This window comes from Bacteroides sp. 4_1_36 (assembly GCF_003466325.1).
Classification (GTDB): domain Bacteria; phylum Bacteroidota; class Bacteroidia; order Bacteroidales; family Bacteroidaceae; genus Bacteroides; species Bacteroides uniformis.
This window is the reverse complement of record NZ_QSOX01000015.1, coordinates 57,672-108,852: the sequence shown is the minus strand read 5'-3', so window position 1 is coordinate 108,852 and position 51,181 is coordinate 57,672. Positions and strand designations below refer to the sequence as shown.

Sequence of the window (51,181 nt, the reverse complement as noted above, 5' to 3'; positions counted from 1 at the left end):
AAAGGGAAAGAAAGGCAGGAAGGAAGGGGACACATTATATATATACGCGCGCGCATCGGAATATAATAAGTTCACCCCTTGACATAGACCACAGAACGGCCGGCACCACGCTTGAGGAGCCCAAAGAGAACTGACAATAAACCTGCGAAAGGCTACATCCGGAAAGCCCGGATACTAAACGAGAACTACTGAACAACTTTTCTCACTACAGACATGTTTCTTTCTTACCACACCCGTGTTTCTTTCTTTCCACAGCTGTGGTAAGAAAAGAACATTGCTGTGGAAAGATTAGTTTTTAGAGAAAAACAAGGTAGTACATCGCAGTTTTTTTCCTAACTCTTAGGTGTCATCTACGCATCATACAGCGACAATCAGTAGAAGCCTTTATCAAATCCACTTCTGTGCCCTACCCAAAGAACGCACAACGGCAGCAAACTCTTCCCGAGGAATGATAGCCTTATTACGTGTTTTCAAACGATTATTATAAACGGTCTGAGGTGAATAATGCAAGAATTCGGCAATCTTCACACTATCAGTGATACCTAAACGCACCAAAGCATAAATGCGCAATTCCGTATTCAGTAACTCACCATCTTTTAGCACAATCTGCTCGTCAGGATGGAGCAAGGCATTGAAGTCACTTACAAAATCCGGATAAATGTGCAAGAAGATAGCATCAAAGTTATGATAGAACTCTTTCAACTCATTCTGTGCCATAGAATGAGTATCGGTTAATGCTTTCACATCCTCCAACTGGTTTGCCTTAAGCTTACGATTGATATTTTTCCGATACTCATCCAGCTTACTGATATAATTGGAACAAATGGAAAAGACATAACCTATGTATTCCTCCTTCACATAGTTGGATTCACGAAGCTGATTATTGGTATCCCTCAACTGTTCATTCAAAGAAGTAAGCTGTACATTCGTTTCTGCCACTTGTCCGTGCATTTTCGAAAGCTCTTCCACATGCTTATTCAAGCGGTTGTTTGCCTCATTCAGCTGTTGGCGCGACTGCTTCAACCGCTTCATCTGCTTGTATATATATAGGAAGGCAAACAAGGATATCAAGGACAAGACACTGACCAGTACCAAGTACATGCGCAACCGCGCTTCTTGCTTCTGATTACGTTCCTGATAGATCTGATGAATGGTGTCCTGCACCGCAGAGATGCCCACTACCCTCACCCGGTTCCGATATGCCAAGGCATTCTGTAAGCAGTAACTCATGTAGACATAGGCATGGTCAATATCACCCAAACTAAAAAGTACCCCCGCCAGCTCTTCCAACGAAGCAATATCTTTATTGGAGATACGTACATCGGCCATAGCAGAATATATCAGGTAAGTCAGATAATTTTCCTGCTCATCGGACTCGCGATAAAAACAGGCCAGCACGTAAGCATTCATGGCATCGCGCCGAGTGTCGAATGCAGAATTAAGAATTCCCTTCTGCAAACGTTCCTTAAAAACATACATACTGTCCGTACCTTGTACTACCTGCCCTTTATACCACAAGAACAAGGGGTCTTCAGGGGTAAGAACCATATTCAAAGAGTCCTTGTAAACACGCTCCAACTGTGCATAATGTTCATGCAAAGTACCCATTTCACTACCGGTATACTGATTGAAATGCGAATACAGGTACAGCATTTGCCCGTAATAGTCCACTAACAATTCTTTGGGGAGCGAACCGCCTGAAACTCCGCGCAATTCATCCTGAGCTTCTTTCAACAAACCGGTGGCAGCCAACAGAAAAGACTTTTTTATCTTCCACTCCATCTGCCGGTATTTATCATTCTGCTTATAAACTATATCCAAATTGTCTACCACATAATTCATTGCAGAATCGGCGTTATAGACGCAATACTCATCATAAAGATTTTTATTCAGCCAATATCTCTCTTCCAAAGTACGCACATCCTTTTGCAGCTTGTGCAACTGGGCAATCTTCGCCTCTTTAAGCATAGCAAACGTGTTTTTTTGCGCAATCAGAGAGTCAAGGCGCACCAGCAGTTCTTTTATCTTTTCACTGTAAGGTGCCGCATTCAGAAAGGTACACCCCATCAGTAAAAATAGTAAAGCTATGATTTTTCTTTTCATTTCTATTATTTATATAAAGCTGAGAGCACAAAGATAAATTAATCTATCTAAACATAAGCTACTTCTACCCTAAAAAGTACATGAAAGTTAAGAGGTATTTCGACCATTTACAGCGATAAAACAGCATATACAGACCTCCTTCCATAGTAGCTGACCTTTACTTTATACAGCAATCAGCAAGAATATAACTCGCTATATATATGACATTTACATTTTACTCCGACTTACTTCTACACATTACCCGCCTATCGGACGAATAAGGTTGTCCACTATCTTTGCAACAGAGAAAGAAAAGTGTACTATGGAAAACATCCAATCTCTATTAGAACATACTTTTCTAAAATAAATTAAATCTTTTAATTAAAGTACTATGAGAATGATTACAAGAAATCTTCTTACGCGGAGTTACAAGCTCCTTCTGACATTACTCGTACTGCTAATGTCAACAAATGCATTTGCCCAACGATTGACAGCTACGGGTAAAGTAGTAGATGCCGCAGGCCTGGAGGTCATTGGTGCATCTGTATTGGAAAAGGGAACAACCAACGGTGTTGTTACCAATCTGGATGGGGAGTTTTCCCTGAGTGTAGGACAGAATGCCACACTGGTAATATCCTTCATCGGCTACAAAACGATAGAGGTAAAAGCAGCCACCAACATGAATATCACATTGCAGGAAGACAACGAACTGCTGGACGAAGTGGTAGTTATCGGTTATGGAAGTGTGAAGCGTAAAGACGTAACCACTGCCGTATCTACGGTTTCTACAAAGGATTTGGACCAACGCCCCATTGTATCGGCAGCCCAAGCCCTACAAGGTAAAGCAGCCGGTGTGTCGGTTATGCAACCCAGCGGCGAACCGGGCGGAGGTATGAGTATCCGCGTACGTGGTACTACCTCGTTCAACGGTAGCAACGACCCGCTCTACGTAGTGGATGGTGTACCCGTGGATAACATTAACTTTCTCTCTCCCAACGACATTGAAAACCTCTCTATTCTGAAGGATGCCTCATCAGCAGCCATCTACGGTTCGCGCGCAGCCAACGGTGTGGTATTGATTACTACCAAGAGCGGCTCGGCAGGCAACGCCAAAGTAGCATTGAACGTACAATATGGCATGACAAAAGTAGGCAAGAGCATGGAAGCACTGAATACAGAACAGTACCGCGAATTGCAAGAAGAAATCGGGGCTGTAAATCCAACTGCTCTTGAAGGGCTGACCGACCAGACAGACTGGTTTGACGAGGTTTACAAGACCGGACAAACCCAGAATTACCAAGTGTCCGTATCAAACGGAAATGAAAAGATGAAATACTTCCTCTCTGCCGGTTATCTGGATGAAAAAGGTATTTTGGAAGGAACATACTTCAAGCGGTATAGCTTCCGCGCCAATATCGACAACCAAATACGCAGCTGGCTGAATGTAAGTGCCAATATCTCCTACTCCGACAACATCGGAAACACCGGCATCATCTCCGGTACGGGTGCCAACCGTGGTGGTGTAGTCCTCTCGGTCATCAACACTCCGACCTATGCTCCTATTTGGGATCCTGAAAAACCGAATCAATACAATAAGAACTTCTATGGAGTGAACATCATGAACCCGATGGAAAACCTGGCCCGCCAGAAAAACAACAAGAACAAGGAAAACCGCCTCATCGCATCCGGAGCCGCTACCATCAGCTTCCTGCCCAACCTAAAGTTGAAATCATCTGTAGCCCTGGACCGCCGTAACGGTGTAAGCACCACATTCCTCGATCCAATATCGACCACCGACGGACGCAACAGCTTCGGTACAGCCTCTGACAACCGGAATATGAATACCGTGTTGGTTTTCGATAATATATTGACTTACAATACCAATATCAAGAAGCACGGCATCGACGTAATGGCAGGTTCTTCCTATACCAAATCGGACTATACCAACAGCTGGATAAACGGCTCACATTTCCGGGACGATAAAATACAAACCCTGAACGCTGCCAATAAAATTTCATGGGACGGTACCGGAACAGGAGCTTCACAGTGGGCCATCTCTTCCTATTTCGCCCGTGTGTCCTACAACTATGACAGCAAGTACATGCTTACCATGAACATGCGTGCCGACGGTTCATCCAAGCTGCATCCCGACCATCGCTGGGGTATTTTCCCCTCCTTCTCGGCTGCATGGCGCATTTCGTCGGAAAAGTTCATGAAAGACATCGCTTGGATTGATGACTTGAAGCTCCGCGGTGGCTGGGGCCAGACCGGTAACCAAAGCGGTATAGGCGATTACTCGTATCTGCAACGTTACAACATCAACCGCATACCCTGGTTTGAAGAAGGTAACGACCATGCAGTTCCCGGTATCAGCCAGGCCAACCTGAGAACAAGTGACCTGAAATGGGAAACTACCAACCAGACGAACATCGGTCTTGACCTGACTGTACTGAACAACAGACTGACCTTCAGCATGGACTACTATTACAAGAAAACTACAGACATGTTGATGAATGTAAGTCTGCCTGCTGGTGCGGCAGCAACCACCAGCATCACCCGTAACGAAGGCGAGATGACCAACAAGGGATTCGAGTTCGCCATCAACTCCCATAACCTGACCGGCGAGTTTTCTTGGGATACAGACTTCAACATTTCTTTCAATAAGAACAAGCTGACCAAGCTGTCATTGCAGAAAATCTATACAGCAGCAAGCAGCGCCGAGGTGGTGAAAGAAAATATCGTACGCAATGAGCCCGGACGTCCTTTGGGTGGTTTCTACGGCTACATCAGCGACGGTGTAGACCCCGAAACCGGTAACCTGATTTATCGCGACCTTAACGAAGACGGCAAGATTTCCACTTCCGACCGTACCTATATCGGCGACCCGAATCCCGACTTCATCTACGGATTGACAAACACCTTTACATGGAAAGACCTCAGCCTGAGCATCTTCATCCAGGGAAGCTACGGAAACGACATCTTCAATGTGTCCCGTATGGAAACCGAAGGCATGTACGACGGCAAAAACCAGTCAACGGAAGTATTGAAACGCTGGAGAATTCCCGGACAGATTACGAATGTCCCGAAAGCCAACTTCAACATCAAGAACTCCACTTACTTTGTAGAAGACGGCAGCTACCTGCGTGTCAAAGACATTTCACTCTCTTACAACATCCGTTGCCGCCAGTTCAAGAAATGGGGTATCAGCCGCGTACAGCCCTATTTTACCGCCAGCAATTTGCTGACCTGGACCAGCTATTCAGGTATGGATCCTGAAGTGAACCAATATGGCAACAGCGGTTCTGTACAGGGCATCGACTATGGAACTTACCCGCAGAGCAAATCATTCGTTTTCGGTATCAATGTTGAATTCTAAAAAAGGAAGAAATAACTTATGAAACTAAACCATATATATATATATAAAAGTATAGCTTGCGGTGTATTGTTGGCAATGACCGCAACCTCATGTGACTTGGACTATAATCCGGTAGACACCTACTCGGATGTAACGGAAGGAGTGAACAAAACTGATGAAAAGCCTATTTTCAACAGTGTGCAAGACGTGGAAACTTCAATGGTAACCCTTCACAAAAAATTTCGTGACCAGCAGGAGCACTGGTATGTCGACAAACTGCTTATCGGTGACGCTCATTCCGATAATGCCTACGCCGGAACAACGGGGGCCGAAGTGGTGCCTTACGAAACCAACTCCATTGAAGGCTCTAATTCTGTACTAAAACGTGACTGGGACCGTTTCTTAGGCGACATTGCCGTTGCCAACCGCATCATCGTGGGCTGTGACCAGCTCAAGGCACTCAGTGAAAGTGAACGCGGCAAGTATCAGTCACAAGCCAAGATATTCCGTGCCATGGTCATGTTCGATATGGTACGCTTATGGGGTAACTTCCCGGTCATCACTACCGTGGGCGGTGACATTACCGAAGACAACGTAGAAGAAATGTACCCGACCTATTTTCCTCCACAGAATACGGCTGAAGAGGCTTACGCCCAAATAGAGAAAGACCTGACTGAAGCAGTGGAAAACCCCAACACACCGACAAACGACACATCAGACAAGAGCATACTTACCAAATCGGTGGCACGTGCCATGCTTGCCAAGGTCTATGCAGAAAAACCTCTGCGCGATTATGCAAAGGTTATCAAATATGCCGATGAACTTGCTGCCGACGGCTTCGACCTCGTGGAAGACTTCAGCGACCTTTGGGCGTATGATACGGAAAAAAAAGACTGCCGGGTACGCAATACCAAGGAGGCAATTCTCGAAGCCCACTTTCCTCCCGGCTCCGGCAACTGGTGTACTTGGATGTTCGGCCGTAACTTGAGCAACTGGGATGAAAGTTTCACCTGGGCCAAATGGATTACCCCTTCCCGTGACCTTATCCGCCTCTATGAAGAGCAAGGAGACACGAAACGTTACAATGAATCTGTTGTATGGTATGACTGCGGATGGAGCAACTATTATCCGGCAGACCATTATGCCTTCATGTACAAATGCCGCTCTGCGTTCAACAGCATTATCTATCTGCGATATGCCGATATCCTGCTCCTCAAAGCCGAAGCAAAAATTATGGGAGAGGCTCCCGACCTGAACGGTGCAGCCGACATCATCGACCGCATCCGCAACCGCGCCGGACTGGGCAAACTTCCACAAAGCACCCGCAGCAGTAAAGAAGCATTGCTCCAAGCTTATATGGACGAACGCCGCATGGAGCTTGCCTTTGAAGGACAGCGCTGGTACGACCTTTGCCGCCTCAATAAGGTAGAAGAAGTGATGAACGCCGTTTACGCCAAAGACAGCGGCCGCCATGCACAAGAAAATCTGTTCAATGAGAACTCCTATCTGCTGGCTATTCCCCAAGGAGCCATCGACCAGAACGAAAATCTGATACAGAACCCGGGCTATTAATACTAATGAGTAATATAAAAATCAATTGAATATGAATTTAAGAAATATATTCACTACCGCATTAGGCTGCTTCACCATACTGGCAGCCTGCGGCAATGACAATGACAGTAACATCACCCCTACACCGGAACCCAAGCCAGACCAACCCACGGAAGAGGCAAAGGATGTTACCCTCTATGTAACGAACACCAGTCGTACTTATGATTTGACAAGGTCCGGGCTGGCCTTCGGCACCGGAAGCAACATGTCACCTTCTACCGTGACACTCGACCCTGCCACCCGCTATCAGGAAATGGACGGTTTCGGTGCAGCCATCACCGGCTCTACCGGTTACAACCTGATGCAGATGACACAAGAGAACCGCACGAAGTTTCTGACTGAAACATTCTCGGACAAAGAAGGCTACGGCTTCAGCTATGTACGTATTGCCATCGGTTGTTCCGACTTCTCATTCAGTGAATTCACTTGCTGTGACGAAAAGGGACTTGAGCACTTTGCCCTTCCGATGGAAGACACCAAATATGTGATTCCTATATTGAAGGAAATTCTGGCAATCAATCCTGCCGTCAAAATAATTGCCGCTCCCTGGACATGTCCGAAGTGGATGAAAGTGAAAAGCCTGGAGGAACGTGTACCCTTTGACTCATGGACCAGCGGACACTTGAACCCCGAATATTACAGAACGTATGGCGACTATTTCGTAAAATGGATACAAGCTTTCGAAAAGGAAGGCATCAAAATCCACGCTGTGACTCCGCAGAACGAACCGCTGAACCACGGTAACTCAGCATCCTTGTTCATGGGATGGGAAGAAGCCCGTGACTTCATCAAGACCGGCCTGGGCCCTGCCTTCAAAGAAGCCGGAGTTACTACAAAGATTTATGTTTTCGACCATAACTACAACTACGACAATCTGGCCGACCAAAAAAGTTACCCTACCAAGATTTATGATGATGCGGAAGCCTCACAATACATTGCGGGCGCTGCCTACCATAATTATGGCGGTAACCGTTCTGAGTTGCTGAATATCCACAAACTCTATCCCAACAAGGAACTGCTTTTTACGGAAACCTCCATCGGTACTTGGAACTCCGGTCGCGATTTGGAAGCACGCCTGCTTAACGATATGGAAGAAATAGCATTGGGAACAGCCAACAACTGGTGCCGCGGCACCATTGTGTGGAATCTGATGTTAGACAGTGACCTGGGACCGGTAAGCCCCTCAGATGGTTCTTGCAAGACCTGCTACGGTGCAGTGGATATTGACAATACAAACTATTCTAAAATTGTCCGTAATTCCCATTATTACCTTATCGGGCACATGTCTTCAGTCGTGAAACCGGGAGCTGTACGTATCGGAACGACCGGTTACACAGCCAACGGAATCACCTACTCCGCCTTCGAGAATACGGACGGTACCTATGCATTCGTATTGGCAAACAACAATGCAGATGCCAAGCGAATCACCGTAAGCGACGGCACACACTACTTTTCCTACGAAGTTCCGGCCAAAGCAGTCGTTTCTTACCGTTGGAAAAAATAAAACTAATAATTTAAACAGAAGATTATAATGAAAAGCTTAAAATACTATCTAATGGCATTGGCAGGCATAGCCATGCTGAATGCTTGCAGCGATGACGATCCGGTTCCCGGCAACCCGACAATGGACTTTCAGGCAGAACCTTCTTCAGCCTTGTTCGGAGACAGTCTGCCTTTTACAATCAAGGCATCGGACGCAGATGTACCCCTTTCCACGTTAAAAGCGCGGTTATACTTCAGCGACGAAATGGTGTCAGAGACTATAATCCGTACAAAAGTAAACGGTCAAGACTATACCGGGAAAATATATGTTCCCTATCTGGCAAATATTCCCAACGGAACAGCTACATTGAAGTTCATTCTGCAGAACATCAATTTCACAATTACAGAGAAAAGCTATGACGTGGCGCTGAGTCGTCCGGACTTCCCCTACCTAACTCTGATTTCCGGAGACCAAGAATACCGCATGGAAAAAGTCGCAGCCAATCAGTATAGCGTGACCGGTGAATTTGCACAAAAAGTGAAAGGTTACATCAAAGCTCCTAAAGTAGGCGCCAACGGGAATGAAATCAACTTCGGATGGAGCAACGGTGCCATTACACAAGGTACCTCCAGTGAAATTACCTTCTCCAATCTGTCAGCTGGAGAATATTCCATCTCCTTCAATACGTTGACTTATGCAGCCGCTCCTTTCGTGAAACTACTGCTGAACGGTTCTGAAATGGAGATGGTGGATGATGACCATTACAGCATCGACCTCAATCTGAAGCAAGGGGACAACATCACTGCAGACATTCCCAACTTCGACCAATATTGGATAGACCCCGACTTCTTCGAAAAGAATGAAGACGGTTCGCTGAAGTTCCTGCCCATCGATGGAACTTATCGCGTCATTGCCAACCTGGCCCTGAATTATCTGGAAGTATTGAAAATGAACGGAACAAGCACCGCCACTCTGAACGATGACGGAACCGGCGCCCTTTGGATTATCGGTGACGGTATCGGTAAACCTTCCGTAGCGACCAATGCCGTAGGTTGGACTACAGAAAAAGGTCTCTGCATGTCACAGATTGAAGCGAAGAAGTATCAGGTAACAGTAGTAGCGGGAGAGCAAATCAAATCTGATGACATCAACTTCAAGTTCTTCCACCAGCAAGGTTGGGGAGGTGAATATAAAAACGATGCCTTGTCTACCACCAGTGACTTAGTATTTATAGGTGACGGTACCAACGGACGTGATGCCGGCAACTTGGGCCTCGTAGAAGGCAAAAGCCTGGAAAACGGTGTCGCTTACCGGTTCACAGTTGACGTAACGGCAGGTGTCTCTTCGGCAGTTCTGACAGTAGAAAAGGTAGAAAGATAGACGGATAACGCAGAAGATTAACTAAATGAGAAAGGGGCTGGCTCTATAAAAGAGTTCAGCCCCTCTTGTTTATGCAGAATATATGTTCCGGATTTAGCTTAAACCTTCTTTCGCCTCTTCTTGTGGAATACGTATCGAAGTGTAAAGCTCAAGAATGGCGGCTATCGTCAGAGACACAATCCATTCATTGCCCCTTGTAAAGAGCATGAATGCCCCCGTAAGCACCAGCAAAAGCGCACCGAATATTTGCTGTCGGCGCAGGCGTTTGACAGTGGGACTTTTACATTTGGACGGAGAATTAATTTGGGCCAAAGCAACCATCGTAGCGCCGATAGTATATATATAAGGTGAAAGAGGCCAGCCCGTGATATAAACGGCAGCTCCTGCCAAGAGCATCACGGCCCCTACTGCGAAAAGGGCGGGTATCAGTTGTTTCATTCTTCTATATCTTCTTCAAATACATAAATATCCTCATTGGGCTTTTTCATCAGATACTTCTCACGGGCAATCCGTTCGATGGCACCGGAGTCGACGGCAAGCTCATTGAGCCGTTCGGTATTCTCCTCGTATTCCTTGCGGTACTTTTCTATTTCATCGCGCAGACGGCTTTCTTCCCGGGCGTAACCCAAACGGCGTACAACACTGTTCTCATCCAGGAACCCGATAATTACAGCAAACAACGCAAGCGTAATCAGATATTTATGCTTGCGGACAAAAGACCAAAGAGAAGCAAGTTTATCCATCTCGTTATCTACTATTTAGCAATTTATCATTCATGATGGAGCTTGTCCATCATATGACTTCACGTCACAAAGATAAGAGGAATAACCGAAAGATTTCTTTTTTTTGTGTACATTTGCACAAAAAGCAAAGAATATCCCAAATATGGAAAACTATATCGTATCTGCACGGAAATATCGTCCCTCGACCTTTGAGTCCGTAGTAGGCCAACGTGCACTGACCACTACCTTGAAGAATGCCATTGCCACCGGAAAACTGGCGCATGCCTATCTTTTTTGCGGTCCAAGAGGCGTGGGAAAAACAACTTGTGCCCGTATCTTTGCTAAAACAATCAATTGCATGAGCCCCACAGCAGACGGTGAAGCATGTAACCAGTGTGAATCCTGTACTTCCTTCAATGAGCAGCGCTCCTACAATATCCATGAGCTGGATGCCGCCTCAAACAACTCTGTGGATGACATCCGCCAATTGGTGGAGCAGGTACGCATTCCACCTCAGATAGGCAAATACAAAGTATATATCATTGACGAGGTACATATGCTGTCCGCCTCGGCTTTCAATGCTTTCCTGAAAACACTGGAAGAGCCTCCACGCCATGCCATATTCATCCTTGCCACTACCGAGAAGCACAAGATATTGCCCACCATCCTTTCACGCTGCCAAATATATGATTTCAGCCGGATTGGTGTGGAAGATACCGTAGCACACCTCGCATATGTCGCCTCCAAAGAAGGTATCACTGCTGAACCGGAAGCGTTGAATGTCATTGCCCTCAAAGCAGACGGCGGTATGCGCGACGCACTATCCATCTTCGACCAGGTGGTAAGCTTCACCGGAGGACACATCACCTATAAGAGCGTGATTGAAAACCTCAATGTGCTGGACTATGAATACTACTTCAAACTAACCGGATTCTTTCTTGAGAACAAAATCAGTGACGCGTTGCTATTACTGAATGATGTGCTCAACAAAGGCTTCGACGGCAGCCACTTCATCACCGGACTTTCATCCCACCTGCGCGACTTGCTTGTCAGCAAAGACCCGGCGACACTGCCGTTGCTTGAAGTGGGCGCAAGCATCCGCGAACGTTACCAAGCACAAGCACAGCAATGCCCCCTCCCTTTTCTTTACCGTGCCATGAAGCTCTGCAACGATTGTGACCTGAACTACCGTGCCAGTAAAAACAAACGGCTACTGGTAGAGCTCACTCTGATACAAGTGGCACAACTGACCGCCGAGGAGGACGACGGTGCCAATGGGCGCAGCCCTAAACAAGCTATAAAACCCATATTCACGCAGCCTGCCGCCGCTCAGCAGCCACAGGCCACTGCTGCCATGCCCCAACAAACCGTACAGCCGGCAGTACAGACAAACAGCACTCCCCAACCTGCTGCCACGCAGCATAGTAATGCAACAACTCCACATGCCACACCTGCTGCCGTATTAATGGCGCAAGGGAGAGAAGAGAAAAAAATTCCGGTCATGAAAATGTCCGGATTAGGGGTCTCCATCAAACGCCCCCATATAGAAGAGGAACAAAGAAACCCTTCATCTAACCCTACTGCCGCCCACCAAGCAGCACAACCGGAAGAAGACTACATCTTCAATGAAAGGGATTTGAACTATTACTGGCAGGAGTATGCCGGACGTATGCCCAAGGAGCAAGTAGCCATTGCCAAGCGCATGCAGAACATGCGCATCACTTTAATAAATGACACAACTTTTGAGGCTGTGGTAGACAATGAAATCGTTGCCAAGGAATTTACCGGCATGATACCCACTCTGCAAAATTACCTACGTACCCGGCTAAAGAACCGCAAAGTCACCATGACTGTCCGGATTAGTGCTCCTACTGAAAAGGTACGTGCCTATGGACGCGTTGAAAAATTCCAAATGATGGCACAAAAGAACAGTGCACTATTACAACTAAAAGAAGAGTTTGGTTTGGAACTCTATTAATCCCTTCCAATCGCCTGCATAAAGTTGCTAACAAATTGAGTATAAAGGATAAAAAAAGCATCTATTTAATTTTTTATTTATTCATTTATATTTATTTTTGCCAATAATAAACAAAAGAGGCAAACAAACATTTGAGAACAAAAATGATTATATGGATGCTATTGGGGCAGATACTGTATACTTCTGTCTTATCAGCACATACAATAGCCAATCAAGAAAAGCAGAGTATTCTGCAATCATTGGTCAAAAGACAAGTTCTCTATGATGACTCCATATCCATAGACAGTGTCATTGCGTGGAGCGAGCAACTTCTTCCCACCCAACAATCAAATGAAGATAGAACAACGTATTTTCTATTACAACTTCAATTGGCCAATGCCTATACATTGCGCGGCGATATCAGCTTAGCGACGAACCGGGCACAACTTATGTACGAAGAAGCTAAAGCAACAGACTACCAATTTGGTATGGTAGTGGCCAACCAAGCCATCGGAGACGCCTATAATACAATAGCCAACATGGGGGATAAAGCCCTGGAATCATACCAGGATGCTTTGACTGAACTATCCAACATTTCAGACCAGCATCCATATAGGGCACAGCTTCTTTTAAAAATGTCCAACGTTCTGCAACGGAAAGGACGTCTGGAAGAAGCGGAAAAAATCCTGGAAGAGCTGGAGAAAATATTATATCAGGAGCCTGACTACCCGACAGACTTCTTTTTCTGCATCGAAAAGACGAATTTTGCCATTTCCCATGGACACCTCTCACAAGACTATCTTGATGAAGCAAACATCTGGCTCCACAAAATGGACTCCATTTACCAACTGCACCCAGAGAAGTTCTATCGGTTTCACTTGGATTATACCACTGCCGCCTACTATAGAGCCATGGGAAATTGGGACAAACAATACTGGAAACAAGCTCTGGACATCTACTCCAAATTGCAAGCAGAATACTCCGGTAATAAGCGCTCCACGTATTACCGCTGGACTTCGCTGGAAAAAATCTATCTCTGTAAAATACAAGGCATGGCCATGGAAGCCTGCCGAATCTACCAGGAATTGTATCCTCCTATAGATACACTCGCTTCACAAAGCTATATCCGGCAAATCAATACGATAAAGGCAAAATACCAGGTAGATAAGGCAGAGACGGCCAGCAATAACGAATACAATAAAATCATAACCAGCATATTGGTAGGAACGATGGCATTAGTAACGTTATTTGTTCTACTTGCCATCCTACTCAAAAGGCAACGGGAAAAGGTGAAACTCTCCACCCAAAAACTGGCAACATCACGGATAAATGCCGAAAATGCCATGCGTGCAAAAAGCGTGTTCCTCTCGAACATGAGCCATGAAATCCGTACCCCACTCAATGCATTATCGGGCTTTTCATCCCTATTGACGGAAGAGGGACTGGACGATGAGACACGCCGTCAGTGCAATGAAGTTATCCAACAGAACTCAGAACTATTGCTGAAGCTTATTAACGACGTGATAGATCTATCGAGTCTTGAATTCGGCAAACTGCAATTCTGTATTGCACAACATGATGCCGTAAGCATCTGCAGAAACGTGATAGATACCGTGAACAAAGTGAAACAGACACAAGCTGAACTTACATTCACCACCGAGCTGGAAGAAATGCCCATCGAGACTGACGACTCACGCCTGCAGCAAGTCCTGATTAACCTACTGATAAATGCTACCAAATTTACCCCACAAGGCAGCATTGTCCTAAAGCTGGAAAAAGAAACGGACGACACCGTACTATTCACCGTAACAGATACCGGTTGCGGCATTCCCAAAGACAAGCAAGCCAACATTTTCCAACGTTTTGAAAAGCTGAATGAGAATGCTCAAGGCAGTGGGTTGGGGCTCTCCATATGCCAACTTATCATAGAGCATATCGGCGGACAAATATGGATTGATTCAGAGTATGCCGAAGGCTCACGCTTCTGCTTCACCCACCCCATAAGCCAGACAGGCAGAAAGGAGAATAAGAAATGAAACAGATATTTACATTGCTCATTGCCTTATGCTGGCTGTTACCGTCCGCACACGCAGATGTGCGACGGACAGAAGCCAAGGATAGCCTGCTACGTATATATCTTGCCTCCCCAGCCGATACCACCAGATTGGAAACCCTATATCAGATAGCACTGCTTGACCAACTGTCACCGACATTCATCTATTACGAGAACAAATTACTGGAAGAGGCCATCGCCCAGAAAAATATACCTTACCAGAGTGCGGCCATATATGCGCACATTATTTATTACTACAACCTACTGGACCAAAAACATGCAGAACAATGGCTGAAGAGGCTCGAACAGTTGTCTGAAGAGCACAACTACTACCGTCATTACTTCAGAGGCAAAAAGATGATGATAGAATTCTATGTCATCAGCCAGAAGATTGAATTAGCCCTCAAACAAGCACAAGACATGTACGACAAGGCTCAAAGTCTTGGCAACCATGACGGTATGCGCGAAGCATGCCTATGCCTGATGACTGGATATTTCAATACCTTACGTTACAAAGAAGGAATCACCTACCTAAACAAGGCTTTTGAACTGACAAGTCCGGATTCCTCCCTTGCCACTCAGATTGATTTATTGACAAAAGCGGTACTGGCTTACTCATATCTGCATGACAATGACAACATGTTCCGGTATCTGGAGGAACTCAACAATGCAAAAAACAGATTGCAGGAAGAAGGCACCACCGTACTGACAAACGGCTATACCAATTTGTATCTGCTCATAGATTTACAATACGCCCTTTACTATACCCGCCTTCAACGTCCTGCGGAAGCATGGGAATATTTGCAGAAAGCAGAGCGGCATCTCAGTACATCTTCATTTCTTCCTTATCGGTTGATACGTTTGGCAGCATATGCCGAATATTACCAACTGACAAAAGAATACGACAAAGCTTTGGTTTATTTAGAAGACGCCATTGAACTTGTAACCCCTATTTCACTGGATAATGCCATGATTTATGGACTTCAGAAAGCGGATATACTAGTAAAGATGGGGTTTCCGGACGACGCACTTCCTATCTATAAACAAATAACCAAGGCAAGAGATTCGTTATATACAGTATTCTCCACCTCACAGATAGAACAGATACAAAGCCTATATAATATGGACCAACTGCTTTTCCAGAAAGAACAGCGGCAAGCCACTTTTCACCGTATCTGTCTGGTCACTTCCATTATCATCATTATAGCCTTGTTACTTTTCAACCTACATATGTATAGAAGCAGGAAGCGGCTGCAACAAGATGAGAAGGAAATGCGTAAATTGGCAATTATTGCCGAAGAAGCCAACGAAGTAAAAAGCCGTTTCCTTGCCAATATGAGTTATAATATCCGTATTCCACTGAACAATGTAGTCGGTTTCTCCCAACTGCTTTCCACCGACAACGAACTGGATGAAGAAGAGCGAAAAGAGTATTCCGGTATTATCCAGACCAATTCGGGTGAGCTTATCCAACTGGTAAACGACGTATTGGACCTCTCACGCCTGGAAGCGAATATGATGAAATTTCAATTGCAGGATTGTAATGTAAAAGAATGGTGCAACGAACTAGGTTGTCTAATACAAATGCGTAGTGAAGGCCGTATCCTCCTGGAACTACAAGTAGAGGTGGGAGATGTGCGTATCCATACCGACGTCAACCGCCTTACACAAATAGTGACAAGTATGCTGCTTTATCCGAACGACTGCAAAGAAACGCGCAAAGTCAGCATGTTCTTGGTCAACCATCCGGACAAACACATCATCGCATGCCGGATAGAGAACAGTCCTATAGCCGATTCCAGGTTTGCCTCTCAAAAAGTATCAGTGCAACAGAAAATCAACCAGTTGTTCTTTGAACATTTCAAAGGTACCTATCAAACCGAGAATGTCGAAGAAGGAGAAATCGCAGTGATTACTTTTACCTATCCGACTCTTTCTTAAAAGTTGAAAATCGGCTTAAGCTCCAGCTAAAGCCAATAGTATCAGAGCAATTCGTTTACGAAATTCAAAAACGAACATTTTTCAGTCTCTGCGGTATGCTGTGTCGCTTTCTCGACTCCTTATTTAGACGACATACAAATTATACGTTTTTAATCAAGATTGATAGCAAGTAATAAAGAAAACCACTATTTTTGCCAAACGAATTAGTACTAATAATAATTTAAATCTAAAAGAAAATGGCTTACGTAATTAGTGACGATTGTATTGCTTGCGGAACTTGTATCGACGAGTGTCCGGTTGGCGCTATCTCTGAAGGTGATATCTATCATATCGACCCTGAGACTTGCACAGAGTGTGGTACTTGTGCAGATGTTTGTCCTTCTGAAGCAATTCATCCGGGAGAATAATACAATCCCAGTATCAAAAACAAAAGCGTGGGTAGATAAACTGCCTGCGCTTTTTTATATCCCCCACGTGAGATTCAGTACCTTCACCCCCCTCATTGTTATTTTCTATATACGGATAATACGTTAGTTCACAGACAGAACACTTTGTTCCATAAGTATAAAACAAAGTGTTCATATAGTAGAAAACAAAATGTTCGTATAATATAAAACAAAGTGTTTATACTGTATGGAACAGAGTGTTCGCTATAATGAAACAAAGTGTTCGTCATAACAAAACAAAGTGTTCGTCATAACAAAACGAACAGTCCGCTTTGATGAAACGAACTGTTCGTGACAGCATGACAGATGTCTTGCTAAAATAAGTTTGTAGAAGAAGTTAGAATCACTTCAGATTAGCCAGTGCTTCTTTTATACGACGGATAGCTTCAACTATATTTTCATCGCTGGTTGCATAACTCATACGAATGCATTCGGGAGCTCCGAAAGAAGCACCACCTACGCAAGCCACATGAGCCACTTCCAACAGATACATGGCCAAATCATCTGAATCATTGATTTTACGTTCTCCGGCAGATTTACCGAAGAATGAATCGCATTTAGGGAACAGATAGAAAGCACCTTCCGGTACATTCACCTCGAAACCCGGAACTTCCTTGGCCAACTTTACAATCAAATCACGACGACGCTCGAAAGCCTTGCGCATTTCCTCCACCGGAACTTGTGTACCCGTATAAGCAGCCTCAGCAGCCTTCTGAGATACAGAACAAGGACCGGAAGTATACTGTCCCTGCAATTTATTGCAAGCCTTCACAAGCCATTCCGGACCTGCAATGAAACCGATACGCCAACCAGTCATTGCATATGCTTTGGAAACACCATTCACAATGACCGTACGCTCTTTCATTTCGGGGAATTGTGCTATGCTCTGATGCTTGCCGATATAGTTGATATGTTCGTAAATCTCATCGGCAATCACAACAACCTGCGGATACTTTGCCAATACTGCGGCCAGGCCTGCCAACTCCTCCTTGCTGTACACCGAACCCGTAGGGTTAGAGGGAGAGCAAAGAATCAGCGCCTTTGTCTTCGGGGTGATGGCAGCCTCCAGCTGTGCAGGTGTTATCTTAAAGTCCTGGTCGATACCGGCAGGTACGATAACCGGCGTACCCTCAGCCAACTTTACCATTTCCGGATAACTGACCCAATAGGGAGCAGGTACAATTACTTCGTCACCCGGATTTACCAATACCAGGATTGCATTGCAAACCGACTGCTTGGCACCATTGGCGCAAGAAATTTGTGCGGCGGTATATTCCAGACCGTTTTCCTTCTTCAACTTCTCTACAATTGCATTACGTAAGGCAGGATAACCCGGCACTGGAGAATAGCGAGAAAAGTTATCGTCTATCGCCTTTTTCGCAGCCTCTTTAATGTGGTCGGGAGTATTGAAGTCCGGTTCTCCCACACTCAGGTTAATTACGTCTACGCCTTGAGCCTTCAGCTCTGCGCTCTTTTGAGACATAGCCAGTGTCGCAGAAGGCGACAAACTGTTTAAACGATCTGATAATTGGTTCATTTTGTTACTATTTAATGATTGTTACGCAAATCCGGTTGCAAAATAAGCGATTTTCTTTGATATAAGAAAACAAAAAGACAGTTACTTATTGAAATGAAGTGTATGTCCCATACGTTCTTTCTTGGTACGGAGATAACGCTCGTTGTATGGATTCGGAGTAGTCTCAATAGCTACGTTCTCCGTTATTTCCAAACCGTAAGCCTCCAAGCCCACACGTTTCACGGGATTATTGGTCATCAGCCGCATTTTGTGCACTCCTATCTCACGAAGCATCTGGGCACCCACACCATAATCACGCTCGTCTGCCAGATGTCCCAGGCAAATATTAGCATCCACAGTATCCATGCCTTCTTCCTGCAATTTATATGCTTTCATTTTTTCCATCAGGCCAATGCCGCGACCTTCCTGATTCAGATATACAACTACCCCCTTACCGGCTTTCTCTATCATCTCCATTGCCTTATGCAGCTGCTCGCCACAATCACAGCGTTTGGAATTGAATATATCACCAGTGGCACAAGAAGAATGTACACGCACCAGAATCGGTTCATCCAATTCCCAAGTACCCTTGAACAAAGCTACATGTTCCAAACCGTTCGACTTCTGGCGGAAAGGAATCAAACGGAAATGACCGTGGTCTGTAGGCATATCCACTTCCACTCCTTTTTCTACAATAGACTCCTGCTTCAAACGGTAGGCAATCAAGTCACGGATAGAAATCAATTTCAAGCCAAATTCATCTGCCATTCTGCGCAATTCGGGCAAACGGGCCATTGTACCATCCTCATTCATTATTTCCATAAGGGCTCCCGCCGGATAAAGTCCAGCCAAACGTGCCATATCAATAGTAGCCTCCGTATGTCCGGCACGGCGCAACACACCTTTCTCCTGAGCATACAATGGATTAATGTGGCCAGGACGCCCGAAAGTGGCCGGAGTAGAAGCCGGATCGGCCAACGCCTGGATAGTAGCAGCGCGGTCTGCCGCAGAAACCCCGGTACTGCAACCTTCCAACTTGTCAATAGTCACCGTAAAGGGAGTACCCAATACAGAAGTATTATCCGATACCTGATGCGGCAAATCCAGTTCCTTGCAACGCGAAACTGTAATTGGAGCACAAAGTACACCACGGGCATGCTTCAACATAAAGTTTACTTTCTCCGGTGTAATCTTTTCAGCTGCAATTATCAAATCACCCTCATTCTCACGGTCCTCATCATCCACAACAATCACAAAGTTACCGGCTTTGAAGTCTTCAATGGCCTCTTCTATCGTATTCAACTTTACATTTTCCATAATCTATTTTGTTTTTATTTATTCTGATCTCTTTCTATGATTCCAATCACATCTTCATTTGTCTTGATAATCCGCTCCATATCCTTATTCAGACGGATACGGAATGCCCAGATACGGAAATAAAAGAACAAGCCTATCGGGAAAACAATACCGCAGAGCAAGTTTAACCAATAATTGCGGAACGGACGGACATGCGCATGGATGGGGATGACCGGATAGGTGTTCAGCGCTGTCAACAAAGTAACGGATCTTGTATTCGACATCTCATCTATCAGACTCTCCAAACGTTCGTTAATATCTTCCACTGCCTCATCCTGGCTATCAGTCATCCACAATTTAAAGTAATTGGGAGCACGTTTCAACCCCTTTCTATCAGCATATTCACGACAGTCTACGGACAAAGCCTTCAGCTCTTCCGGAATACGTGTATAATCAGGATCATGGATGATTACTTCCTTACGGAACAGATGGCGTACACTGCGAATACCCACAACCTTCTTGAACCAATTTATATAAGCATCAGCATTCAATACCACTGAATCATTGTTGGATTTATATGTCAAGAACGCACCCAATGGAGCCAAGACAGCAGTACTGGTCCACATACCCATCCAGACAACCCACTGTCCGTCACGGGCCATCTTATACCCCGTATTGTTGATGATGTAATAGATAATAAAAATCAATACAGAAACCACCACCGGCATTCCCAAGCCTCCTTTACGGATAATTCCTCCGAGTGGCGCACCAATAAAGAAGAAGATGAGACATGCCAGAGAAAGAGTCAGTTTCTCATGCCAGGAAGTCATGTGCCGTCGAAGGCTGCTTTCAGTCTGCGATATATTAAAGCTCTTAAAACTCCAGTCACTCCCCGCACTCTCTGCACGGCTGACGGCCGTGGATATAACCTTCTGTTTCTGCATCAGTGTAGCCACATTGTAGAGGCTGTCTACATTGTACTCACCTAAATAGGCCTTTTCAATCTTCAATGTATCCTCTTTAGACAAGCTGGCTGTCACCTTATAAGTTCCTGCCATAGCTTCTTTATAATAACCACGTCCCACACTGTCATTCTGCAATTTCATGGAATCAATATCCGCCTGCAGCATTCTCATATCCTTACTGTTGGACTGATTACTCATGATACCTGCATCCACCATATTAAAATCCGAATTGAACTCAATGATTGCATGCTTTTCGCGGAATGTCTCACGCCGGTAAGGCACATTCCTTTGGTTCATGTTCTGCGATTTCAAATTCTCAAACTGCTCACCACTGTATAAATGCAAATATAAATGCTGTTTGTCAGCCGTCATCTCCAGACGTCCCGAATCAGACTTGATAATTTGAGCATTCTCAAAACCTTTCTCAAAATTATATATCAGTACGTCATACAGCATACCAGTTTTGCGGTTCTTATGCTTCACATACAGATTATAACCATCTATTTCATCGTAGAACACACCTTCAGGAATATCCACTTCGGGAGATTTCTGCTTCATGGAAATAAGCAAAGTCCATAATTTTGTTTGGGCTTTTGGTCCTATGACATTTTGGAAATAGAAAGAGACACAACAGATGAAACAAATAAAGATAATCAGGGGCCGCATGATTTTCAATAAAGAAATACCGGCTGCCTTCATGGCAAGTAATTCAAAACGTTCTCCGAAATTTCCAAAGGTGATAAGGGCAGCCAGCAGAATAGCCAGCGGCAACGACGCAGGTACCAACGAAAGCGCAGAATAAAAGAAAAACTGTGCAAGGACAGTCATCTCCAATCCTTTTCCTACCATTTCGTCCACATACCTCCATAAAAACTGCATCATAAAGATGAAGAGGCAGATGAAGAAAGTACCCATAAAGAGCATGCAAAAGCTCTTCAAAACAAATATATCTAACTTTTTTATGCGCAGCATTTTACTCGTTTCATGCAATGAGAGCACAAAAGTAGTACAAAAAAGGGAGTACGGGAAATTTTTAATCTAAAGTTAACTAAAAACCACAAGTTCTTCGCAAAGTATCCACTTGCGATTCCCATAATTCACGCGAATCACCCACCTCGTCTATATCGGCAAAGTCTGTTATCTCCAATACGAAATCATTGGTCAACTCATTGTTTGTCATCTTCAGTTCAAAGTATTCTCGCTCGTTCTCATCGTCCAGCCAGCGGAAGCGGATGAATGAATACGCCCGCACGGCAATAATCTCGGCATCACGTTTTTCTGTTTTTCCCCAAAAAAAGGTTACTGTTTTATCGTCTGACTGAACCCTATCAGCAAACCAGCCCTCCAAACCAGTAGGGGTACTTATCGCTGCCCAAAGAATACTTTTAGAAGTCGCATTCAAGAGATATTCCAAATGTATTTTCTTTCTTTCCATAGTCTATTCTGCTTTTTATTGCGCCAGCCAAGATAAATACTTTTTTCTAATTACAGAAAATAAATCATCAAATTTATTTATACCTCCCTTTCCATACACCCCTAATTCATTGATAATGTTATACAAAGACGTTTAATAAAAAGTACTGCAAACCACTTCAGCACCCTATCAGCAAAAGAAAAAGCAGAAAATATCCATAAAAGTTTTGGCAATTTAAATAAAAGCTATATCTTTGCACCCGCAATCGAGAAATGATGGCGGGATAGCTCAGCTGGTTAGAGCGCATGATTCATAATCATGAGGTCCCCGGTTCAATCCCGGGTCCCGCTACAAAGAAGATTTAGACTGTTAGGAGGCTTCCACTCTTGGCGGTCTTTTTTGTTTTTAATACTCATTTTTTACTATGGTTTGTTTTCAAATTATAGTAAAAAGGAAAATATGAATACAAACAGTTGATATATGGATAGTCCTCTTGCATTTTAAGCCACTAACTTTGTGTGCAAATATCAAGTGACTATTATGAAAAGACAACTGTTCACATTTTCCTTTCTGTGTCTGCTTGCACTAGGTACAAGAGCACAAAATACCCTAACCTTGGAGGACTGCCTCAAAATAGGTATCGAAAACAACTTGTCCTTGCAAAGCAAACGGAAGGAAATACAAAAAGGGAAATACAGCATCTCTGAGAATCGAGCCAAACTGCTGCCCCAAATCAATGGTTTTGCCAACTATAACGACAATATCGATCCACCCGTCTCCGTTACCGACGGTTCAGCGTATGGCAATCCCTACAATGTAACCCAAACCTTGCAATACAACGCCAACTTTGGATTACAGTTGCAGATACCACTTTATAACCAGACACTCTACACCACTCTATCCATAGCCAAAACCATGGATGAGATGAATCGCCTTTCTTATGGAAAGGCAAGAGAAGACCTCATCCTCCAAATTAGTCAAATGTACTATTTAGGACAGGTTACAGCTGAACAGATTATTTTGATAAAAGCCAACATCACTCGCCTGGAAGAGTTGAGAGATATCACTCAAGCCTTCTATGACAACGGCATGGCTATGGAAGTAGATGTGAAACGCGTCAACATCAACTTGGAGAACCTCAAGGTGCAGCACGACAACGCACAAGCCATGATGGAACAGCAACTGAATCTACTTAAATACATTATCGACTATCCGGCGGAAGAAAGAATAGCACTGGTACCAGTGAATACAGAAACGATTACGCCCGCAGCACTCACCGGGCTATCCGAAACACTATATGAACTCCAGCTATTGCAATCACAAAAACAACTTGCTGAACAACAGAAAACAATAATCAGCAACGGTTACATCCCCTCCTTGAACCTGACGGGAAGCTGGATGTTCTCCGCCTATACAGACAAAGCTTACCATTGGTTCCATTCCGGCCCTTCCAACCATTGGTATCGCTCCTATGGAGTGGGCCTCTCCTTACGCATTCCCATTTTCGACGGACTGGACAAACGCTACAAGATGCGTAAGGCAACCATCGACATAGAGAACATCAAGCTCGCCCAAGAGAATACCAGAAAGAATCTTCAGACACAATATCTGAATGCTACCAATGACCTGATGAACAGTCAGCGTAACTTTAAGAAGCAGAAAGACAATTATCTACTTGCTGAAGATGTATATACCGTTACTATGGACCGTTATCGGGAAGGAATCGCTTCAATGACCGAAGTATTGCAGGACGAAATGCGGATGAGCGAAGCCCAAAACAACTATATCAGTGCCCACTACAATTACCGGATAACCAATCTGACTTTGCTGAAGCTGACGGGACAGCTGGAGACGTTGAGCCCCTCAATTCCTTAAAGAGGAAGATGAATAGAGTCCGTATTCAAGGACGGATATATATATAATAATGAGTAAACAATATAATATAGAAGATATGGAAACAAAAGAGAACAATAACACCGCAAGTACCCATCAAGAGAAAGCACGGAAATTGAAGAAGCTTCGCCGTTGGCAAATCGTTGTCAGCCTATTAGGAATAGCTATCCTTATCTGGGGAATAATTCAAGTGACCTGCCTCTTTTTGAACTACAAACGGACGGAAACCAGTAATGATGCACAGATTGAACAATACATATCTCCCGTCAATCTGCGCGCATCAGGATATATCAAGAAAATTTGTTTCACAGAACACCAAGAAGTACACAAAGGAGATACCTTACTTATATTGGACGACCGGGAATATAAAATCAGAGTCATGGAAGCTGAAGCTGCACTCAAGGATGCACAAGCCGGCGCCACAGTCATTGGTGCTACACTACAAACCACGCAAACTACAGCCTCTGTCTACGACGCCTCCATAGCAGAGATAGAAATCCGCCTTACCAAGCTGGAGAAAGACCGCCAGCGATACCAGAACTTGGTGAAGAGAAACGCTGCCACCCCCATTCAATTGGAACAGATAGAAACCGAATATGCAGCTACCCACAAGAAGTTGGAAGCTGTGAAACGGCAACAGAAAGCTGCCTTGTCGGGTGTGAACGAAGTGTCACATCGCCGTGAAAATACAGAAGCTGCCATACAACGGGCAACAGCCGCACTCGAAATGGCACGGCTGAACCTCTCCTACACCGTAGTAGTAGCTCCTTGTGATGGGAAATTGGGACGGCGTACTCTTGAAGAAGGACAATTCATTACTGCTGGACAAACCATCACCTACATTCTGCCTGACACACAAAAGTGGATTATAGCCAACTACAAGGAAACCCAAATTGAGAATCTGCACTTGGGACAAGAAGTAGCCATTACCGTTGATGCCATCAGCGGCAAAGAGTTCAAAGGGAAAATCACTGCTATCTCCGGAGCCACTGGTTCCAAGTATTCCCTAGTGCCCACGGATAATTCTGCCGGTAACTTCGTGAAGATACAACAACGCATCCCAGTCCGCATCGACTTTACCGATTTGTCTAAAGAAGACAACAGTAGCCTTGCCGCCGGTATGATGGTAATAGTCAAAGCGAAAACAAAAAAATAGGGATTAAGGATTAGAGGTTAGGGATTAAGGCAACCAACTCCTTAATCCTTACCCCCTAATCCTTAATCTTTAACCCTTAATCCCTAACCCCTTAACCCTTATCCCCATGCCCTCATACCCCAAGAACTATCCTTTCTACAACTGGGTACCCAAACCGGTAGGTATCATCATCCTATTCGTATTCTTTTTGCCGATACTGACTGTGGGCGGTACCTACTCGGTGGCAAGCACCGAAATGATGAGCGAGCTCGGCATCATTTCCGAGCATATCCAGTTTGCCAACTTCGCCACTTCCATTGGCATGGCAGCATTCTGCCCTTTTCTGTATAGGCTGGTAGTCATACGCCGGCAGAAAATGATGTGCCTGGCAGGATTCTCCCTGATGTACATCTTCAGCTATATCTGTGCCAAGACAGACAGCGTTTTCCTGCTGGCACTATGCAGCATCTTTATGGGATTCCTACGAATGGTGCTGATGATGGTCAACCTCTTCACCCTCATAAAGTATGCAGGGCATATCGAGGCGTACGACAAAATTACACCCGGCAACGAGCCCACAACTGACGAAGGCTGGGACAAGCTGGACATCGAACGGAGTGCGGCACAACCCGCCATCTACCTATTCTTCATGGTACTGGGGCAATTGGGAACCTCGCTCACCGCCTGGCTCGCTTTTGAATATGAATGGCAGTACATACACTACTTTATGATGGGGCTACTATTACTTTGCATCCTCATCACCTTCATTACTATGCCTTATCATAAATATACCACCCGCCGTTTCCCCATCAACTTCAAGCAGTTCGGCAATGCCTCCATCTTCTGCATCACACTGACCTGCATTACCTACGTGCTTACTTATGGCAAAGTGCTCGACTGGTACGATGACCCAACCATACAATGGGCCACAGTCTGCGCCATCATTGCTGGCGGCATATTTCTCTATATCGAGTCTACCCAGCGCAATCCTTACTATCAGCTCGATGTATTCAAACTGCGTACCATCCGTATGGGTTTCCTATTCTATTTTCTGTTAATGGTACTGAATTCCAGCGCCATGTTTGTCAATGTATTCACGGGCATAGGTATGAAACTGGACAACTTCCAGAATGCCACCCTGAGCAACTGGTCCATGCTGGGCTACCTCATCGGCGGTATAGCCACTATCTGGCTCAGCGTAAAAGGCGTACACTTCAAATATCTCTTTGCCGCCGGTTTCCTTCTATTGGGGCTTTCCGCCATGTTCATGTATTTCGAGGTACAAGGTGCAGGACTGTACGAACGGATGAAGTATCCGGTCATCATCCGTTCTACCGGTATGATGTTCCTCTATTCGCTGATTCCAACCTACGCCACCCAACGCATGCCTTACAAATATCTTTCTTCTTGGATATGTACCATGCTTACCGTACGCATGGTATTGGCTCCCAGCATCGGAGCCGCACTCTATACGAATGTACTGCAAGAACGCCAACAGCACTACGTCACCCGCTATGCACAGAATGTAGACATGCTGCACCCCGAAGCATCCACCTCGTTTACCCAGACCGTACAAGGTATGCAATATCAGGGAAAGAGCAAACAAGAAGCAATCAGCATGGCTGCCATATCCACCAAAGGACGCATCCAAGTGCAGGCCACCCTCTCTGCTGTAAAGGAAATGGCAGGATGGACACTCTACGCCTGCTTGTTTTGCATGATATTTGTGCTTGTCGTGCGGTATCCTAAACGAAAATTACTAACTTAGCAGACAATTTTCAGTATAACCTGTAATTTTGTCTGTTATGGATACCCAACAAGAACGTTTATCCCACTTAGACCGCGCATTGTCAAACGGAGAAAACATTTGTAGTTCAGAAGGTATGCTCTGCTCCTTTCCTGCCTCCCTGAAAAAACCTTTTATGATTAATGGAGCAGGACTGATTGTCTGCCGCCAAGGCAACTTCACCTTTTCACTTAACATGAAAGCATTCTCGGCCCAAGCTGGCGAAACAGTTTTCATCCCGGAAGATTCTCTCTTCCAAGTGTTGAGCGAATCGGAAGACCTGCAACTATTCATATTCATTTACCAGATAGAACCGATACGGGACATCATAGGCAATTCAGTGGCAGCCATGTACCTATACATGCAGCTCCGGACTGAACCATGCTACGTATGGAACACCGGAGATGAAGAAGAAGTTTTGAAATACATGTCCCTATTGGACAATACCCTGCACTTAGACAACAACACCTTTAATGGTTACGAACAAAGACTGCTTCTACTGGGACTTACATACCGCATCTGTTCCATTTACAACCGTAAACTGATGAACCTAAAAACAACGGTTGGTCACAAACATGAAATCTTTATCCGGCTGATTCAGCTGATAGATGCACACTACACGGAAGAACGCGGCGTAGAGTTTTATGCAGACAAACTCTGCTTATCACCCAAATACCTCTCTGCACTATCCAAGTCCGTCTGCGGATTCACGGTGCAGGAACTGATATTTAAATCCATCATCCGCAAAAGCATCTCACTACTCAAGAACACCCAGAAAAACATCCAGGAAATCGCCGACTTCTTCAATTTTCCCAATGCTTCTTATTTTGGAACATTCTTCAAGAAACAAACCGGCATGTCTCCGCAACAGTACCGTAAAAAATAGAAAACGTTACGCTTTCAACCGGATAACGAAGCGACTCCCCTTACCCAGCTCACTCTGGACAGCCAATGTACCGCCATGAGCTTCCACAAAGTCTTTCGAAATGGAAAGACCTAAACCACTACCTTGCACTTTAGTGCCCGGCACTCGGAAATAACGGTCAAAAATGCTCTGATGATAACGCGGGTCGATACCTTTTCCAAAGTCCTGCACATACATTTCTACAAAGTCCCCGTCATGCCTAGCGCCGATAACCACCCTCCCGTTCTCTTTGGAATAGCGGATAGCATTGCTCAATAAATTGGTGAGCACCCAAGCAATCTTTTCGCTGTCGACAAACAATTTAGGCATTTTTTCTTCCGGATACTCCACTTCTATCTGAATGCCGAATTTATCAGCTTGTACCTGATTGGCCTTGATAGCATACTCTATCAGTTCAATGGGCTTCGTTATCTTAGGCATCATCTGCAATTTACCGGCTTCCACCTGCGTCATGTTCAATAATTCCCCGGTAATCCCAAGAAGGCGATCAGCATTTTCCTTAATGCTGTTCGATAATTGCTCCTGCTCGTCGTTCAACACCCCTACCCGTTTGTCCTCCAACAACTGCAGACTCATCAGAATAGCGGATATAGGCGTTTTCAGTTCATGAGAAATAGTCGAGATAAAAGTAGTCTTGGCACTATCCAATTCTTTGAATTCTGTAATATTTTTCAGTAAAATCACATCGCCAAGATTATGAGGTTCGTCATCATCAGCCTCTGCATTTATAATGGTAATGTAAGAAGCTTTAAAGTAACTCTCCTTATTGTCTGCATAAATCTTCAACGGTTCTTTCTTTTCACCCGGATTTACCAATTCACGAACTAAACGGCGGAGCAAATCATTCTTCAAAGAAAGCTCCTCAGCCGAACGGCGAATTACCTCTTCCCGTTTTAAATTCAGCACAGTTAAAGCCTCATTATTGATAAAGAGAATTTCCCTATTACGGTTCAAACCAATAATAGGTTCATCAATACTATTCACAATAGCCTCAAGAAATTTCTTAGCAGAAAGTATGTCGTTCAGCGTACTGGCGCGATACTCCGTCAGTCGTTCCGCCATCCGATTAAAACTATCAGCCACTTCACGAAATTCCTCGCGTCCACTCATATCCAGACGTTTCTCATAATTATGGTTCGCTATTTCAAGAATCCCACGCGTCAGTTCTTGAATAGGTTTGCTGATGGAACGGGGAAGCCATACCAACAATATGATACTGGCAAAAATACATACCCCACCTATCACAGAAATCCAGAGCAATGCACGTTGCAATCCCGGTACAGCAGCAGGACTATCCGGCTCTGTAGCCGTCAGTATCTGTAGATTCACCACAGAAAGAGCAACCAACAAAATAATCATTCCAGCCAATACCCCTACGCTGAGTATCAATTTTGTACGAATATTCATAATGTTCCTAAGAATTAATATTATGCAAGTATAATCAAATCTATGTTTACTTGTGCCAAATCACGCACAAATTTTCGGTATTTCAATATCATGAACAATGATTTCGGAAAAGAAAGTGACGGACTTCCCATGCAGACAGTTGTTATCTGTTTCTCCCTACAAGTATCAACAATGCTTCCCAGCACATCCGGCGATTGCACCTGAACGACCTCCCCTCCCAGTTCGGTCACCAATTTGAAGTGGTTCAATAAATACCTTTGATTTGCCAGACCGATGCGGTCAGTACTTTCTCTGGGAGTCTGCACATAAAGGGCAACAAACGAAGTATTGTAGCGGGTTGCCAGACGTGCAGCTTTACGAATGATGCGTCGTGGTGTTTTCTCGTTGCTGCTGATACATGCCAGAAATCTCTCATGACGGACTCCCACACTGGTAACCACTTCATTCTCCACTTTCTTTTCCACCCGTAAAGCCACCTCTTTTAAAGCCAGTTCACGTAATTGGAGAATATTTTCCGTTTTAAAGAAATTGTTCAAGGCAGTAGAGACCTTTTCCGGCTTGTAAATTTTTCCAGCTTTCAGACGGGCTATCAATTCTTCCGCAGTCAAGTCAATATTCACCACCTCATCTGCCTCTTGCAAAACGCTATCGGGAATACGTTCCTTCACCTCAATACCCGAGATGCCTTGTACTTCTTCATTGACACTCTCAATGTGCTGGATGTTAACGGCAGAAATCACATTGATACCCTCATCAAGCAAATCCATCACATCCTGCCAGCGTTTCTCATTCCGGCTACCTTCCACATTGGTATGTGCCAGTTCATCCACCACTACTATCTCAGGGTGTATCTGGATAATGGCATCCAAATCCATTTCTTCCAGCTCTTTTCCTTTATAGAATATCTTACGACGAGGAACAACGGGCAATCCTTCCAACATAGCATCCGTACCGGCACGCCCGTGTGTCTCTATATAGCCTATCTTCACATCTACTCCGTTGTCAAGTAACTCGTGTGCTTCCTGAAGCATACGATAAGATTTACCTACACCAGCAATCATGCCGATGTAGACTTTGAACTTGCCACGCCGCGACTTTTTAATCAAATCAAGAAAATGCTGTACGCTTTCTTCCCTACTCATTTCTTCTGTTTTTTTACTTGTCTTATATATGCCATATAACCCGTAACGATCATCACGACCGCCACGGGCATCCAACACTAATTCATGAGTTCTAAAGTTATATCTAAATAAATCATGGCCTTAAAGTAAAGCCGAATACCAGATGTGCATCTTCCATACGAGGGTTCCAAATGGCTTGTGCAAATACAGGTATTGAGAAACTGTCAGTAATCTTGATTTCCGTAATACCTTTCAGTGCCACATTGGTTACGGCAAATCCACTGTTAGGAACACCATATACTCCTACCCCAGCTTCATAAGGCAGAAATCCGCAAGTCAGGTTCAAATCTACAGACTTAACACTGAACGGATAGTTGAATTCAACATACGAAGAATAATTCTGCCTGCCTTTGTCATCTTTGTCAGCTCCGGCAAACATTGTGTACCAAGCGATTGACAAAGGGAACTTTTCAACCGGCAATGTATAGGCTAATCCCGCTTCAAAGTGATGAGCTGTTTCGTGACTCTTAAAATTAAAATACTTTCTTGCTCCTTGTCCGCCCCACCACAAGCTGGCAACAGAAAAAGTTAGACCTGATTCTCCCAAAGCATAGGCAGCCGTCAAATCAATCTCCTTAGCCGCAGCCCCTTCTCCTGAAGAAACTCCGTCAAAATCGGTAGAGCCCCATGCCGTCAAAGAAAAATCACCGACCCCAAAACCCAAAGTGGGCTGAAAACTGACTCCCGTCTGGTAAAAGCCGCGCCAAACATAAGAACTGACTAAATCACCTTGTATTGTAAATTCCTGAGCTTGCACTTTGCCGGTTCCCATAAAACAAGCAGCTACCATACTCGCAAAAACTAGAATTGATATTTTTAAACTTTTCATATCCAACTATTTATTTACCATTACTAATCAATCGTTGAAAGGCAGGAAGGAAGTTTCGGCTCCCCCTGTAAAATGACAGTCTTTCGCTGCCTGAACAGAAATACTTCCGCTCCTGCCCATAACACATGACAAACACAACTAAAAAATTATTTATTCTGATCGGCTTCTTCTAATGCAATGTTCAGTTCCAGCACATTGACAGTTTCCGTACCAAACACCCCCAAAAAGGGTTTGCTGATGTTCTTGTCTACAATGGCTTTCACTTCAGCCTCGTTCATGCCACGTGCCTGAGCCACACGCTTCACTTGTACATAAGCACAAGCAGGTGTGATATGTGGGTCTAGACCGGAACCACTGGCGGTTACCATTTCAGCAGGCACATCCTTGCGGCTCAGATAAGGATGATGTACCAGAAAAGTATCGATACGGGCTTCCACTTCTGCCAGGTATTCATCGTTCGTAGGTCCCTTGTTACTACCACCCGAAGCATCGGCTGTATAATTACCCGCAGATGGGCGTCCCCAGAAATAAATATCTTGCGTAAACATCTGGCCTACATTGGCTGCACCTACCACTTTACCATTGAGTGTTGCCACCTCTGCATTTCCCTTGTTGGGACCGGCGAACTGTGCAAATATCCACAAGACAAGGATATAGAACAGAGAGAAAAATATGCAAAATGCAATTGTTATTTTAAATGATTTCCAAAGAGTTTTCATTTTATCCAAGTTTTAAAAAAACAGACTAACTATCATATCTATCAGTTTGATGCCGACAAACGGAGCAATGACGCCACCCACACCATAAATCAACAGATTGCGACGAAGTAGCGCACTGGCACCGATCGGCTTATACTGAACACCTTTCAAAGCCAACGGAATCAAGATAGGAATAATGATAGCGTTGAATATGACAGCCGAGAGAATGGCCGTTTCAGGGCTATGCAGTCCCATAATGTTCAGAGGAGCCAACTGAGGGATGGCTACCATAAACAAAGCAGGGATAATAGCAAAGTACTTGGCAACGTCGTTCGCAATGGAGAAGGTAGTCAACGTACCGCGCGTCATTAACAACTGTTTGCCAATCTCCACAATTTCAATCAGCTTCGTCGGATCGTTGTCAAGGTCCACCATGTTACCAGCTTCTTTGGCTGCCTGCGTACCGCTGTTCATTGCCATACCCACATTAGCTTGTGCAAGGGCGGGAGCGTCGTTTGTACCGTCACCCATCATAGCCACCAGCTTACCGGCCTGCTGTTCTTTTTTGATATATTCCATCTTGTCTTCCGGCTTGGCTTCAGCAATGAAATCATCTACTCCAGCTTTCTCTGCAATATATTTGGCTGTCAAAGGGTTGTCACCGGTCACCATCACAGTTTTCACACCCATCCTGCGAAGACGCTCAAAACGTTCCTGAATGCCCGGTTTGATAATATCCTGCAACTCAATTACCCCAGTAACTTTCTGATTGACACATACCACCAGCGGAGTTCCACCGTTGCTGGTAATTACAGCAATCACCTCTTCAATCTCTTTCGGGAACTTGTTTCCGGCATTTTCCACAATCTTGCGAATAGCGTCGAATGCGCCTTTACGTATCTGAGTACCATCCTGCAAATCCACACCCGAACATTTTGTTTCGGCTGTAAACTTAATCATATGAGCACCGGTAGTATTCAAATCACGCATACGATGACCGTTTTCACGTCCCAGTTCAATGATAGACTTACCCTCCGGAGTCTCGTCAGAAAGTGAGGACAACAAGCAAGCCTCTACGAACAAATTCTCGTCAACACCCGAAGCCGAATGAAACTTAGTAGCTTTACGGTTACCGATTGTAATGGTGCCAGTCTTGTCTAGCAACAAGGTATCAATGTCACCGGCTGTTTCTACCGCCTTACCGGATTTTGTAATTACATTAGCGCGCAAAGCACGGTCCATCCCAGCAATGCCGATGGCAGAAAGCAGTCCGCCGATAGTAGTCGGTATCAAGCAGACAAACAAAGATATGATGGCTGCAATGGAGATATAAGTTCCCGGATGGTCAATATTCGTATAATCAGCCATAGGAATCAACGTTACACATACAATAACGAATACCAAAGTGAAACCAGCCAGAAGAATAGTCAATGCTATTTCGTTCGGAGTCTTCTGGCGAGTAGCGCCTTCTACCAAAGCAATCATCTTGTCAAGAAAGCTCTCACCCGGTTGCTGCGTCACCAATACCTTGATTTTATCAGAAAGAACTTTTGTACCACCAGTTACGGAACTCTTGTCACCACCGGCCTCACGGATAACCGGAGCAGATTCACCGGTAATGGCACTTTCGTCAATGGAGGCCAAACCTTCCACAATCTCACCGTCGGCAGGAATCGTATCTCCTGCTTCACAAATAAAATAGTCACCTTTCTTCAAACGTGAACTGCTAACGGTATGGATTTTACCGTCAACCAACACTTTAGCAGGAGTCTCTTCACGGGTTTTACGCAAACTGTCAGCTTGGGCCTTACCACGAGCTTCAGCGATGGCTTCAGCAAAATTAGCAAACAGTAACGTCACAAACAAGATGATGAATACCAATAAATTATATCCGAATGCTCCATATTCCGAAGTACCCAATGAAAGGAAACAGACAATCAGCATGACAACCGTTACGACTTCCACCGTAAACATAATTGGATTCTTTATCATCACCCGTGGATTTAGCTTCACGAATGATTGCTTCAAACTTTCCATTACTTGCTCCTTCTGAAACAGAGAAGCTGATTTATTATCTTTCATACCTATGAAATTACTTTTTACAAACTACTATTACAAACTGAAATGTTCAGCAATCGTACTCAATGCATGTGCCGGGAAGAATGACAAGGCAGCCACAATAAAGATAACGGCAAAAGTCATCACACCGAAAGTTACTGTATCTGTCTTCAGCGTACCGGCACTCTCCGGAACATATTTCTTTCCGGCCAACAGACCAGCAATGGCTACCTGACCTACGATAGGCAGGAAACGTCCTAAAATCAGCGTCCAGCCGGTAGTATAGTTCCAGAAGTAAGTATTGTCGCCCAATCCTTCGAAGCCAGAACCATTATTGGCCGCAGCCGAAGTATATTCATAAAGCTGCTCACTCAGTCCGTGGAAACTGGGATTATTCAACCAGCCGCCTTCACCTGCCACAAATTCAGGATAATGAGCGAACAAAAAGCAAGAAAGTGCCACACCGCCCAAGATGATAAGCGGATGAAGCAGTGCCACAATGGTAGCAATCTTCATTTCACGCGCCTCTACCTTCTTACCGAGAAATTCCGGAGTACGTCCCACCATCAGTCCACTGATGAATACGGCGATAATGATGAATGTATAATAGTTCATGAAACCTACACCCACACCTCCAAACCACGTATTAATCTGCATGTTCAGCATTTCCATCATACCGGAAAGAGGCATCGTTGAATCATGCATACCATTCACAGAGCCATTGGAAGTAACTGTAGTCACAATACTCCAAAGAGCAGTAGCAGCAGACCCTAAACGGACTTCTTTACCTTCCATTGCTCCATTGTCTTGAGCAATTCCCATCTCATCAATGCGCGGATTACCTCCCATCTCCTGCGAAACATTGATGCAAACACCGACAAGAAAAGCAAAAAGCATTACGCTATAGATAGAGTAAGCCATCTTCTTACGTTTGATGTAAAAGCCGAGTGCAATCACCATAGACATTGGTATAATTAGGATAGACCAACATTCTGCAATATCTGTCAAGTAAGTAGGATTTTCCAACGGATGTGAAGAGTTACATCCAAAGTAACCGCCACCGTTCGTACCCAATTGCTTGATAGGAACAATCGCTGCCGTAGGACCTTGTGAAACCAACTGGGTTTGTCCTTCCATCGTCTGAACTTCCAGCTTACCATCAAATCCCATCGGAGTACCTTGTAGAATGAGGATGAAGCCCACAATCAACGAAAGCGGTAATAATACACGTGTACAGCTCAAAACCAAGAACTTCCAGAAGTTACCGATAGTCTTCGTCGATTTAGCAGCCATACCCTTCATGATACCTGCCATAGCTGCCATACCGGTAGCGGCGGTAATGAATTGGAACAACATAATGACGAACAACTGTGTAAAATATGTCAGTCCGCTTTCACCGGAATAATGCTGCAAATTACAGTTCACCATAAAACTGATACATGTATTGAATGCCAGGTCTGGTGTCTGGTTAGCGTTTCCATCCGGATTTAACGGCAACCACTGCTGTGTACAGAGTAGCACCATGCCCCATACAAACCAAAAGGCATTCAGAATCAGCAGGGCTTTCAAGAACTGTTTCCAGTTCATCTCTTCCTCCGGATTGACTCCGGCCACTTTATAAATCAATCTCTCGACCGGCTTCATGAAATCCGACCATGTCTTTTCGCCTTTGTAAACCTTGGCAATATACTTTCCCAGAGGATAGGATATCACAATCAGCAGAACAATCTGCAAGGCTACACCTAAAATTTCAGTGTTCATTTCTCCACTCTCCATTCATTAAAACTTTTCGGGTCTTATCAGCACATAAGTCAGATACCCGAACATTACAATACCTAATACAAATAAAGCTGTGTACATAATTCTCTCTTTTAAATCTTCTCAAACCAATCTACGCATTTCCAGAAAAGCCAAAAGGCGAACAAACCGCTCAATAGGCAAAAAATAAATGATACTGTTATTCCCATGTTTTTACCTTTTAAAATGTTACTACATATTTTTGTCTGCCAGGAATGTGCCAAATATGTGCCAAAAAGAGCGCATATACCATACACCATTAATTATCAACAGAATACATACTAAACAAGTATAAAAAGAAACAGGTTGCACCCTTTCAAAATGAAAAGGTGCAACCTGTTTTGATATGTTTTAGCCCATAGGCACTTTCTGCTTCTAAGCCTGTTTCAAGAATAATCTTGCCACGGTCCTATATCGAAGGTACCTCAGTCGTATACTGAGCCCCCTATTATAGATCTGAGATCTTGTATTCCTCAATCTTCCGATACAACGTCGTCAAACCTATTTTCAATAACCGGGCTGCTTCTGTCTTATTCCCCTTTGTATACTCCAGTACACGGGCAATGTGCCGGCGTTCCATAGCTGAAAGTTCAAAACTGCCGGGACTTGAATCATTGGAGTGTTCATAATGGGCATTCTGAATATCAAACGGCAAATCAGCAATGTCCAGATATCCGCTCTCGCAAACAATCATACTGCGTTCTATCACGTTACGTAATTCACGAATATTTCCCTTCCACGGTTGGGAGTCCAATGCTTCAAGAAATGCGGGAGCTATTTCAACCACCGGACGCGCCAGCTGTTCCGCAAAACTCTTTATAAAAGCCTTCGCCAACAGCCGGATATCACCTGCACGTTCACGCAATGGCGGCAGATGTATCTGAAATACGCTTAATCTATAAAACAAATCCTCGCGGAAACGTCCGGCAACAATCTCCTGAGACAAGTTGCGGTTCGTAGCGGCAATGATGCGGACATTGACACGGGTAGGTTTCGTATCACCTATCTTAATATACTCACCGGTTTCAAGAATACGCAGCAACTTGGCTTGCAGTTCAAACGCCATCTCACCGATTTCATCCAAAAAAATAGTCCCATTATTCGCTTCCTCGAACAGTCCCTTCTTATCCTTCAATGCGCCGGTAAACGAACCGGCTTTATGACCGAACATTTCACTTTCCAGCAACTCCTTGCTGAACGAAGAACAGTTAACCGCTACAAAATTCTGCCGTGCACGCTTACTACTGTAATGGATGGCCTGGGCAAATACCTCCTTACCCGTGCCCGTTTCTCCAGTCAACAGTACAGGAACATCAGTCCCTGACACCTTCTGAGCTAATGAAACAGCATCCTTCAGGACTTTTGATTCTCCCAGGATAGAATCAAAAGAGTACGTCTGTCCCACCTTCTTCTCCAGTTTTTCCAACCGCACATTCATACGCGCTTTCTCTACAGCACGGCTTATCAGAGGAATAATCTTGTTATTATCGTCTCCCTTGGTGATATAGTCGAAAGCACCGTTCTTGATGGCCTGCACCCCATCGGGAATATTGCCGTGCGCTGTCAGCAGAATAACTTCCACATTGGGTGCCGCCTTCTTGATAGCCAACACCAGGTCTACCCCATTTCCATCGGGCAGAAACACATCACACAAAACTACATCGGGATTTTGGAGTTCCAGTTGCTTCAGGGCAGCCCTGCAATCACCAGCCTGACAGACGTCATATCCCTCCAACTCCATCATCCGTGTCAGAAGGGTACGGATTTGTACCTCATCATCAATGATTAGAATCTTACTCATATCTATTCGATAAGTTTTTAAACTGATAACGGTAAAAAACAGGGTGTGCAAATATAAGCTTTTCCCAAATACCAACGGCATATCTTTTGAACTTTTATAGGTGAAGGGGCAAGAGCCTGCCACCAACCGGGATATGAATATCCCACCACAACAATGCCACAGCGGCATTATGCAGGCCTAGTCCCAGTGACAGCCCCTCATGCCTCCCCCTTCCATTTTGGAAAGAGGCCACCTGAAATGAAAAGCCGGAAGGAAGAACATCTGGATGAATGCAATTATGAAACTGTTAAAAAAGAAACAAGAAATGAAAGTTTGTAAATTCGGCGGAACTTCCGTCGGCACCGTAGAGAGAATGAAACATGTAGCAACACTCATTAAAGATGCAACACCCAAGATTGTGGTACTGTCTGCCACCGCAGGCACCACCAACCATCTGGAGGAGATTGCCGCCAACTTGTTCAACCGTGAAATAGAACAAGCTCACGACCGTATCACCCGGCTGGAATTCCAATTCATCGAATTTGCCAATGGGTTGCTGACCGACGAGAAACTGAAACGGGAAGCAATAGATTATATCCTCGACCGCTTCCAGCAACTATGGAAATTTACCAAAGATTCCTTCACCTCTGTCGAAGAGAAGGAAGTGCTGGCACAAGGCGAACTTATCAGTACCGCCCTAATGCACTTCTACCTGCGCGAGCTGAAAGTTCCCAATGTACTGCTTTGTGCATTCGACTTCATGCGTATCGGCCCCGACAACGAACCCGACTTGGAATATATAGAACAGAAACTCCGAGAGCAGCTTGCCTGCCATCCCGGCATCAATCTCTTCATCACTCAGGGTTTCATCTGCAAGAATGCCTATAACGAAACAGACAACCTGAAACGCGGCGGCAGTGATTACACCGCTTCCCTCATTGGCACCGCCCTCCAAGCAGACGAGATACAAATATGGACGGACATAGATGGCATGCACAACAATGATCCGCGCGAGGTGTCAGGTACCCGCCCCGTGAAACGCCTCAGCTTCAACGAAGCCGAACAACTGGCCTTCTATGGTGCCAAGATACTGCATCCCTTCTGTATCGCCCCGGCACGCCTAAGGAATATTCCCGTCCGGCTGCTTAACTCTATGGAACCGTCGGCAGAAGGCACGTTGATTTCCAACCTGCAGGACGACAATATCATCAAGGCCATAGCCGCCAAGGACCACATCATATACATAAAGTTCGAATCGAACCATAATCTGTGTCCCTATCTGTTCATCAGCAAGATTTTCGACATTTTTGCCAAGTACCGTACCCCCCTCTGCCTGCTGGTATCCTCCAATCTGGACGTATCTGTGGCTATAGACGACTGCACTCGTTTATCGAATATCATCTCCGAACTACGCCAATATGCCCATGTATTGGTAGAAGACCGCATGACCATCGTCTCCGTGGTGGGCAACATGCAATGGGAATATGCCGGGTTTGAGGTAAAGATTATGGAGGCGCTAAAGGACATCCCCCTACGGATGATTTCATATGGCAGCAGCAATAATGACGTGGCATTCGTCATTAAGAATACAGACAAAAAAAGGGCTTTACAAGCCCTAAATGATAAGTTATTCCAACCGGAATATGCAGAACGGAACTAAAAGAAATGGTTCCGTATCTCCTTCGCGATGTAACGGCCCATCAGCTCCTGCCCCGGTTTGTCGGGATGCAACCCGTCGCGCAGATAGCGCCCGCTACCGGAAGGCTGCTCAAACTTTTCGGTGATACCACAGTTGGAGTAACAGTCTATCAGCTGCACGGAAAGCGCCCGGCACAACTCACGCAAGATGGCAATCTTCTGCAGATTCAGTGCATTGTGTTCGGGGTTGCCGGTCTGAATCGGCGTGCACACGAATACGCGGCATTGGGGATAATGCTCCAGAATGGTCTGAATGGACCAACGGGCACCGCCCGCCATGGTGTTGACATCTACTTCATCGAGCGTCTTCCCTTTAAGGGCCTCTTCGGCACTACCCAAGTTACGGTCATTCGTTCCCATAGAGAACACAAAGACATCGGGCGCAGGGTAAGCGCCACTTTCCACTTCGGCTATGAACTTCTGGATATGCACCTTTGACACGTTGTTGTGCCGCATCTGTAACTCATGCTTATCCTCCGTAACCTGCCAACCGCCGGAGATGCCGGCAAAAGCTTCGCTGCCATAATCCTGAGTATCGGGATGGCATGCCCATGTGGCAGAACCGACCGCCACGTTGTGATGTGTAGCGAATCCGAGTTTATCCACTACAGTCTTAGACCATTGTTCGCCTGCGGTAATGCTGTTTCCATCGCACCCGAAGTTCAGCTTGCTGAAGTCCGGATAAAGAGATTGCGCATGCAGCGCAATCCCCATCCAGACAAGAATCCCCAAAACCATCAATCTATTCATCTTCTTATGATAGAAAACCTATGAAAAACGTTCAATAATTTCCATGCACATACGTCCGTTGTGATACGGACATTTCCAGAATCCCGCCTTGTCATCATCGGTGTTCACCGTGCCGTCGGCACGCACGCTCCAATGCCATTCTCCGTACTTGTAGTCTACCAGATGCTGCTTGATGAAGTCCCAACATCGGAGAGCCTTCTGCATGGCCACTTCGTCATCAAAGTGCTGGTAGAGGTTGGCATGTCCCACTACGTTCTCGGCCTGCACCCACCAGTGGCGGTCAGTATCGGTCTTTCCTTTATCCAGAAAAGTCTCGTATATCATGCTGCCGTCGGGCGTCAATCCTTCATCGGCAGCGGCAGCGATGTATTCTACAAGTGGTTCCACTTTCTCCAGGAGGTCCTTATCGCCCAGAACAAGGGCAGCCTCGTGTATCAACCAGGAGGCTTCGATGTCGTGTCCATAGGAGACAATGCGGTATTTACTAACCCAATCATCATTGAAGAACAATTCCAGATGACCGGTCTTGATATTCAGAATCCGTTCCGTGAAAAGGCCTATCAAATTGCGCAGTTGCCTCTCCAGACGGGTATCCTTCCACACGCGGAAAAGATTGGTATAAGGTTCCAGAATATGCAGATGGGTATTCATCGTCTTGCGCTCGTTCTCATCCTTGGCGCTGAGGCGCATGTCGGCTATTTCTCCCCATTCGCGGGTCAAGGCTTCGCAATAACCGTTTTTCACGGGGTCGAAGCTATGCTCTTCAATGGTCTCGAACAAGCGGATGGCATATGCCAGCGCTTCATCATCGCCCGTGGCACGAGCATATTCACTCAGCCCGTAGATGGCGAACCCCAAAGCATAAATCTGCTTCTTGGTATCGAGCGGATTGCCTTTATAGTCGAGAGACCAGTAAACTCCACCAAATTCATTGTCATAGAAACGGTCGATAAGAGTACGTTTGGCACGCGTAGCCGTTTCCAGATACTCCGGCCTCTTCAGCAAGCGGTATGCAGCCGAGAAGGTCCACAAGATGCGGGCGTTCAGGATTGCCCCCTTTTCAGCTTCGGGCTTCACCTCCTCCCGGCCCGTGATACGGCCGTAGAAACCGCCGTTCACTTCATCCGTCATTCTATTTATCCAGAAGGGGAGGATATTGGAAACCAGCTCCTCCTCCATCTCCTGTTTCATCTTCTTGATATCCACAAGTTTTTGAGTTATGAGTTATAAGTTATGAGTTATTCTGCTGAAGGTTCTCACGGCGCTCTTTCAGGTCTGCATTGATGGCTGCCATACGCGTCTTATTCAATGGATAGATGAATACGACAACGATGGAAAGTGCGGCTATCGCAGCAGGAATAAAGCTCATCAGATACTTCAAGCCATCCAGCGCCTCGGGAGTCTGCACGGCATTCTCTGCGGTATTGTAACCGAAGAATGCCAACAGTGCCATTACTGCCCAGCCTGCAAATGCACCGCCAAACTTCTGCGCCATAGAACCGGAAGAGAATATCAGCCCTGTAGAGGATGTGCCATCCTTTTGCTCGGCATAGTCCGCCACATCCGCATACATGCTCCAAATCAACGGAGATACGATACCGGTGCAGATGGAGATAAGCACCTGGAAAATCATCATCAGCCACCATCCCAGCCCGTCATTCGGCACAAAGAAGAAGAGCACACTGAACACTACCAGGCACACGAGCGAAATGATATAAGTGGACTTCTTTCCAAACTTCATGGACAGAGGCACAGCCAGCGCCACACCAATCATATTACACACTTCACCCACCATCAGGAACAAGCCGGCATACAATACCAGATTGAACACCCCGAAATCGAGGAATGCATTGGCACTGATATAGTCCTTGAAGAAGTAGGCGGCAGTAGCTCCGCGTACCGTATTGAAGAAATTCGACAACAACGCCGCACCATTCAATATCCACCAAGGCGAATTGCGCACCAGTGACTTCACATCCTTACCGATGGATTCGGACGCCACACTCTTGACATGCTCGCGCGTCATGCTAAAGCAAAACAGAAAACCCAAAAAGCAGAGCGTGGCAATGCATACCATGGCATATTGCCAACTGGAAGCATTGCTATAGTCCATTGATTTAAACCAATTACACAATGGCTCCCATGCTCCCAAAGCGATAAAACTACCTCCGTATGCAAAAAACATACGGTAAGAAGAGAAAACCGTTTTTGTGTTCGAATCATCAGTCATTACTCCCAACATAGCCCCGTATGGTACATTGATTGCCGTATATACCGTCATCATCAAGATGTAAGTGACATAAGCCCATACCAGCTTACCCGTTGTCCCCATGTCGGGCGTTGTAAAAAGTAAAATCCCGGCAATGGCAAAAGGAGCTGCAATCCACAACAAATAAGGACGGTATTTACCCCAACGCGTATGAGTACGGTCTGCAATGACTCCCATCATCGGATCGGACACTGCATCCCAAATACGTGTCACCAGCATCAGCAATCCTGCATCAGCCAAGCTCAAGCCAAAAATATTCGAATAGAAGAACGGTAAGTAATAGGAGAATATTTTCCAGAACATAGAGGAAGACATATCCCCGAAACCATAACCGATTTTCTCTTTTAGTGTTGCCATAGTATGTTGTATTTTTATTATTTCATTATCTGCAAATTCTTGTCTATCAGTTTCTTCAACGTTTCTACCGAAGCTGATGAAGACAAGCCGTCAGCAGGCGTATTCATGCAATAGTCCACCAGCTTATCAATGGTAGAGGTAGCCACATGCATCCGCGTGTCGGAAGAAGCGTAGTAGATGAATACTGTTCCGTCTTCGTCGGCAATCCAGCCGTTGGTGAAAAGTACATTGCTTACGTCACCTATACGCTCCTCACCCTCGGGTACCATAAAGGCCCCACCGGGAGTGGCAATCAGTTTCGTCGGGTCTTCCAGGGAAGTCATGTACATATAGAGCACATAACGCAATCCGGCGGCACAACCGCGGACACCATGAGCCAGATGCAACCAGCCTTTCGGAGTCTTGATGGGATGCGGACCTTCACCATTCTTCACCTCCTTGATGGTGTGATAGTAGCGCTGGTCGATAATCTTCTCTTCCTTCACCTCGGCATGGGTTATGTCGTCCACCAGCGCCCAGCCGATACCACCACCGCTGCCGGCATCAATAAAGCCATCCTGCGGACGGGTATAGAGGGCATACTTGCCATCTACAAACTCCGGGTGCAGCACTACGTTGCGTTGCTGGCTCTTGGTCTTCAGGTCGGGCAGGCGTTCCCAGTTCTTTAAATCCTTGGTGCGGGCAATGGCAGCTGTAGCCGTAGCCGAGGACAAATCACCGGCAGGCGCATTGTCGTCGTGGCGTTCGGCGCAGAAGATACCGTAAATCCAGCCGTCCTCATGAGCCGTGAGGCGCATGTCGTATACATTCGTTGCCGGAATCGCGTCTTCGGGCATGGTGATGGGATAATCCCAGAACCGGAAATTATCAATGCCGTTGGGACTCTCGGCTACGGCAAAGAACGACTTACGGTCAGCGCCCTCTACACGTACCACCATCAGATACTTGCCATTCCACTTAATGGCCCCCGAATTCATGGTCGCATTCATACCGATACGTTCCATCAGGTACGGGTTGGACTTCTCATCCAAATCATACCGCCAGAATACAGGTGTATGAGCAGCCGTCACTACCGGATATTTATAGCGGGTGAATATGCCATTGCCGTCTTCCACGGCCACATTCTTTCTCGTAATCAACTCTTCGTGTTTCTGAAAGAGCCTCTCTACCTTTTCTTTAAAAGCTTCCATGTCTGTTATATTGATTGTTTGTTTATTGATACAGATTTACATCAGCTGCAAACAGCGTCTTGGGATTGTTATAAAACTCCACAAAATCCTCCGCAGATGTCTGTCCCGGATAGGGGGCATAGTAATGGGTCACCTTTTCACGGGCATTGCGCCACACCAGCACATAGGCAAGCGGATATTTCTCCAACGCAGGCAGCAGAGTACCAGTCCACCATTTGGCATCGGGAATTCCTTCGTAACCGGTTTCGGTCACAGCAATCACCTTATTGTGTGCTTTCCCTATACTGTCGATAATGGAAAGTGCCCTATCCATCCCGGCAAGATAGGCATCCCGATCGAACTGATAGGTATCGAAACCGATAACGTCTATCAACTCATCGCCCGGATACTTCTTCAAATATTCCGTCGTGTCCTTGGGTTCCGTGCCCGGAGAGTAAGCATAAAGTGCATTGTCCACTCCTTTGGCCTGCAGAGTATCCACTGTCATGTGCCACAATGCCTTATACTCCTCAGGGGTACACAGCTTCTCACCCCACCAGAACCAGCTGCCGCTGTGTTCGTGCCAGGGACGGAAAAGTACGGGTATCTTCACGCCGTCTGCCGTCTTCAGCGAATGAAGGAAATCGGCCACTCCTCCCAACCAGCCGGCAAACTTCTGATGATTCTCGCCACCGGGCAGGATGGACTTCACCACCGTCGTATCCGATACATCCCAGGCATCACCGCCCGTCTTGGGATTGCGCGCATGCCAACTGAGCGAAACCATGCCGCCCCGCTGATACTGATTGATTATCTCTTTCCTGATTTTATCGAAGGGCACCTTATCCAGATTGGCGGCATTCCCTAGTTCCAGCTCTCCCAAATCAAAGCTGATGACAGCCGGATAGTCGCCACACACGCTTTTCACATCCGAACGGCCTTCCTCACCTTCCCAGCCGATACCATATACCGTATCGTCATGATGGCCGAGCATGATACCTTTGGAAGGGATTTTTTTCAAGTTAGCCAGTAAGTTCTCCGTTTCCTGCGTACGTGCAGCAGCCGTCTCTTCATTCACACTCTGTTCTTTCTTGGAAGAACCGCAGGCGGTCAACAGACTTACCGCCAGCATCATCATAGCAAATTTTACTTTTCTCATATCCATGTTTTTCAATCTGGTATTATTATTGGTAACACTAATTCCTGGCACAAAGATAGCGGATTGCACCAAGAGAAAATGATACAATTTTATCCCTTTACTGTATTAAAAAACAGAATATAAAAAACGTATCATCTAACTTTCACCGGAACGCGCTTCCGCGAGACAATTCCCCGTTCCACTTTCCGGCGTTCCAGCTTCACCGGTTCGCTTGTAAAATCGGGAACATTGTACGAGTAGACCAGACGGTCGTAATACTCCCAAGGATTTTCCTGAGGAAGCAGGAAAGGCTTGCCCACCACCCCATTCTCATCCATACTTGCCAGATACAGACGGGTATAAAGCCCATCTCCCCTGCGGCTACTGAACACAAACCATCGGGAGTTACTGCTCCAGTTATGGAAACTTTCCGTATCATCGCTGTTCACCTCCTTTATGGGACGCATACCGCCATCCTTCAAATCCAACAGCCATAAATCGGCTTCTTTATGCCAAATTGAGAAATTCCCGTAATCCGACAAAGTAAACATGATATACTCGCCGTCGTACGAGGGCCTCGGGAAGGAGATGCTTTTCTTCATAGCTGCCGCATTGACCAGCGTATCTATCGTTTCGCCAAATGTCCCGTCTTCCGGATTGAAATCTATACTACACAAGCTATAACGTATTTCCTTATATTCTGCCGGTATCGGCTTGGCCTCCGCAGCACAGAAATACAGTTTGCGTCCGTCCGGTGAAAATACTGGAAAGGTTTCGAAGACTTCCTTCTTCTGAAGCAAGGGAGAGAGCAGTAATTCATGTGTCTCGGGATGATAGATCAGTACATCCGATTCCAAGTCGAGCACTTCCACACGCTCATCCTTCACCGCATGGAAAGACTGGCGCGTATTGTTGACGGAATAGGCAATGTATTTTCCGCTTGGATGCCAATAGGGGTATACACCCGCCGAGAGAGTGGAATCCGTTTTCGTATCCAGCATTTCGCGCTTCCCGTCTATCTGCATCAAGGTCCCTCCGTTCTTTCCACGGATATGCAGGCTCAGATGGTCCGGATTTGTTTTGTTGAAAGCATGACAATTCAGGCACATGCCCGGCACCATGGTATTCTCCAGCAAGGGACGCTCCTCGAACGAAGCAAGGTCACGCTCATAAATGCCCATCTTGCTATAAACTTCATATCCGGGAGCCAGCTTGCGGTATACCACCCCATAATCTATAGGATACGGACTGACATACATGGGAAAAGAGCGGTACTGTTTCCACTCGCCGTCTTTCCGGATACATACCGTAAACAGAAGGCTATCACCCTTGTTCTCCTCCAAAAGCTCTTGCCATGCATCTTGCGGAAATGATACTATTTTATCATTTACGTGCATCTCTCCGGACTTTCCTCCGGTCACGGTCACATCCACACGTTCGTACGCTCCACCAATACAATTGAAATTCATAGGAGCAATGGTTGCAGGAATAGTCACACCGATATAGTCGGGATAGATATCCGGCCATTCATCCACCCTTTCCGGGGAAGTCACCGGATTGCCGCAAGCGGCAAACCACCATGCAGCCATTATGCAAACAGCTATATTCTTCATCTTTTTCATTTTACTTTCTTAGTAGCAAATAATTCCAGTATGTACTGCCGAAACGCGCCTCCAACATCTGCCGGGCATTCTGCTGCGAGGTATATATCCGCGCAAATTCCGTTACATCCCGCACCACTTGGGGCGAAATGCTCCACGGCATACCCTGGAAGTTCTTGTGCGTCTGTGTCCATACATATATCAACGCCTCTTGATAGCTGCGGGGAATATGGTCGTAGCCGGCATGCTTACCCAGCGGATAGTACTTCATGAAACGTTCCAAATCACGTTGCTGCAGGACATAGGCCAGCATATACTCAAATGCCATCCGGTTCCGGTGGTTGTGCTGGTAAAGCAGCCCCAGCATGATGTCCGTTTCCTGGCTGCTGAACAAGAAGTCTTCCGTATAGCGTATCTGCCTTAACCAACCCCACTCCTTGTGGGCATTGATTTTTTCCTCATTATACAGATAGGTCATGGCATCCTCTGCCCAATCCCTGTAGAAGATTGTCTTCCTCAACAAACGCAGGTACTTGGCTGCCACTTCGTATTGCCCGTTTATCAGGTTCGTCTCTGCCAGACGCTTGAAGCAACGGCCACTCTTGTTGAAGTTAGGTATGGCCTCCATCGCCTCAAAAGTGAAACGCTGTGCCGTATTGACCATACCCAAATGATAGTATGCCTCACTGGTGGGCAACGGAGAAGTAAAATCACGCTGAAACTCCGGCAGCAGCCCTTCCGTCCCGTTCTGGTAAAACTCGAACATACGGTCGCCCATCTGTCCCGTCTTTCCCAAAGCAAGATTCAGGCAGGTCACGCCGAAAGGTGAAACCGGTGACTTCTCTTCTGCCTTTTCTATAATCTCCTGCCATTGTTTATTACGTACCAGCTGGTCATACTCCATCGCTTCCTCTTTATCCATATCGCAACCGGCCGCCACGTAGTAATAGCCGAACAATGTTACCGCCACCACTTGCAGAACTCCATAAAATACCGGCTTCTTCTTCAAAGCGGGCAAAGCGGACAGCAGGAAGGGGAGAACAACCAGTAATACGGCAAGCCCTATCTCTATCCAGGGAATCACTGCCGGGAAACGGTAATATCCTATACCACCCATCAGACGGTAAATGGGGAATTGTACCCACATGCTTGCCAATAGCGGACAACCGATACCCCACAATCCTACACCCCAGAACACTCCGACACCACCCCAGAAATTCTTACCTTTAAGATTCAACCGGAACTCGCGTACAATCACCCAGCCCATAAAGATGAAGTGTGCCGCACCCGCTGTCCAGTAAAGCAGCGGAAGGGCTATCAGAATGTATGCCACACGCTGCCACTTCCCTTTCAAATCTGCATACCAGCAGGATGCAGACAATGCTAACAGCAGAGCCACCGCCAATGACAGCATCGCATTTTCATCACCCATGAAATGCCACAAGACAATGATGGGCAGAAAACTCAGCGGATAATACACATCAGCCGCACCCTGCTCCTTCGCCAGTTTCCAAACCAACCGTTGCAACAACACGTACAAAAAAGCCAGAATACAAGCTCCCGCCCACACGTGATAATAGAACTGCGTCAGATACTCTGCGATATAATCGGCCAACCCACCGGGAACCACTATCCGTTCCCACCAGTAGTCGGCATCGAACAAGAAAAGCTGGAACTGCTCCTGATAGGAAATATGGGCCGGATATACGCTTCCCCAAAAGAGAAGCACCGCTACGCCAAAAAGTATCGACAACCCTATCTTCCAAGTCTTTTTCAGAAATAATAACATTTTCTATTTACAATTTATTATTTACAATTTGGTACTCTCTGTATGTCTTGTCATTTGAATTCCTCAGCCTTCAGTTGCCGGTTTATCCGCTTGATGGAAGAAGCATCAAAAGGAACGGGAGTAGCCGACAAATCGGGGATATTGTAGGATTTCAATGTCAAATCGTCTTTTTCAGGGTCCGACTGGGGTAGCACAAAAGGCTTATGCGCCTTCCCTTCGGCATCCAGATAGGCAAAATAAACCCGCCCGTACTGCCCGTCACCCCGCTTGCTGGCAAAGGCAAACCAACGGCTGCCTGACGACCAACTGTGATAAGTGTCCGAACGGTTGGAATTGACCATTGGCAGGGAATCGATGGCACCCGTCTGCAAATCCATCAGCTGCAATTCCGTCTCCCGGTGCCAAATGGGGAATGTTCCATAATCAGCAACGGTATAGAGCAGGTAGCGGCCGTCCGGTGAAGCTTTCGGATGACACACGGAGCCTTTCTCCAGCCGGGCATTCCAAAGGGTATCCACGCGGTCACCCCATGCGCCGTGATTGGCATCGAACGCAATGCGGCAAAGCGAATAGCGTAATTGCTGTACGCTGTCCGGCAATGGAACAGTCGGAGCTGAGCAGTAATATATCCATTTCCCATCGGCAGAGAATGTGGGAAAAGTTTCCAATACGGTGGAATCCGCCGTAAGCGGAGATAGAATCATCCGGTTTCCGTCAAAATCGGCGACAGCCAAATCGGAGACGGTATCGTAAACTTCCAGACGGCGGTTACTTTCCGTATGGAACATGGGAATAATCACATTAGACGAGAACACACCATACCGCCCGTCAGGATGGAAATCCCCGTAGACAGCCGCAGATATCATCTGTTCATTCTTCAAGGCAAGCTTACGGAGCTTGCCGTCACGGTTCAGGACAGTCCCCCCTCCCTCACCCCGAAGATGGAACATCGAAAGGTTGCCACTATTTCCTCCGTGCACATGACAGTTCATGCACTTGCCGTCTGTCTGACTGTTATCCGCCAAAATACGCTCTTCGAAATTCTCAATACAACGTTCACGTATCTGCAAGGTATTCCATACCTCATAACCGGGCTCTATCAGACGGTAACTGACATAGGCGTCAAGCTTGTCCGCCACTACCTGCCATGCAAAGGAAGGATAGCGCAGCCAGCGGCCGTCGGTACGGGCAGTAACAGTTACTTCCAAAGTATGTTCCTTCTCCGCTTCAAGCAATGCACGCCAAGCTTTCAAGGGGAATATCGCCTTGTTCCCGCGCGCATTTATCTCCAAGCTGTCCGATGCTCCCTTTACACTCACGCATACCGCATCCACCCCTTCATTCCGCACAAGGAAATTCAAAGGAGCCACATTGTAGGGAATGGTTACATCCTGATATTCCGGATAGAGCACCAATAACCGGTCTGCAGGCTGTACAGACTCCGGACGGGGACTGCAAGCATATAGGCAGTAGCACAGTAACAGCCCCACAACAACTTGTATATATTTCATATCTATGTTCATCATAAATCACTTCCCCTTTTTCATCGTAGCATAGTGGAAATAAAACCAATATGTTTTTCCGTATTTGGCTTGCAAAGGGGCACCATTACCACCATTCGCCTCGTACAGTCGGGTATAATCGCCAAATTCATCCAATACTTGAGGCGGTATATTCCATTTTTCCACTTCATCCAACGAAGCCTTTTTCCCGGCAAGATAGATAAGTAAACCTTCGGCATACAATCTGGAAGGAAACTTCTTTGCAGCAAACTCCCGATAATCTCCGGCGAAAGCCCCAATATCCTTATTCAGCAAATCAAAGCAGAGAAGGTAATCGCATGCCAACGTATTATCAGGATTGTTACGCAACAGATGACGAAGTGAAAGCGGAATGTCGGCAGAAGAACGCAAAGTATCCGTTGCAGGCAACAACAACCGCTTCCGTTCCAGCCATTGGCAGACTTCGGCCGTCTGTTTTCCGGGAATACGTCGTTCTGCCCAATCACGGTAACACATTGTCTTTTGCAGGAGACGAAGATATTTCATAGCCGCCGCCTCATCACCGTTCACCAGGTTGATTTCCGCCAAACGCTTGACAGCTCTTGCCCCGGTGTGGTGCGGAGAAAAAATCATTCCCAGAATGGCGGCATGTTCAGCCATCGTCATATCTCCCAACGCAAACCAGACTTCATTGGCTGCATAAATAGTGAGGTAGGTAGAATGGGGAGCCACGGGCAGAAACAGCCCTTGCGAAGCCGGTTGATAACCATCCATCAGCCGGTCGGGAAGTCGGTCCTGCTGTGCATTCAGCAAATTATAATAATAGGCAGTGAACGGAGAGCGGTATTCACCCTCCGCCAACAGTTTCCGTACTTTTTCCGAACGGCCGAAATACATTTCCGAATCCAACGCCAAAAGATATTCTCGCCCTAAATCGGGCATATTGTACCATCGTGACGACCAATCGCCACAGCCAAACAGCCAATAGCCGGACAATACCGCCAATATGCTTACCGCTAAGCCCGACTTCCACGAACGTCGCATGCAGCTACGACACAACAACAAAACACCTCCGATACCGGTTAAAGCGATTGTGCCGGAAAGCGGATAACTCAATCCGCATTGCCTTCCTGCCTCCCAAGCCACCGCCAACACCGTAGGAATCCACGCCCAACGTCCCATGTACGGGACCAACAAA

Annotated in this window: 37 protein-coding genes and 1 tRNA gene (1 of these 38 running past the window's edge); 14 read left to right on the top strand and 24 right to left on the bottom strand. The window is 45.9% G+C overall.

All coding sequences use genetic code 11. The features are described 5' to 3' along the window. Positions 1-387 precede the first annotated feature (387 nt). The gene (locus tag DXD65_RS14465; RefSeq protein ID WP_057258903.1) at positions 388-2,103 is read right to left on the bottom strand and encodes a DUF6377 domain-containing protein; all 1,716 of its coding nucleotides are present in this window, start codon (positions 2,101-2,103) and stop codon (positions 388-390) included. A 439-nt stretch (positions 2,104-2,542) separates the two neighbouring features. On the opposite strand from DXD65_RS14465, the gene DXD65_RS14460 reads away from it, so the two are divergent. From DXD65_RS14460 to DXD65_RS14445, 4 genes are read left to right on the top strand one after another with little or no spacing between them, the layout of a single operon-like run. Continuing rightward, on the top strand, positions 2,543-5,458 hold the full coding sequence (locus DXD65_RS14460) for a SusC/RagA family TonB-linked outer membrane protein (RefSeq protein WP_369872094.1): 2,916 nt from the start codon (positions 2,543-2,545) through the stop codon (positions 5,456-5,458). An 18-nt stretch (positions 5,459-5,476) separates the two neighbouring features. Continuing rightward, complete coding sequence (locus tag DXD65_RS14455; RefSeq protein ID WP_117887752.1) at positions 5,477-7,009, top strand: RagB/SusD family nutrient uptake outer membrane protein; 1,533 nt, start codon at positions 5,477-5,479, stop codon at positions 7,007-7,009. Between the two features lie 31 nt (positions 7,010-7,040). Continuing rightward, a complete protein-coding gene (locus DXD65_RS14450) occupies positions 7,041-8,552 on the top strand; it encodes a glycoside hydrolase family 30 protein (protein WP_117887751.1) in 1,512 nt (503 codons plus the stop codon). 27 nt (positions 8,553-8,579) lie between these two features. Next, positions 8,580-9,911, top strand: a complete 1,332-nt coding sequence (locus DXD65_RS14445) for a DUF5125 domain-containing protein (RefSeq protein WP_005834880.1) — start codon at positions 8,580-8,582, stop codon at positions 9,909-9,911. A 93-nt stretch (positions 9,912-10,004) separates the two neighbouring features. Here DXD65_RS14445 and DXD65_RS14440 read toward each other — a convergent pair whose 3' ends face one another. Then, a complete protein-coding gene (locus tag DXD65_RS14440; RefSeq protein ID WP_005834878.1) occupies positions 10,005-10,349 on the bottom strand; it encodes a hypothetical protein in 345 nt (114 codons plus the stop codon). After that, positions 10,346-10,654, bottom strand: a complete 309-nt coding sequence (locus tag DXD65_RS14435; RefSeq protein ID WP_005824736.1) for an FtsB family cell division protein — start codon at positions 10,652-10,654, stop codon at positions 10,346-10,348. Before DXD65_RS14435 ends, DXD65_RS14440 begins: the two co-directional genes overlap by 4 nt. 142 nt (positions 10,655-10,796) lie before the next feature. On the opposite strand from DXD65_RS14435, the gene DXD65_RS14430 reads away from it, so the two are divergent. The 4 genes from DXD65_RS14430 (at position 10,797) to DXD65_RS14415 (ending at position 16,991) form a co-directional block, all read left to right on the top strand. Then, positions 10,797-12,611, top strand: a complete 1,815-nt coding sequence (locus DXD65_RS14430; RefSeq protein ID WP_008662950.1) for a DNA polymerase III subunit gamma/tau — start codon at positions 10,797-10,799, stop codon at positions 12,609-12,611. A gap of 143 nt (positions 12,612-12,754) precedes the next feature. Next, entirely contained in the window at positions 12,755-14,626 is a 1,872-nt protein-coding gene (locus tag DXD65_RS14425) for a sensor histidine kinase (protein ID WP_005824733.1), read from the top strand. Beyond that, entirely contained in the window at positions 14,623-16,584 is a 1,962-nt protein-coding gene (locus tag DXD65_RS14420; RefSeq protein ID WP_005824732.1) for a sensor histidine kinase, read from the top strand. Before DXD65_RS14425 ends, DXD65_RS14420 begins: the two co-directional genes overlap by 4 nt. A 236-nt stretch (positions 16,585-16,820) precedes the next feature. Further along, a complete protein-coding gene (locus DXD65_RS14415; RefSeq protein WP_005834872.1) occupies positions 16,821-16,991 on the top strand; it encodes a DUF362 domain-containing protein in 171 nt (56 codons plus the stop codon). A gap of 382 nt (positions 16,992-17,373) precedes the next feature. On the opposite strand, the gene DXD65_RS14410 is transcribed toward DXD65_RS14415, so the two are convergent. The 4 genes from DXD65_RS14410 to DXD65_RS14395 form a co-directional block, all read right to left on the bottom strand. Next, entirely contained in the window at positions 17,374-18,567 is a 1,194-nt protein-coding gene (locus DXD65_RS14410) for a pyridoxal phosphate-dependent aminotransferase (protein ID WP_005834870.1), read from the bottom strand. Between the two features lie 81 nt (positions 18,568-18,648). Further along, positions 18,649-19,863, bottom strand: coding sequence for a bifunctional 3,4-dihydroxy-2-butanone-4-phosphate synthase/GTP cyclohydrolase II (locus tag DXD65_RS14405; protein WP_008662946.1), 1,215 nt, complete (start codon positions 19,861-19,863; stop codon positions 18,649-18,651). 14 nt (positions 19,864-19,877) lie between these two features. Next, the gene (locus tag DXD65_RS14400) at positions 19,878-21,779 is read right to left on the bottom strand and encodes an LptF/LptG family permease (protein WP_005824727.1); all 1,902 of its coding nucleotides are present in this window, start codon (positions 21,777-21,779) and stop codon (positions 19,878-19,880) included. 76 nt (positions 21,780-21,855) lie between these two features. After that, the gene (locus DXD65_RS14395) at positions 21,856-22,242 is read right to left on the bottom strand and encodes an START-like domain-containing protein (protein ID WP_005824726.1); all 387 of its coding nucleotides are present in this window, start codon (positions 22,240-22,242) and stop codon (positions 21,856-21,858) included. 256 nt (positions 22,243-22,498) lie between these two features. Between DXD65_RS14395 and DXD65_RS14390 the strand changes: the two genes are divergently transcribed. The 5 genes from DXD65_RS14390 (at position 22,499) to DXD65_RS14370 (ending at position 27,921) form a co-directional block, all read left to right on the top strand. Then, positions 22,499-22,572: transfer RNA gene (locus tag DXD65_RS14390), tRNA-Met, on the top strand. A 189-nt stretch (positions 22,573-22,761) separates the two neighbouring features. Further along, complete coding sequence (locus DXD65_RS14385; RefSeq protein ID WP_035449691.1) at positions 22,762-24,096, top strand: TolC family protein; 1,335 nt, start codon at positions 22,762-22,764, stop codon at positions 24,094-24,096. 76 nt (positions 24,097-24,172) lie between these two features. After that, on the top strand, positions 24,173-25,270 hold the full coding sequence (locus DXD65_RS14380) for an HlyD family secretion protein (protein WP_035449880.1): 1,098 nt from the start codon (positions 24,173-24,175) through the stop codon (positions 25,268-25,270). A 106-nt stretch (positions 25,271-25,376) separates the two neighbouring features. Then, complete coding sequence (locus tag DXD65_RS14375; RefSeq protein ID WP_035449694.1) at positions 25,377-27,017, top strand: MFS transporter; 1,641 nt, start codon at positions 25,377-25,379, stop codon at positions 27,015-27,017. Between the two features lie 37 nt (positions 27,018-27,054). Next, positions 27,055-27,921, top strand: coding sequence for a helix-turn-helix domain-containing protein (locus tag DXD65_RS14370; protein WP_008662940.1), 867 nt, complete (start codon positions 27,055-27,057; stop codon positions 27,919-27,921). A 6-nt stretch (positions 27,922-27,927) separates the two neighbouring features. On the opposite strand, the gene DXD65_RS14365 is transcribed toward DXD65_RS14370, so the two are convergent. The 8 genes from DXD65_RS14365 to DXD65_RS14330 all read right to left on the bottom strand — a co-directional run bounded on the left by DXD65_RS14365 (position 27,928) and on the right by DXD65_RS14330 (position 37,731). Next, a complete protein-coding gene (locus tag DXD65_RS14365) occupies positions 27,928-29,367 on the bottom strand; it encodes a sensor histidine kinase (RefSeq protein WP_008662938.1) in 1,440 nt (479 codons plus the stop codon). 20 nt (positions 29,368-29,387) lie between these two features. Continuing rightward, a complete protein-coding gene (locus tag DXD65_RS14360) occupies positions 29,388-30,509 on the bottom strand; it encodes a sensor protein KdpD (protein ID WP_005834862.1) in 1,122 nt (373 codons plus the stop codon). A 112-nt stretch (positions 30,510-30,621) separates the two neighbouring features. Then, positions 30,622-31,377, bottom strand: a complete 756-nt coding sequence (locus DXD65_RS14355) for a hypothetical protein (protein WP_005824711.1) — start codon at positions 31,375-31,377, stop codon at positions 30,622-30,624. Positions 31,378-31,523: 146 nt separating this feature from the next. Then, positions 31,524-32,096 (bottom strand): K(+)-transporting ATPase subunit C, encoded by a 573-nt coding sequence (locus DXD65_RS14350; protein WP_005834858.1) that lies wholly within the window; start codon positions 32,094-32,096, stop codon positions 31,524-31,526. A gap of 12 nt (positions 32,097-32,108) precedes the next feature. Continuing rightward, complete coding sequence (kdpB, locus tag DXD65_RS14345) at positions 32,109-34,157, bottom strand: potassium-transporting ATPase subunit KdpB (RefSeq protein ID WP_008662934.1); 2,049 nt, start codon at positions 34,155-34,157, stop codon at positions 32,109-32,111. Positions 34,158-34,187: 30 nt separating this feature from the next. After that, positions 34,188-35,894 carry a potassium-transporting ATPase subunit KdpA gene (kdpA, locus tag DXD65_RS14340; RefSeq protein WP_009037805.1) on the bottom strand — a complete coding sequence of 569 codons (1,707 nt, stop codon included), beginning with the start codon at positions 35,892-35,894 and terminating at the stop codon, positions 34,188-34,190. 18 nt (positions 35,895-35,912) lie between these two features. Further along, positions 35,913-35,960 (bottom strand): potassium-transporting ATPase subunit F, encoded by a 48-nt coding sequence (locus tag DXD65_RS21570; RefSeq protein ID WP_353795016.1) that lies wholly within the window; start codon positions 35,958-35,960, stop codon positions 35,913-35,915. 418 nt (positions 35,961-36,378) lie between these two features. After that, the gene (locus DXD65_RS14330; RefSeq protein WP_008662930.1) at positions 36,379-37,731 is read right to left on the bottom strand and encodes a sigma-54-dependent transcriptional regulator; all 1,353 of its coding nucleotides are present in this window, start codon (positions 37,729-37,731) and stop codon (positions 36,379-36,381) included. 304 nt (positions 37,732-38,035) lie between these two features. Here DXD65_RS14330 and DXD65_RS14325 point away from each other — a divergent pair, with 304 nt between their 5' ends. Then, entirely contained in the window at positions 38,036-39,370 is a 1,335-nt protein-coding gene (locus DXD65_RS14325) for an aspartate kinase (protein WP_117713837.1), read from the top strand. Here DXD65_RS14325 and DXD65_RS14320 read toward each other — a convergent pair. From DXD65_RS14320 to DXD65_RS14280, 9 genes are all read right to left on the bottom strand, one after another. Continuing rightward, positions 39,367-40,158, bottom strand: coding sequence for an SGNH/GDSL hydrolase family protein (locus DXD65_RS14320; RefSeq protein WP_005824695.1), 792 nt, complete (start codon positions 40,156-40,158; stop codon positions 39,367-39,369). The genes DXD65_RS14325 and DXD65_RS14320 overlap by 4 nt on opposite strands. Before the next feature lie 18 nt (positions 40,159-40,176). After that, positions 40,177-41,364: an AGE family epimerase/isomerase gene (locus DXD65_RS14315; RefSeq protein ID WP_008662925.1), complete on the bottom strand. Its 1,188-nt coding sequence runs from the start codon at positions 41,362-41,364 to the stop codon at positions 40,177-40,179. 25 nt (positions 41,365-41,389) lie between these two features. Continuing rightward, positions 41,390-42,784 carry an MFS transporter gene (locus tag DXD65_RS14310; RefSeq protein ID WP_044467347.1) on the bottom strand — a complete coding sequence of 465 codons (1,395 nt, stop codon included), beginning with the start codon at positions 42,782-42,784 and terminating at the stop codon, positions 41,390-41,392. 17 nt (positions 42,785-42,801) lie between these two features. Then, on the bottom strand, positions 42,802-43,974 hold the full coding sequence (locus tag DXD65_RS14305; protein WP_044467346.1) for a glycosidase: 1,173 nt from the start codon (positions 43,972-43,974) through the stop codon (positions 42,802-42,804). Between the two features lie 22 nt (positions 43,975-43,996). After that, positions 43,997-45,112 (bottom strand): glycoside hydrolase family 26 protein, encoded by a 1,116-nt coding sequence (locus DXD65_RS14300; RefSeq protein ID WP_117749650.1) that lies wholly within the window; start codon positions 45,110-45,112, stop codon positions 43,997-43,999. Between the two features lie 131 nt (positions 45,113-45,243). Further along, complete coding sequence (locus DXD65_RS14295) at positions 45,244-46,704, bottom strand: TolB family protein (RefSeq protein ID WP_229068235.1); 1,461 nt, start codon at positions 46,702-46,704, stop codon at positions 45,244-45,246. A 10-nt stretch (positions 46,705-46,714) separates the two neighbouring features. Next, the gene (locus DXD65_RS14290; RefSeq protein ID WP_057281326.1) at positions 46,715-48,481 is read right to left on the bottom strand and encodes a DUF6057 family protein; all 1,767 of its coding nucleotides are present in this window, start codon (positions 48,479-48,481) and stop codon (positions 46,715-46,717) included. A 50-nt stretch (positions 48,482-48,531) separates the two neighbouring features. Beyond that, positions 48,532-50,007 carry a TolB family protein gene (locus tag DXD65_RS14285; protein WP_005834836.1) on the bottom strand — a complete coding sequence of 492 codons (1,476 nt, stop codon included), beginning with the start codon at positions 50,005-50,007 and terminating at the stop codon, positions 48,532-48,534. 3 nt (positions 50,008-50,010) lie between these two features. Then, on the bottom strand, positions 50,011-51,181 hold the 3' portion of the coding sequence (locus tag DXD65_RS14280; RefSeq protein ID WP_117887750.1) for a DUF6057 family protein. The gene runs 281 nt beyond the window's last position; only the last 1,171 of its 1,452 coding nucleotides appear in the window; its start codon lies off the right edge, out of view; the stop codon is at positions 50,011-50,013.

Bases quoted from the DNA above. Each gene is read 5' to 3' on its own strand.
- kdpA (WP_009037805.1), bottom strand. From the start codon at position 35,894: ATGAACACTGAAATTTTAGGTGTAGCCTTGCAGATTGTTCTGCTGATT.
- DXD65_RS14405 (WP_008662946.1), bottom strand. From the start codon at position 19,863: ATGGAAAATGTAAAGTTGAATACGATAGAAGAGGCCATTGAAGACTTC.
- DXD65_RS14420 (WP_005824732.1), top strand. From the start codon at position 14,623: ATGAAACAGATATTTACATTGCTCATTGCCTTATGCTGGCTGTTACCG.
- DXD65_RS14395 (WP_005824726.1), bottom strand. From the start codon at position 22,242: ATGGAAAGAAAGAAAATACATTTGGAATATCTCTTGAATGCGACTTCT.
- DXD65_RS14330 (WP_008662930.1), bottom strand. From the start codon at position 37,731: ATGAGTAAGATTCTAATCATTGATGATGAGGTACAAATCCGTACCCTT.
- DXD65_RS14290 (WP_057281326.1), bottom strand. From the start codon at position 48,481: ATGTTATTATTTCTGAAAAAGACTTGGAAGATAGGGTTGTCGATACTT.
- DXD65_RS14430 (WP_008662950.1), top strand. From the start codon at position 10,797: ATGGAAAACTATATCGTATCTGCACGGAAATATCGTCCCTCGACCTTT.
- DXD65_RS14400 (WP_005824727.1), bottom strand. From the start codon at position 21,779: ATGCTGCGCATAAAAAAGTTAGATATATTTGTTTTGAAGAGCTTTTGC.
- DXD65_RS14465 (WP_057258903.1), bottom strand. From the start codon at position 2,103: ATGAAAAGAAAAATCATAGCTTTACTATTTTTACTGATGGGGTGTACC.
- DXD65_RS14440 (WP_005834878.1), bottom strand. From the start codon at position 10,349: ATGAAACAACTGATACCCGCCCTTTTCGCAGTAGGGGCCGTGATGCTC.
- DXD65_RS14425 (WP_005824733.1), top strand. From the start codon at position 12,755: ATGATTATATGGATGCTATTGGGGCAGATACTGTATACTTCTGTCTTA.
- DXD65_RS14450 (WP_117887751.1), top strand. From the start codon at position 7,041: ATGAATTTAAGAAATATATTCACTACCGCATTAGGCTGCTTCACCATA.
- DXD65_RS14305 (WP_044467346.1), bottom strand. From the start codon at position 43,974: ATGGAAGCTTTTAAAGAAAAGGTAGAGAGGCTCTTTCAGAAACACGAA.
- DXD65_RS14310 (WP_044467347.1), bottom strand. From the start codon at position 42,784: ATGGCAACACTAAAAGAGAAAATCGGTTATGGTTTCGGGGATATGTCT.
- DXD65_RS14360 (WP_005834862.1), bottom strand. From the start codon at position 30,509: ATGAGTAGGGAAGAAAGCGTACAGCATTTTCTTGATTTGATTAAAAAG.
- DXD65_RS14365 (WP_008662938.1), bottom strand. From the start codon at position 29,367: ATGAATATTCGTACAAAATTGATACTCAGCGTAGGGGTATTGGCTGGA.
- DXD65_RS14375 (WP_035449694.1), top strand. From the start codon at position 25,377: ATGCCCTCATACCCCAAGAACTATCCTTTCTACAACTGGGTACCCAAA.
- DXD65_RS14385 (WP_035449691.1), top strand. From the start codon at position 22,762: ATGAAAAGACAACTGTTCACATTTTCCTTTCTGTGTCTGCTTGCACTA.
- DXD65_RS14300 (WP_117749650.1), bottom strand. From the start codon at position 45,112: ATGAGAAAAGTAAAATTTGCTATGATGATGCTGGCGGTAAGTCTGTTG.
- DXD65_RS14325 (WP_117713837.1), top strand. From the start codon at position 38,036: ATGAAAGTTTGTAAATTCGGCGGAACTTCCGTCGGCACCGTAGAGAGA.
- DXD65_RS14445 (WP_005834880.1), top strand. From the start codon at position 8,580: ATGAAAAGCTTAAAATACTATCTAATGGCATTGGCAGGCATAGCCATG.
- kdpB (WP_008662934.1), bottom strand. From the start codon at position 34,157: ATGAAAGATAATAAATCAGCTTCTCTGTTTCAGAAGGAGCAAGTAATG.
- DXD65_RS14410 (WP_005834870.1), bottom strand. From the start codon at position 18,567: ATGAACCAATTATCAGATCGTTTAAACAGTTTGTCGCCTTCTGCGACA.
- DXD65_RS14415 (WP_005834872.1), top strand. From the start codon at position 16,821: ATGGCTTACGTAATTAGTGACGATTGTATTGCTTGCGGAACTTGTATC.
- DXD65_RS14460 (WP_369872094.1), top strand. From the start codon at position 2,543: ATGTCAACAAATGCATTTGCCCAACGATTGACAGCTACGGGTAAAGTA.
- DXD65_RS14380 (WP_035449880.1), top strand. From the start codon at position 24,173: ATGGAAACAAAAGAGAACAATAACACCGCAAGTACCCATCAAGAGAAA.
- DXD65_RS14355 (WP_005824711.1), bottom strand. From the start codon at position 31,377: ATGAAAAGTTTAAAAATATCAATTCTAGTTTTTGCGAGTATGGTAGCT.
- DXD65_RS14285 (WP_005834836.1), bottom strand. From the start codon at position 50,007: ATGATGAACATAGATATGAAATATATACAAGTTGTTGTGGGGCTGTTA.
- DXD65_RS14350 (WP_005834858.1), bottom strand. From the start codon at position 32,096: ATGAAAACTCTTTGGAAATCATTTAAAATAACAATTGCATTTTGCATA.
- DXD65_RS14370 (WP_008662940.1), top strand. From the start codon at position 27,055: ATGGATACCCAACAAGAACGTTTATCCCACTTAGACCGCGCATTGTCA.
- DXD65_RS14435 (WP_005824736.1), bottom strand. From the start codon at position 10,654: ATGGATAAACTTGCTTCTCTTTGGTCTTTTGTCCGCAAGCATAAATAT.
- DXD65_RS14295 (WP_229068235.1), bottom strand. From the start codon at position 46,704: ATGAAGAATATAGCTGTTTGCATAATGGCTGCATGGTGGTTTGCCGCT.
- DXD65_RS14320 (WP_005824695.1), bottom strand. From the start codon at position 40,158: ATGAATAGATTGATGGTTTTGGGGATTCTTGTCTGGATGGGGATTGCG.
- DXD65_RS14455 (WP_117887752.1), top strand. From the start codon at position 5,477: ATGAAACTAAACCATATATATATATATAAAAGTATAGCTTGCGGTGTA.